The following is a 56937-nucleotide window of genomic DNA, read 5'->3' on the forward strand; positions in this document are numbered from 1 at the left end:
CCACCATCGCGCGCTTCATGATGTCCGCCGCCGTGCCCTGCATCGGCGCGTTGATCGCCGTGCGTTCGGCCGCCTTGCGCAGGCCCTGGTTCTTCGCGTGGATTTCCGGCAGGTACAGGCGCCGGCCGAACAGCGTCTCCACGTAGCCCTGATCGCTGGCCTGCTCGCGAGTACGTTCCATGTAGGCGAGTACGCCCGGATAGCGGGTGAAGTAGCGGTCGATGTAGGCCTGCGACTGCTTGCGGTCGACGCCGATCTGCTTGGCCAGGCCGAAGGCGCTCATGCCGTAGATCAGCCCGAAGTTGATCGCCTTGGCGCTGCGCCGCTGCTCGTTGGTCACTTCTTCCAGGCTCACGCCCATGACTTCGGCGGCCGTCGCGCGGTGCACGTCAAGGCCGTTGCGGAAGGCATGCAGCAACCCTTCGTCCTGCGCCAGGTGGGCCATGATGCGCAGCTCGATCTGCGAGTAGTCCGCCGCCAGCAGCCTGTAGCCGGGCGCGGCGATGAACGCCTGGCGGATGCGCCGCCCCTCGGCGGTGCGGATCGGGATGTTCTGCAGGTTCGGGTCCGATGAGGACAGCCGTCCGGTGGCGGTGACCGCCTGGTGGTAGGAGGTGTGGATGCGCCCGGTACGCGGATTGATCTGTTCCGGCAGGCGGTCGGTGTAGGTGCTCTTGAGCTTGCTCAGGGTGCGGTACTGCATGATCACCTTGGGCAGCGGGTAATCCTGCTCGGCCAGTTCGGCGAGCACCGCTTCTGCGGTCGACGGCTGGCCGGTGGCGGTCTTGCTGATCACCGGCAGGCCGAGCTTTTCATAGAGGATGGTGCCGAGCTGCTTGGGCGAGCCAAGGTTGAACTCCTCGCCGGCCAGCTCGAAGGCTTCGCGTTGCAGCGCGACCATCTTCTCGCCCAGCTCCAGGCTGTGACGACCCAGCAGGTTGGCGTCGACCAGCGCACCGTTGCGCTCGATGCGCGCCAGCACCGGCACCAGCGGCATCTCGATGTCCCGCAGCACGCCCGCCAGCGACGGCGTGGCCTGCAGCTTGTCCCAGAGTGTCCGGTGCAGGCGCAGGGTGACGTCGGCGTCCTCGGCCGCGTAGGGGCCGGCCTGCTCGAGGGAAATCTGGTCGAAGGTCAGTTGCTTGGCGCCCTTGCCGGCGATGTCCTCGAAACGGATGGTTTCGTGCTCCAGGTAGCGCTGCGCCAGGCTGTCCATGTCGTGACGGGTCGCCGTGGCGTCCAGCGCATAGGACTCGAGCATGGTGTCGAAGGCCACGCCGCGCACCTCGATCGGCACCGGGGCGTTGGCCAGCACGTTGATGTCGTACTTGGCGTGCTGGCCGACCTTGGCCTTGTTCGGGTCTTCGAGCAGCGGCTTGAGCGCGCGCAGCACGGCGTCGCGGTCGAGCTGCGCCGGCACGCCCATGTAGGAATGCGCCAGCGGCACGTAGGCGGCCTCGAACGGCGTCACCGCGAAGGACACTCCGACCAGCTCGGCGACCTGCGCATTGATGCTGGTGGTCTCGGTGTCGAAGGCGAACAGCTCGGCGGCCTCGAGCTTCTTCAGCCAGGCATCGAACCGCGCCTGGTCGAGGATGGTTTCGTACTGCTGCGACACTTCCGCCTGCAGGTGATCGCTGCCTGGCGGCGGCACGTCCGGCGCGTCGAACAGGCCACCGCTGGCGGGCTGTTCGAGCTTCCTGGCCTTCGCTTCGCGCTGCAGGTCTTCCAGCCAGCTCTTGAACTCCAGTGCGCCGTAGAGCGCGGCGAGCGCCTCGCGATCGGGCTCGCCGGGGTGCAGCGAGTCGATCTCGATATTCAGCGGCACGTCCAGCTTGATGGTCGCCAGCTCGTAGGAGAGGTAGGCCATCTCCTTGTGCTCTTCGAGCTTGGCGGCCAGCGACTTGGCTCCGCGCAGCGGCAGCTCGGCGACCTTGCCGAGGTTGGCGTAGATCACGTCCAGCCCGCCGCCGATGCCGGCCAGCAGGCCCACCGCGGTTTTTTCGCCGACGCCGGGCACGCCGGGGATGTTGTCGATCTTGTCGCCCATCAGCGCCAGGTAGTCGATGATCAGCTCGGGGCCGATACCGAACTTCTCGACCACGCCGGCCGGGTCCATCACCAGCCCGGTCATGGTGTTGACCAGGGTGACGTGCGGGCAGACCAGTTGCGCCATGTCCTTGTCGCCGGTGGAAATCACCACGTCGCGTTTTTCGCCGGCGGCCTGGCGCGCCAGCGTGCCGATCACGTCGTCGGCTTCGACGCCTTCGACGCACAGCAGCGGGAAGCCCAGCGCGCGAACGCTCGCGTGCAGCGGCTCGACCTGGTCGCGCAGGTCATCGGGCATCGGCGGCCGGTTGGCCTTGTAGTCGGCGAAGATGGCGTCGCGGAAGGTGCCGCCCTTGGCATCGAAAACCACCGCGAAGGGGCTGTCCGGATACTGTTTGCGCAGGCTCTTGAGCATGTTCAGCACGCCCTTCACCGCGCCGGTCTGCATGCCTTTGGAGGTGGCCAGCGGCGGCAGGGCGTGGAAGGCGCGGTACAGGTAGGACGAGCCGTCCACCAGGACGAGGGGGGCTTGGGACATGCGTGGGACCAACCTTTTGCATAGGGCCGGGTTAGAATGACCGGACCGTTGACGTTAAAGAAGGAAGGTTAACATGCGCGCACCCACCTACCTGCTGACTGGCCTGCTGGCTTGCCTGCCCCTGGCGGCGATCGCCCAGGAACGGCCCGATGCCGACCCCGAGGTGACCATTCGCCAGGACGGCGACAAGACCGTGCAGGAATACCGCCAGAACGGCTTTCTCTACGCGATCAAGATCACGCCCAAGCATGGCAAGCCGTACTTTCTGGTGCGCGCCGACGGCAGCGACGGCAACTTCATCCGCTCGGACCAGCCCGACATGCTGATTCCGGCCTGGGAAATCTTCAAATGGTAGGACGCTGATGTCGGTATTCACGCCGCTCGAACAGCCGCAGCTGGAAACCTTCCTCGCGCCTTACGGACTCGGGCGCCTGAAAAGTTTCCAGGGAATCGCCGCGGGTAGCGAGAACAGCAATTTCTTTGTCAGCCTGGAGCATGGCGAGTTCGTCCTCACGCTGATCGAGCGCGGCCCTTCGCAGGATCTGCCGTTCTTCATCGAACTGCTCGACGTGCTGCACGGTGCCGAGCTGCCGGTGCCCTACGCGCTGCGCAGCGCCAACGGCGATGCCCTGCGCAGCCTGGCCGGCAAGCCGGCACTGCTGCAGCCGCGGCTGCCGGGCAAGCACGTCGCCCAGCCGAACGCGCACCATTGCGTGGAGGTCGGCACCCTGCTGGGCAAGCTGCACAAGGCGACCTGCGAGAAGCCACTGCAGCGGCGCAGCGACCGCGGCCTGGACTGGATGCTCGGTGAGGGGCGGCGTCTCGGTACGCAACTGCCCGCCGCCGCCGCCGACCTGCTGCAGCCGGTGCTGGACGAGATCGAGGCGCAGCGCGCGGCGATCCTCGCGCTGCCGCAGGCCAACCTGCATGCCGACCTGTTTCGCGACAACGTCCTCTTCGACGGCCCGCACCTGTCCGGGGTGATCGACTTCTACAACGCCTGCAGCGGGCCGATGCTCTACGACGTGGCGATCACCCTGAACGACTGGTGCTCCAGGGACGACGGCGCCCTCGACCTGCCGCGCGCCCGCGCGCTGCTCGGTGCCTATGCCAGCCAGCGGCGCTTCGGCCCGGCCGAAGCGGAACTCTGGCCGGTGCTGCTGCGCGTCGCCTGCGTGCGCTTCTGGCTGTCCCGGCTGATCGCCGCCGATGCCAACGCCGGGCAGGAAGTGCTGATCCACGACCCCGCCGAATTCGAACACCGCCTGGCGCAGCGCCAGCGGGTCGACCTGGCCCTGCCGATCGCGCTGTAGGGCACCGGACCGGCGCACCGCGACCTGGCGTTGCCGGTGGGCTTCCGTTCAAGGGATACGGCGAGGCGTTGGTGGGCTGAAGCCCACCCTACTACTGCGCTCGTTGTAGGACGGGCGAAACCCGCGATCGATGCACGTTCGAGACAGGGACACGCGGGTCGCACCCGCCCTACGTGACGGCGCGGCTTCGGAGGGTGGGCTTCAGCCCACGCGATACTGCACGGCCCCGGTGGGCTGAAGCCCACCCTACGGGTACTACGCGATCTGCCGACTCAGAGCCCTTCCAGGCAGCCGGCCAGGTTGTTCGCCAGGTCGTCCAGCAGCCGCTCGTAGCCGTTCGCGTCGGCATTCAGCGTGGCGCCCAGCGCATCGAGTTCGGCCATTTTCACCGGCAGCCCTTCAGCCAGGGTTTCGGTGAGCTTCGGCCGCCACGGCGGCTCGCTGAACACGCAGGCGGGGCCGGCCTGCTGCAGCTTCTCGCGCATCTCGGCGACGTGTCGCGCGCCCGGCTGCACCTCGGTCGCGGCGCTGAACACGCCGCTGTGCTGCAGGCCGTAGGCAGACTCGAAGTAGTCGAACCCCTCATGGAACACGAAGTAGGGCTTGCCGGCGACGCCGGCGACGCGCTGGCGCAGGCGCTGGTCGAGCGCACCCAGGCGGCGCTCGAAGGCCTGCAGGTTGGCCTGGTAGCGCGCCGCGTTGTCCGGATCGGCCGCGCTCAGGTCGGCGGCCATGCGCGCGGCGATCACCCGCGCGTTGTCCGGCAGCAGCCAGAGGTGCGCGTCCAGCGTGCCGGGGCGATGCTCATGATCGTGCTCGCCGTCATCGCCATGCGCTTCGCCCTCGCCGAAATGGCGCAGGTGCAGGCCGGGAAGCGTCTGCACCGTCACCGCGGGCCCGCTGCGGCCCTGCAATACGCGGGGGATGAAGGTCTCCAGATCCGGGCCGATCCAGTAGAACAGCTCGACTTCGCGCAGCTTGCGAACGTCCGACGGACGCAGCGCATAGTTGTGCGGCGAGGCGCCCGGAGGCAGCAGCACGTCGGGCGTTCCGACGCCGTCCTGCACGGCGGCGGCGATCAGTTGCAGGGGTTTGATGCTGGTCAGCAGGCGCACGTCGGCGTGCGCGGAGCCAGCCAGGAGCAGCAGCGGGAGCAGAAGAAAACGAAACACGTAAGGACACCTGGGCTTTCGAAAGTTATAGAATAACGTCTCTCCAGCCGAACGTCGCCGCCCATGAAAACGCCCCTGGCCTGCCTGCCCCACGATCACAGTCACTGCGTGCATACCGCACTGGCCGACGCCGAAGCGCTGTGCGAGCGCCAGGGCGCGCGGCTCACCGCCCTGCGCAAACGCGTGCTGGAGCTGGTCTGGCAGAGCCACAAGCCGCTCGGCGCCTACGACATCCTCGGCGTGCTGAGCGAGACCGACGGTCGCCGCGCGGCGCCGCCGACGGTCTACCGGGCGCTGGACTTCCTCCTGGAAAACGGCCTGGTGCACCGCATCGCCTCGCTCAACGCCTTCGTCGGCTGCAACCATCCCGGCGACGTGCACCAGGGCCAGTTCCTCATCTGCCGCAGCTGCCATACCGCCATCGAGCTGCAGCAGCCGGCGATCGGCGCGGCGATTTCCGCCGCCGCCGAGGGCGTCGGGTTCAGCGCCGAGGGGCAGACCGTCGAGGTGGTCGGGCTCTGCGCCAGCTGCCGGGAGGCGGCATGAGCGACGAGCTGATCCGCCTGAGCGGCGTGGGCGTCGAGTTCAACGCCAAGGCGGTGCTGCAGGACGTGCAACTGACCGTGAAAGCGGGCGAGATCGTCACCCTGATCGGCCCCAACGGCGCCGGCAAGACCACCCTGGTACGGATCGCCCTGGGCCTGCTCAAACCCGCGCGGGGCGAGGTCTGGCGCCTGCCGAAGCTGCGCATCGGCTACATGCCGCAGAAGCTGCAGATCGAGGCGACACTGCCGCTCAGCGTGCTGCGCTTCCTGCGCCTGGTGCCGGGGGTGACGCGTTATTCGGCGCTTGCGGCGCTGGCTGAGGTCGGCGCCGAGCAGGTCATCGACAGCCCGCTGCGGAACATCTCCGGCGGCGAGCTGCAACGCGTGCTGCTGGCGCGCGCGCTGCTGCGCAAGCCGCAGCTGCTGGTGCTCGACGAACCGGTGCAGGGCGTCGACGTCGCCGGCCAGGCCGAGCTGTACCGGCTGATCACCCGTCTGCGCGACCGGTACCGCTGCGGCGTGCTGATGGTCTCTCACGACCTGCACCTGGTGATGAGCACCACCGACCAGGTGGTCTGCCTGAACCATCACGTGTGCTGCTCCGGCCATCCCGAGCAGGTCAGCGGCGACCCGGCATTCATCGAACTGTTCGGCCAGGACGCCAAGAGCCTGGCGATCTATCACCACCGCCACGATCACGACCACGCCCTGCATGGCGGCGTGGTCAAGGCGCACGTACACGGACCGGACTGCAACCACGACCATGCCTGACTTCCTGCTCAACGCCCTGCTTTCCGGCCTCGCCCTGGCGCTGGTCGCCGGCCCGCTGGGCTCCTTCGTGGTCTGGCGGCGCATGGCCTATTTCGGCGACACCCTGTCCCACGCCGCGCTGCTCGGCGTCGCCCTGGGCTTTCTCCTCGACGTCAGCCCGACGCTGGCGGTGACCGTCGGCTGCGTGCTGCTCGCCGTGCTGCTGGTAACGCTGCAACAGCGCCAGCCGCTGGCCTCGGACACCCTGCTCGGCATCCTCGCCCACAGCACCCTGTCGCTCGGCCTGGTGGTGCTGAGTTTCATGCACGACGTGCGCATCGACCTGATGGGCTACCTGTTCGGCGACCTGCTGGCGGTGGGCCCGGCGGACCTGGCGTGGATTCTCGGCGGCAGTGCGCTGGTCCTGGCGGTGCTGGTGCCGCTGTGGAGGCCGCTGCTGGCGATCACCGTGCACGAGGAGCTGGCCAAGGTCGAAGGCCTGCCGGTGGCGGCGATCCGCCTGGCGCTGATGCTGCTGATCGCCATCGTCATCGCGGTGGCGATGAAGATCGTCGGCGTGCTGCTGATCACCTCGTTGCTGATCATTCCCGCGGCCGCCGCGCAGCGCCACGCGCGTACCCCCGAGCAGATGGCCGGTGGAGCCAGCGCGCTGGGGCTGGTGGCGGTGTGCGCCGGGCTGAGCCTGTCCTGGTTCAAGGACACGCCGGCCGGGCCGTCCATCGTGGTCAGCGCCGCGCTGCTGTTCCTCCTCAGCTTCGCCTGGCCGAAGCGCGCCTGACGGCGCCCCGGTGCGCATGGCGCACCCTACGAAGCCGGGTTGTACCGCGGCCGTAGGGTGCGCCGCGCGCACCGCAAGTCTCAGATCCAGCCGAGCCAGTGCCACCAGGTGGCGGCGAACAGCAGCATGCTGAGGTAGCCGAGCACCGTCACCAGCAGGCCGACCTTGGCGAACTGGCGCGCGTTGAAGGTCTCGGTGCCCAGGCAGACCATGTTCTGCGGCGCGTTGATCGGCAGGATGAAGCCGTAGCTGACGACGAAACCGAGCAGCATGCTCAGCCCCAGCCGGTTGAATTCGCCGGGCAGGTTGAGCAGCACCGCGATGAGGATCGGCAGCAGCGCCGCGGTCAGCGCGGTGGCGCTGGCAAAACCCAGGTGGACGACGATAAGGAAGGCCCCGAGCACGGCGAAGATGGCCAGCGGGCCGAGTCCGTCGAGGCCGGTGTAGGCGACCACCTGCACCGCCAGCCACTGCCCGGCCTGGGTGGTCAGCAGCACGCTGCCAAGGCTGATGCCGACGCCGAAGACGATCACCGTGCCCCAGGGAATCCGCGCCTGCACGTCCTTCCAGGTCATCACCCCGAAGCGCGGCAGCATCAGCAGCACCAGCCCGGCGTAGGTCGTGGTGGTGGTGTCGAAGGGATGCAGCTTGCCCTCGGTCGCCCAGCACAGCAGCAACAGCACCGAGACCATCAGCAGGCGCTTCTGCGCGCCGGTCATCGGGCCCAGCTCGCGCAGCTCGCGGGCGACCGCCTCCTTGCCGCCGGCCACCGAATCGGTTTCCGGCGGCAGCAGCTTGATGACGATGAACAGCAGCACGACGGACATCAGCATCGCCCAGGGCGCGCCGGCGACCAGCCATTCGATCCAGCTCACCCGCGCCCCGAGCAGCTTGTCCATGAAGCCGACCAGCAGCAGGTTCTGCGCGGCGGCGGTCTGGATGCCGATGTTCCAGATGCTGGTGCCCTGGGCGACGATGATCATCATCCCGGCGGCGAAATTGGAGCGCTTGTCGACGCCGAACGCGGCGATGATGCCCATCATGATCGGCACCACGCAGGCGCTGCGCGCGGTGGCGCTCGGCACCACCAGGCTGAGCAGGATGGTCACCAGGATGGTTCCGGCGAGGATGTGCCGGGTGCTGGTGCCGACCTTCGACAGGGTGACCAGGGCGATGCGGCGGTCGAGCCCGGTGTGGGTCATCGCGGCGGCGATGAACAGCGCACCGGCGACCAGCGCCAGCGCCGGGTTGGAAAAGCCGGCCAGGGCCATGCTGATCGCCGCCGTGCTGCCGTAAACCACCCCAGGGTTGGCCAGGGTCGGCGCGGTGCCGACCAGCACCGCCAGCAGCGCGGTGATCATGATCGCGCTGGCCTCGTAGGACACCGCCTCGGTGATCCACACGATCACCGCGAAGACCAGGATCGCCAGCACTCGGTGACCGGCCACGGGAAGGTCGGCGGAAAGGGGCAGCAGGAGCACCACGACCATCGCCAGGATGCCGGCCAGCAGGCCGATGGGCAGGGGAAAACGCGCGCGTGATTCGGGTGTCGCGGCCGGGACGTTCATGGCAGTGCTCCGCCAGTGGGTATGCCATGAGTATGCGAAATTGTCGCACCCGGGTTACTGATCTGCGTCTAGCATGGGCCTTGGCGCCCGATTGCGACGATCGGGGGAATGCCTCGGCGTCCGCCGTGGTCAGATGCCCACACCCGTTGAAACGCTCCGATGGAGGACCCTACCCCGTGAGCAGCATTCCCGACATCACCCTGAACGACGGTACGCAGATTCCCCAGTTCGGCCTCGGCACCTGGCAGATCCCCGACAACGAGGCCGCCGACGCCGTGCGCCATGCACTGGAACTGGGCTACCGCCACATCGACACCGCGGCGATCTACAAGAACGAGCGCGGCGTCGGCGCCGGCATCGCCGCTGCCGGGCTGCCGCGCGAGCAGCTCTACGTGACCACCAAGCTGTGGAACCAGGACCAGGGCTACGACTCGGCGCTGCGCGCCTGCGAGGAGAGCCTGAAGCGCCTCGGCCTGGATCACGTCAACCTCTACCTGATCCACTGGCCGTGCCCGGACCAGGGCAAGTTCCTCGACGCCTGGAAAGCCATGATTCGCCTGCGCGAGGAAGGCCTTGTGACCTCCATCGGTGTCTCCAACTTCCGCCCGGACGACGCCGAGGTGCTGATCATGGAGACCGGCGTGGTGCCGGCGGTGAACCAGATCGAGGTGCATCCGTTCTTCCAGCAGAAGGAAATGCGCGACTTCAACCGCTACAAGGGGATCGCCACCCAGGCCTGGAGCCCGCTGGCGCGCGGCGGCGACCTGCTGCCCCATCCGACTATCCAGGCGCTGGCGCAGAAGCACGGCAAGACACCGGCCCAGGTGGTGCTGCGCTGGCACATCGAGCTGGGCTCGATCGTGTTCCCGAAATCGGTGCACCCCGAACGCATCCGCGAGAACCTCGATGTGTTCGACTTCCGCCTCGATGCCGACGACCTGCTGCGCATCGCCGAACTGGACGAAGGACGCCGCACCGGGCCTGATCCGTCCACCTTCAGCTGAGCCTTCGAAGCGCATGAAAAAGCCCGGCATTTGCCGGGTTTCTGGTTTACATCGGCAGATCGACGGTGCGCACGGCGCACCCTACAGAAGCGAGCCTCGCGACCCTCGCAGCACCGTAGGGTGCGCCACGCGCACCGAGCCGCCCGTATTCCTTCAGTCGAGTTCCGAAGCACATGAAAAAACCCGGCACCTGCCGGGCTTCTGGTTTACATCGGCAGAGCGCCGGTGCGCACGGCGCACCCTACAGAAGCGAGCCGCGCGCCCATGGCAGCACCATAGGGTGCGCCGCGCGCACCAGACAGCGCGGCTTCACTCACGGATCAGGCCGGAACGCTCTTCGCCTTCGGCTCGCGCGCCCACACGCGGTGCTTGGCGATGGCCGCGATGAAGTCCTTCTGCACCGCGCCCGCATCGGCACCGGTGAGCAGGCCTTCGTCCTCCTCGAGGCTGACCACCTTGAGCAGGTCCTTCGCTTCACCGGCCAGGGCGATCGCCTTGAGGTGCTTGTAGGCCTCCATCAGGTAGTGCTTGGCGACGCCATCGGCCGACAACGCCTCGACGCTCTTCGCGCCGCCCGGCACGAACACCGCATCCAGCGCCACCGACGGCATGCCCTCGGCGGAGCCGTCCACCGGCAACGCGGAACCGTCCGCCGCGGTGACCGGCGCCGCGTTCGGGCCGAGCACCTTCACGTGCGCGCCCTCGGCCAGCAGCGCGCTCTTGATCGCCTTGACGTCGTCGCCATTCACGCCGTCGGCCACCAGCACGGCGATCTTGGTGCCCTTGATGTTGCCAGACAGCAGGTTGAGCTGGCTGAGCGCCGGGGATTTCTCCAGCGACAGCTTCTTCGGCTTCACCGTGGGCGCGCTGGGCGGCGCGACGCCGATGTTCTTCGCCACCTTCTGCGCCAGGCCCAGGTCGATGTTGGCGAGGATCTCGTTTACCTGGCGCTCGCGAATCCACTGCCGCTCGACCTTGCCCAGCTCGAAGCTGTACGCCGCGATGACGTGCTCCTGCTCGGGTGCCGAGAGGCTGTTGAAGAACAGCGTGGCCTGGGAGAAGTGGTCGCCGAACGACTCGCTGCGCTCGCGCACCTTGTGTGCGTCGACGCGCTCGTAATAGCTCTCGAAGCCGCCGTCCACCGGGCCGGCGGGGGTTTCCTTCGGCCAGCCGCCGTCGATGGAATTCGGCTCGTAGGACGCGCGGCCCTTGTCGATGGTGGTGCGATGCTGGGCATCGCGCTGGCCGTTGTGGTTCGGCGCCACGGGACGATTGATCGGGATTTCGTGGAAGTTCGGCCCGCCGAGGCGGCTGATCTGCGTGTCGGTATAGGAGAACAGCCGGCCCTGCAGCAACGGGTCGTTGGAGAAGTCGATGCCCGGCACGACGTGGGACGGGCAGAAGGCGACCTGCTCGGTCTCGGCGAAGAAATTGTCCGGGTTGCGGTTGAGCACCATCTTGCCCAGCGGAGTGACCGGCACCAGTTCCTCGGGGATGATCTTGGTCGGGTCCAGCAGGTCGAAGTCGAACTTGTGCTCGTCTTCTTCCTCGACGATCTGCACGCCCAGCTCCCACTCCGGATAGTCACCCGACTCGATGGCTTCCCAGAGGTCGCGGCGATGCGCGTCGGTGTCCTTGCCCGCCAGCTTCTGCGCCTCGTCCCAAAGCAGCGAGCGCACGCCCTGGGCCGGTTTCCAGTGGAACTTGACGAAGCGCGACTTACCCTCGACGTCGATCATGCGGAAGGTATGCACGCCGAAGCCTTGGATGCTGCGCAGGTTCACCGGGATCGCCCGGTCGGTCATGGTCCAGAGCACCATGTGGGCGGACTCGGGCACCAGCGACACGAAGTCCCAGAAGGTGTCGTGGGCGCTGCCGCCGGTGGGAATCTCGTTGTGCGGCTCGGGCTTCACCGCATGGACGAAGTCGGGAAACTTGATCGCGTCCTGGATGAAGAACACCGGCATGTTGTTGCCGACCAGGTCGAAGTTGCCCTCGTCGGTGTAGAACTTCACGGCGAAACCGCGCACGTCGCGCACCGTGTCGCCGGAGCCACGCGGGCCCTGCACGGTGGAGAAGCGTACGAACACCGGGGTTTTCTTCGCCGGGTCCTGCAGGAAGCCAGCCTTCGACAGCTTCTTGCCCTGGGCTTCGTACACCTGGAAATAGCCGTGGGCGGCGGTGCCGCGGGCGTGCACGATGCGCTCTGGGATGCGCTCGTGGTCGAAGTGCGTGATCTTCTCACGCATGATGAAGTCTTCCAGCAGCGACGGCCCGCGCGCGCCGGCCTTCAGGGTGTTTTGGTTATCCGCGATCTTCACGCCCTGGTTGGTGCGCAGGGCGGCACCGGTGGCGTCGGAGCGGAAGTCTTCCAGTTGCTCCAGCTTGGCGTTGCTGTTGGCGCGGTCGAGGGTGTCGGTACCGGCGGCTTCGCTGGTATTCGCGGCAGGCTTTTTGGTGGCCATCGGCGGTTTATCTCCTTATCGGGTCGGTTCGGGTTGCCGCCGGTCTGCGAGTGCCGGCTCAGGGGCTTCCTGTTAGTGACCGGAACCGTGGCGCGCCCGTTCCCTCCAACCGACAAGCAGCCGCTGCGGCCCCGAGTGCCCTCCGGCTTATGCCTTTGCATGCGCTACGCTCGACAAGAAATGCTAAGCGGGCCTAAGCAAACCCGCTAAAATGCGCGCCCCCTGGCCACCCCAGGCCGATCAGGCCCACGCCCAAAAGGTTCGTTTCCCGTGATCGAGTTTCACCAGGTCCACAAGACATACCGCGTCGCCGGCAAGCGCGCAGGCCGCGAAATCCCGGCCCTGCAGCCCACCGATCTGCGCATCGAGAGCGGCCAGATCTTCGGTCTGATCGGCCACTCCGGCGCCGGCAAGAGCACCCTGCTGCGGCTGATCAACCGTCTCGAAGAACCCAGCGGCGGACGCATCCTGGTCGACGGCGAAGACGTCACCGCACTGGACGCCAACGGCCTGCGGCAATTCCGCCAGCGCGTCGGGATGATCTTCCAGCACTTCAACCTGCTCGCCTCGAAAACCGTCGCCGACAATGTCGCGCTGCCGCTGAAACTGGCCGGCGTGCGTTCGCGTGCAGAGATCGATGCCCGCGTCGCCGAACTGCTGGCCCGCGTCGGCCTCGGCGACCACGCGAAGAAATACCCGGCGCAACTTTCCGGCGGGCAGAAACAGCGCGTCGGCATCGCCCGCGCGCTGGCCACCGGGCCGACTATCCTGCTCTGCGACGAGGCCACCAGCGCGCTCGACCCGCAGACCACCGCCTCGGTGCTGCAACTGCTGGCCCAGATCAACCGCGAGTTGCGCCTGACCATCGTCCTGATCACCCACGAGATGGACGTCATCCGTCGCGTCTGCGACCGCGTCGCGGTGATGGACGCCGGGGAGATCGTCGAACAGGGCGCGGTGGCGGACGTCTTCCTTCACCCGCAGCACCCGACCACCCGGCGTTTCGTGCTGGAGGCCGAGCAGGTCGACGAGGACGAACGCCGCGACGATTTCGCCCAGGTGCCGGGGCGCATCCTGCGCCTGACCTTCCACGGCGAGTCAACCTACGCGCCGCTGCTGGGCAAGGTCGCGCGCGACACTGGCGTGGACTACAGCATCCTCGCCGGCCGCATCGATCGCATTCGCGAGACACCCTACGGCCAGCTCACCCTGTCGCTGGTCGGCGGCGACATCGACGCCGCGCTGGCGCAGTTCCGCGCCGCCGACGTGCACCTGGAGGTATTGCGCTGATGGAGACTCTCGCCACGCTGTTCGTCAACGTCGATTGGTACGAGATCTGGCAGGCGACCCTCGACACCCTGCTGATGCTCGGCGGCTCGCTGCTGTTCACCGTGCTGCTGGGCCTGCCGCTGGGCGTGCTGCTGTTCCTCAGCGGCCCGCGCCAGCTGTTCGACAACCGCCCGCTCTACGCGCTGCTGTCGCTGGTGGTGAACGTGCTGCGCTCGCTGCCGTTCATCATCCTGCTGATCGTGATGATTCCCTTCACCGTGCTGCTCGCCGGCACTTCGCTGGGGGTCGCCGGAGCGATTCCACCGTTGGTGGTGGGCGCCACGCCGTTCTTCGCGCGCCTGGTGGAAACCGCGCTGCGCGAGGTGGACCGCGGGATCATCGAGGCGACCCAGGCGATGGGCGCGACGACCCGCCAGATCATCCTCGACGCGCTGCTGCCGGAGGCCCGGCCGGGCATCTTCGCGGCGATCACCGTCACCGCGATCACCCTGGTGTCCTACACCGCGATGGCCGGCGTGGTCGGTGCCGGCGGTCTCGGCGACCTGGCGATCCGCTTCGGCTACCAGCGCTTCCAGACCGACGTGATGGTGGTCACCGTGATTCTCCTGCTGGTACTGGTCCAGGTGCTGCAAAGCATCGGCGACCGCCTGGTGGTGCATTTCTCGCGCAAGTGACGCAACGCCCCGAATAACCGAAAAGCGGCGACCCGCCTGATGCGGGACCCGCGGAACTCTCCCACAAGGAACCTTACGATGAAAAAACTGCTCACTGCCCTCGCCGTCTTCGCGGCCTTCTCCGCCCAGGCCGCGGACAAGATCACCGTCGCGGCGACCGCCGTCCCGCACGCGGAAATCCTCGAATTCGTCAAACCGGCGCTGGCCAAGGAAGGCGTCGAGCTGAACGTCAAGGTCTTCACCGACTACGTGCAGCCGAACGTGCAGGTCGCCGAGAAGCGCCTGGACGCCAACTTCTTCCAGCACCAGCCGTACCTGGATGAGTTCAACAAGGGCAAGGGCACCGACCTGGTCAGCGTCGCCGGCGTGCACGTCGAACCCTTCGGCGCCTACTCCAGCAAGATCAAGAACATCGACGCGCTGCCCGAAGGCGCCAACGTGGTCATCCCCAACGACGCCACCAACGGCGGCCGCGCGCTCCTGCTGCTGGCCAAGGCCGGCGTGATCACCCTGAAAGACGGCAGCGGCATCCTCGCCACGCCGAAGGACATCGCCAGCAACCCCAAGCACATCAAGGTGCGCGAACTGGAAGCCGCGACCCTGCCGCGCGTGCTCAACCAGGTCGACCTGGCACTGATCAACACCAACTACGCGCTGGAAGCCGGCCTCAACCCGACCAAGGACGCGCTGATCATCGAAGGCAGCGACTCGCCCTACGTGAACATCCTCGTCGCCCGCCAGGACAACAAGGACAGCCCGGCTATCCAGAAGCTGGCCAAGGCGCTGAACAGCCCCGAGGTGAAGCAGTTCATCCAGAGCAAGTACAACGGCGCCGTGGTGCCGGCGTTCTGATCACGGCCGCAGAAAACGCTTGCCCGATGCAGAAAGCCGCTCGCTCAAACTAGGGCGCACTCCGCTCCCCTCTCCCCATTCATGGGAGAGGGGCCGGGGGAGAGGGATCGCAACGCGGCGAACCCTGGTGAACGAAAAAGCCCGCTCGATGCGGGCTTTTTCATGGACGGCGCTCCGGCCGCGACCAGATCCAGAGCGCGCCGCAGAGCATGCCCAGGCCGATGCCCAGCAGCGACGGCCAATGCCGCAGCGTGATCGTCGCCACGGCGAAGGCCAGCGCCATGCTCAGGCTGGCCAGCCACTTGCGCCGCCGCGCGATCACCCCGCCGTTGCGCCAGTCGCGCAGCGGCGGGCCGAGCAGGCGGTGATGCTCCAGCCACTGGCTCAGGCACGGAGAACTGCGCGAGGCGGCCCAGGCGGCGAGCAACACGAATTCGGTGGTCGGCAGGCCGGGCAGGAACACCCCGAGCAGCGCCAGACCGAGGGAAAGGTGCGCCAGCGCCAGCCATAGCCAGCGCAGGCGACCGGGCGCGACCAGCGCCGCTTCAGGCAAAGCAGCGTTCCAGGTGCACGGCGAAACGCTCGAACGCCTCGATCGCCGCGGCCTCCGCCTCGCGCTCCTGCTCGGCATCCAGCTCGATGCCATCGAGCACCTTTACGAAGCGCTTCCAGCCCTGCGCCCGACCGCCGGCCGGCTCGGCCAGGTGACGCGCGCCGAAGGTTTCATCGAGCTGCAGCGCGGCGGCCTTCTTGAACAGGAACTCGGCGCCCAGCTTGGAGCCCTCGGAAACGAAGATCCAGGCCAGCGCAGCGCCGACGCCCAGGGTGCGTCCGCGAATGCTTTCATCGCCCTCGGGCAGCGGCACACCGAAATCGACCAGGTCCAGACGCGCCGCCTCGACCCGGCAACGCGCCGGTAGATCGTCGACCAGCTGCGCCAGGCGCGGGTCGTTGTAGAGGTTCTGCAGGTCGTACTGGAACAGGTACTGGGCGGTGACGAAACGCGCGAAGTTCTCGCGGCTGGCGAACGGCTCGTGGCTCTTGACCAGCGCCTCCAGCCGGTCGTGCGGCTGGTGGGTCAGCTGGTTCAGGCGCTGCGAGCGCAGCGGGTGCGACAGTTGGGCGTGCGATGCGGTCATTGCGGATGTCCTCGGGGTGAAGGTCGATGGCGGGCAGCCGCCCGTTGAGAATAAAGACGAGCCAGCGGCGCGGGCTCAGTAAAAAACCTCAGCCCTCGACGAAGAAACCCAGCAACGTCCGCAGATCGCCCTCATCCAGCGTGCCGGCGAGAAAGCGCAGTTGCAGCCAGGCGCGCAGGTAGCCGTGGCGCGCTTCGGCGAGATCGCGGCGCGCCTGGTGGTACTGCTGCTCGGCATTGAGCACGTCGAGGTTGACCCGCTCGCCGCCGCCGACGCTCTTGCGTGTGGCCTCGATCAACAAGCGGGCGGAATTCACCGCCAGTTCATAGGCACGCACCTTGGCCTGGCTGCTGGCGCACAGATTGAACTGGCGGCGCAGCTCGTTGAGCACGCCGTCGCGCTGCGCATCCAGCTCGAACTGCGCCTGCGCGTAGGACGCGCTGGCCTGGCGCCGCGCCGCCGAGGTCCGCCCGCCGGAGAACAGCGGCAGGCTGAACTGGATGCCGACGCTGTCGGTGTCGTAGCGCTGGTCGTAGGTGCTTTCCGACTCCGACTCGGTCCGGCGCGTGGTGGCGTAGAGCCCCAGGGTCGGCAGGTGGCCGGCGCGCTGGCGTTCGATTTCCTGCTCGGCCACATCCAGGCCGTGGCGCTGGCTGGCGAGTTCGGCGTTGTTGGCCATGGCCAAGTCGCGCCAGGCCTCGAAGCGCTCGGGCACCTGCGACGCCACGCGAAACGAGTCGGTCAACGGCGCCAGCTGCGGCAATTCCACCGGCTCGCCGACGATCGCCTGCAACTCGCGCAATGCCGCATCCAGCGCGTCGTGCGCCTCGATCTCCTGGACCACCGACAGGTCACGCCGGGCCTGGGTTTCCAGCAGGTCGGTGCGGGTCCCTTCGCCAGCCTCGAAGCTGTGCCGGTTGAGCGCCAGCTGTTCGCGATAGGCCTTCAGCTGGGCGCGCGCCAGGTCGATCTCCTCGCCCGCCAGCAAGGCTTCGCTGTAGGCACCGAACAGGCGGACCGCCAGTTCCTGGCTGCGTCCGCGCAGGCGCTCGTCGGCCAGTGCCGCCTTGGCCACGCCCTGCCGGTAGGCGGCCCAGGCCGCGTAGTCGAACAACGGCTGCTGCAGCGTCAGGCCGGAGCTGTAGCTGGCGTAATCACGGTCGACCGAGGTGTCGGCGGAGCTGACCGTCGAGGCGTTCCGGGACTTGCGGTAGCTGTACGCCAGCGTGGGCAGCAGGCCCGCGCGCCCGATGGCGAGGTTCTCGCGGCCTGCCTCGTGTTCGCGGGTCGCCGCCTGGAAGGTCGGGTCGTTGCGCAGGGCCAACGCGTAGGCGTCCATCAGGCCTAGCGCCAGCGCCGGGCCTGGCAGGCCGCAGAGCGCGGCGGCCCACCCCAGCGAGGCGAGCGCGCGCCTCATTCTTCCACCAGCGCCATGTGGGTACGGTCGGCCAGGGGTTTGAACAGGTAGTTGAGCAACGAGCGCTCCCCCGTGCGCACGAAGGCCTCCACCGGCATGCCGGGACGGATGACCTGGCCCTGCAACTGGCGCAGGCCCTGATCGTCCACCTGCACGCGCAGGTTGTAGTACGGCTCGCCGGTCTTGGGGTCGAGCAATCGGTCGGCGGAAACCAGGGTCAGCTTGCCGTTCACCCGTGGCGTGCGGCTCTGGCTGAACGCGGAGAACATCAGCTCCACGTCCAGACCCGGGTGCAGCTTGTCCACCAGTTCCACCGGCGCCCTGGCATCGACCAGCAGCGGCGCGTCCAGCGGGACGATTTCCATCAGCGTCTGCCCCGGGCTGACCACCCCGCCCTCGGTGAACACGTTGAGGCCGACCACGGTGCCGGTGGCCGGCGCGCGCAGAAGGGCATTGCTCAGCTCGAACTCCGCGCCCTTCAGGCGGGCCGCCAGTTCCTGGGCGCTCAGGCGGCTGTCGCTGAGTTGTTCCCGGACTTCCTTGCGGTACTCCTCGCGGCGTTGCTCGACGCGCAGCCGGAGTTCGAGGATCTGCCGCCGGGTGCGCCCGATATCGCCCAGGTCGCGGGAGATCTCGCCATTCACCTGGGCGTACAGACGCTCGTTTTCCAGCAGCCGATTGCGCGCCACGTACCCCTCGCGCACCAGCTCGCGCAGCCCGTCCAGCTGCTCGCGCATCGACGCGCGCTGCTCTTCCTTGTGCTGCATCGACGCGCGCAAGCCCTGCAGCGTGGCCTCGGTTCCGGCGATGGTTTCGCCCAGGCCGGCCAGCTCCGACTCCAGGGACTGACGGCGACTGCGCAGCAACTGCCGCTGCAGCTCCAGGGCGGTGTCGACCCAGGGATCGCTCTGCGCCTGCAGCAGGTCGGGTGCGAAGCTGATTCGCTCCAGGCCGTCGCGCTCGGCCAGCCAGCGCGCTTCGCTGGCGCGTGCGCCGATGTACTGCACGCGCAGGGCGTCACGCAGGGCGCGGGCGTCGGTCTCGTCCAGTTGCAGGAGCACCTGCCCGGCCTGCACCTGATCGCCCTCGCGAACCATCAGCCGCCGGACCAGGCCGCCGGAGACGGGCTGCACCGCCTGGCGATTGCCGGCCACCACCACGCTGCCGGACACACCGACGCCCCGGTCCAGCGGCGCCAGTGCCGCCCAGAGGAGGAAGCCGCCGAAGCCGACCAGCACCAGCCAGCGGCCGAGACGCGCGTGCCTGCGCTCATCGATGTGCAGCACCTGCGCGGTGGTGGGGCTGGGCGGCGTGGAGCTGTCGTGCATGGCGTATTCCGATCCGTTGTCGAAGGCTCAAGTCGTCGGCTGGATGCCGTAACTCATGCTGATGCCGGGCGCCACTTTCAACGCCGAGGCGGCCTGCGGACGGGCCGCGGCGTGCAGGTCCTGCATGACCCGCGCGGCGGGGCCGAACGCCTGCATCTGGCCGGCGCGCAGGAGCAGCAGCTTGTCCGCCCCAGCGAGCAGGGCCGGTTTGTGGGTGATCAGTACCAGCGTGCGCTTGTGCTGCCTGAGCTGGTCGATGGCCGCGAGCAGCGCCTTCTCGCCCGCTTCATCGAGGTTGGCGTTGGGCTCGTCGAGCACGATCAGCGCCGGCAGCCGATACAGCGCGCGGGCCAGGCCGACACGCTGCTTCTGTCCACCGGAAAGGCCGCTGCCGTTCTCGCCGAGCAGGGTGTCGTAGCCCTGCGGCAGCGCCAGCAGCAACTCGTGCACACCGGCCATCCGCGCGGCCGCGACCACCTGTTCGGCATCCGTTTCGCCGAAGCGGGCGATGTTCTCCGCAATGCTGCCGGCGAACAGCTGCACGTCCTGCGGCAGGTAGCCTAGATGCGGGCCGAGGGCCTGCCTGTCCCACTGGTGCAGATCGGCGCCGTCCATGCGCACCTTGCCGGCCAGCAGCGGCTGCGCGGCCACCAGCACGCGCGCCAGGCTGGACTTTCCGGAACCGGAAGGGCCGAGCACGCCGAGCACGTCTCCGGCATCTAGGGCGAAGCCGATGTTGCTCAGCACCGGCTGGCGCGTTCCCGGCGCACAGGCGCTGACGCGCTCGAGCTGCACGGCGCCGAGCGGCGCGGGCAGCGCCATGACGGTGGGTCGGGGCGGGTTGTTTCGCAGCAACTGGGCGAGGCGCTGGTAAGCCAGGCGCGCGGATACCCATTGGCGCCACACGCCGATCAACTGGTCCAGCGGGCTGAGTACCCGCCCAACCAGAATCGAGCCGGCGATCATCATCCCCGGTGTGATTGCACCGGACACCGCCAGCCAGGCGCCCAGGCCAAGCATCAGCGACTGCAGGGCCAGGCGGGTGGTCTTCGACCAGGCGCCGATCAGCGCGCTCTTCTCGCTGGCGAGGTTCTGCTGATAGAGGAACGCCTGGTGCTCGCCGAGCCAGCGCTGGCGCAGGCTGCCCAGCATGCCCATGGCCTCGATGGTCTCGGCGTTGCGCAGGTTGGCGCTGGCCCGCTGGCTGGCGCGGATGGAAATGCGCCCGGCCTCGGCCAGCGGCGCACCGGACAGATGCTGGTTGAGCCAGGCCAGCAGCGTGAGCACGACCGCGCCCAGCGCCGCCAGCGCACCCAGCCAGGGATGGAAGAGGAAGATCACCAGCAGATAGACCGGGAACCAGGGCGCATCGAAAAAGGCGAACAGCGAATTGCCGGTGGCGAACTGGCGCAGGCTGGTGAGATCGGCCAGCGCCTGCCCGGCCGACAGGTTGGCGCTTTTCAGGTTGGCCTCGAACGCCGCGTCGTAGACCCGCTGGTTCAGGCGCATGTCCATCCGCGTACCCAGGCGGATCACCACCTGGCTGCGCACCCATTCGAGCACGCCCATGAAGGCGAACAGGCCGAGCATCATCAGCGTCAGCATGGCCAGGGTCATTCGGTTGCCCGAGGCGAGGACGCGGTCGTAGACCTGCAGCATGTACAGCGACGGGGCGAGCATCAGCAGATTGATCACCGCGGAAAACAGGCCGACGCTCCACAGCGCGCCCTTGAACGCACGCAGCACGTCGATGATCTCATCGCCCGCCTGGCGATCCGCGCGGGTCATCGGCGCGGCTCCGGCAGGCATGCGCGGCGGGCGACTGCCGCGCACGGCGCGCGCGCAGGGATCGGGGTCATTGCGCTCATGATTGACTCGCTATCGCAGCGGGCTGGAAAATTCGCGGGCCACGCAACCGCTCTCGGCAAAAGCTCGGTTGCGTGGTTTTCCGGGCGGGTAAAAGAGCGATCTTTTATCCGCTTTTTACTGCGTGGCGATCAGGCGGCCAGCAGGTAGTCGTCGGCGGCGGATACGCCCACCAGCGACGCACTGCCGAGATCGGCCAGGGTGTCGCCGATGTCCACGCCGTAATCGGTCTCGAGCACGCTGAGGAGCTGGTCCACCGAGGCGCCCATCAGGTCGTTGATGAGCGTATGCACGTCGCCGGCGTGCCCTTCCAGCAGGGCGCTGGTGATCGGATCGTCGAAGCTGATGGTGAGGAACGGCGAGTCGACGCTGCCATCGGCATTCAGCCCACCGCCGAAGGAGATGCTTTCCAGGGTGCCGTAGAGGGTGTGCGGCGTGGCGCCCGGCACGGTCGAGCCGCTGATCGGCGGGAAGTAGTAGCTCAACTCGCCGCTGATGCTGAAGGCGTAACCGCTGCCCGTGGTGAACGCATAGGTATCGCCGCTGAAACCGGAGGCCACGCCGCCGGTGTAGAACCCGCCCGTGTTGCTCGGATGGGTCCCCGGAATACCGTCGGCGCTCCAGTTGTAGAGCACATCTTCCAGCGTGGAAGTGGAACTGTCGCCGAACGGGTAGTCGGTGCTATCCAGGCTGTAGGTAAAGCTTGCAGTTGCCATTATGCAGTCCTTCATATCACGTGGCCGCGATGGGCCGTTCATGGAAAACGCCACAGGCGCTTTGACGAGACGGTAGGGTCGATACCGCCATTCAAACGACCGACAGGGCGGTCATTTAGAATTTCACTTCGATGGCTGTTTGAACGGTGCGCCCAGGGGCATAGGTCCGGGTGAACATGTCCGAGTAACCGCTCAGGTAGTTTTCATCGCGTATGTTTTCCACGGCCAGGTTGACGGCCACGTTCTTGACCACCTGGTACCTGGCGTAGAAGTCCCAGGTCGTATAGGAGTCCCAGAGGTTGTCGTCGCCCGCCCAGTTACTGGGCTTGGCGCCCTCGCTGCGGTTGTAGCGGATGCCCAGGTCCAGCGCGTCGTTGAGCAGGCGCATGCCGAGCTGCGCGCCGTGGCGGTCCATGGGGATGGCGCGCGTGGCGCTCATGACCGTGCCGACCCCGCACATCGTCTGTGCGTCGAGCATCGCCTCGTACGAGCTGTAACCGGCGGCCACCGCCTGGATATGTTGCGGGGTCATGGAGCCGTCTTCGTTGGGCTGGTCGTAATGGCTGATCTGGCTGCCCAGCGGGCGCAGCTTCTTGCAGAAATCGTTTTCACCGCCCAGGTATCTGGTGGCATTGACGCCGCCGTAGAACAGGCCGGCGTCGTAATTGGCCTCCAGCTCGAGGCCACGGAACCGCGTCACTTCGAGGTTGTTCACGAAGAACACGTTGCTGTCCGAATGCGTCAGCGATCCGGGCACCGCGTTGGTCAGGCCGGTGAACATGAAGTTGTCGACCCTGGTGTCGAAGTAGGCCAGTTTCAGCCCCAGCCGGTCGTCATCCTTGAGCAGGTCGCGCTGCAGGATGTTGAAACCCGCTTCCCAGCTCGTGGAACGCTCGGAATCGAGCAGCGGGTTCGGGTACATCGTCGCCGAGGAGCCTACGGCGTGGTTGCCGCCCCACAGGGTTTCGGTCATGGCCGGCGGGCGGTACGCCTTGCCCCAATTGGCGAACAGCTCCAGCCAGTCCAGCGGCTTCCATGAAGCGGAGGCGAAGGGCGAGAAGCGCCCTTCGCTTCGATCGACTTCTTCTTCCCTGACCACCGACTTGTCCGTCCACGACGGCGCAAAACGCGTGGAGGTGTAGTAGTTCTCGCCGCTGGTGGAGCTGACCCAGCTGGCAATCGCGTTCACATCGCCCTGCCGACCCAGCGCACAGCCGTTCCTGTTGGTCGAGGAGTTCTGGTTACGCGCGCAGAAGTAGTTGGTGAACGCCGACAGGCGGCTCAGGTACTGGCTCTCCACCCCAGGGACATCGGCCTTCCCGCGCAGGTGATACCAGTCGTAGCGCAGGCCCGCCTTCAGGGTCACCGAGCCCTTTTCAAGGGTCAGCGAGGAGAACGCGCTGGCCACGTCACGCAGGCCATTGGGGTTCAGGTTGTTGCCGGCGAGGTCGTCCAGGTAGGCGGTGGTCACGCCGTTGCGCGCCGAGGCGTTGCTCGATTTCCCTTCGTCCTGGAACCACTCGATGCCGTAGTTGGCGGCCAGCTCCGCGTTCGCCGCCTCGAGGTGAAAGCGCGAGGTGTTGTCCAGTTGCAGGCCCAGGGTGTCGGTGTGGCTGATCGTCGACCTGCGCATCCCCGCCAGGCAGTAGGACTGCCAGCTCGACGACACCGTGGCGCCGGTGCAGTAGCCATTGTCCCAGGCGAAATCGTTCAGCTCGCCGGGCCTGGGTTCGACCGTGCGGTGGTTCTCGGTGCTGACGTAATAGAGCTTGAGCTTGAGGTCGATCAGCGGGTTGTCCGGCCTGAACACCCAGTCCATCGCATAGGAATCGGACTTCGCGCTGGCGTCGCCATAGTCTTCCCAGCCGGCGGCCGTGTTCTGGTCCCAACTGGAGGTATTGGTGTAGGACAGGTCGGTGCCGGTGTAGGTGAGCTGCAGGCTCTGGTCGTCATCGATCTTCCAGCGCGCCTTGGCCAGCCAGGAATCCTGGTGCTGATCGGAAAACGCCACTTCGTCGATCTGCTGCTGGCCCGAGGAAACCGCCGAGGTTTCCCAGGAGCGCCCGCGATTGCCGATGGCGTAGTCGCCCAGGCTCTTCTCGCTGCGCGCGAAGAGAATCTCGAAGCGCTCGTCGAAGCGCCCGGCCAGCGCCGCGCTGCCCTGGAAATTGATGCCGTTCGCGTAGCCGCCAATGCCCGTCCCGGCGCGCAGGCGAACCCCGTGATCCTCGCCCGGAAGGATGATGTCGTCGTAATCCAGCGTGCGGAAATCCGCGCTGCCGGCGATCGCGTTGGCGCCGTGCACGCCGGCACTCGGCCCCTTCTCGATGACCACTTCGCTGAGCAGCTCGGAATCGATGTACAAGTCGCCGTTGCGCTGCTGGTGACCACTTTCCACGTGGTTCTGGCGCATGCCGTCGATCATCATGTTGACCCGGCCAAAGTCCTGCATGCCGCGGATGTTCACCGACAGCGCGGGGTCCTGGCGGTTGACCGCGCTGGTTACCCCCGGCGTGTCCACCAGCATGTCGGCGGCATGCTGCGGCGGGCGCTTGTCCATTTGCTCGCGGGTGATCACGCTGACCGACGCCGGCGTCTCGTAGATCCAGTCGCTGGCTTCGTCCGCGTGCGCGCTCACGCTGAGCGTGCCCAGCTCCAGCGCACCGGCGGGATTGGCCAGGCGCTGCAGGCTGACGCGACGATCATCGCCGAACCGGTAGGTGATCGGCGTTCCGGCGAGCAGCCGGGCAAGGCCGTCCTGCGCGGTATAGCGACCTTGCACTTCGCTGCTGCGCAGGCCGTCCAGGGTGCGGCTGTCGAAGAACACCTGGAAGCCGGACTGCTCGGCGAAACTGAGCACCGCGCTGCCCAGCGCCTGCACCGGGATGTCGAACATCACCGTCGCCTCGGTCCGCGCGACGGGCGCGACGGGCGTGGTCTGCGCCGGGCTGCTCGCGGCCCAGCCGCAGGCGGCAAATCCCATGATCGCGGCGCAAGCCATCCCCCCCGGGGACCTGCGCGGTTTTTCTTCGATCCTCATCCGTTTCCCCTGGCCCTTCCTGTACGTTATTCGCTTAATGCAAATCACTCTCAACAGGAAGACGCACCAGGCGGAGAAACTCAGTAATACGATCAGGAATTTTTTGCGGGTTTTTACGGCGGCTGATGGCGAGCCGCCGGCTCAGTAGAGGAGCGTCAGCCCCGGCAGGCCAACGCGGCTGGCGCCCAACTCCCTGGCCAGGGTGTCCAGCGCGCTGTCCAGGCTGTCGAGGCGGAACATGCCGCTGACTTCGCGCCGGGCGAGGTCAGCATCGGCGATCACCAGACGGCCGGGCCGGTAGCGATTGATCTGCGCGACCACCTGCTGCAGCGGCACCGCCTCGAACACCAGCATGCCGCGTCGCCAGCCGGTGGCGCGCTGCAGGTCGACCTGCAACGGCTGCACGCCGTGCTCGGCGTCGTAACCGGCACTCTGCCCCTGCTGCAGCACACGCTCGCGGGCGCCGTCGCGAGGCTCGTGCTCCAGGCTCACGGCTACGCTGTGCTCCAGCACGCCGGTCCAGGCGCCGCCGTCGCGCAGGCCGACGACGAACTGTGTACCCAGCGCACGGCTGCTGCCGCCCGCGCCTTCCACCACGAAGGGACGCGGTTCGGCGGCACTCACCGGAGCGGGATGGAAATAGGCTTCGCCCCTGAGCAGCCGCACGCGCCGCTCGCGGTCGCTGAAGGCCAGGTCGATGGCGCTCTGCGCATCCAGCTCGACGAGGCTGCCGTCGGCCAGGCGCAGCGAGCGAATCTCGCCCGTGCCGGTGGACGCGTCGGCGAGCAAGGGCACGAGTCTCTGCGAACCCTGCTCGATCCCCAGGCCGAGCGCCAGCAGGAGGCTGGCGGCAATCGCCAGGCGGCGCAGCAGTCGTCGTGGCCGCCGCGGCACGGGCCTCGCGCGCGCGGGCATGGCGAGGGGGATCGTCTCCACTGGCGCCGCGCCGAGCTGGCCGAGGGCGGACCAGGTGTCCTCGGCGAAGGCCAGCGCCCGGGCATGCCGCGGGTCCCGTTCGCGCCAGGCGCGCAGCTCCTCGGCGGCGTCGGCGGGCAACTCGCCCGCGCCGAGACGGACCACCCACAGGGCGGCCTCCTCGCGTATCTCCTGCTCGCGCATGTCCTGACTGGTCACGGTGTTCTCACGGTTTCTGGTTATATGCAGTATGACGCGCTACCGGCGGCGACTCGGTAATCGGCGCTCCTCACGGCGCTTGCAGGCGCTGCATGACGTGCGCCAGCGCCTTCGCCAGGTGCTTCTGCACCGAACTGTCGGAGATATCCAAAAGCCGCGCCACCTCGGCGTAGGTCAGGCCTTCCAGGCGGTTGAGGCGGAAGATCTCGCGGGTTCGCGGCGGCAATTCGGCGACCGCGGCGTGCAGTTGCCGGGTGCGGCGCTCGGCGATGGTCTGCTCGTCCAGGCCCGGGCGCTCCTCGACGATATCGTCGAGGTCCTCCTGCGGCACCAAGTCGGTCCTGTGCCGACGCTGCCGACGCACGTGGTCGATCAGCAGGTTCTGCGCCGTCCGGTAGAGCCAGGCCTGGGTGTTATCAATGTGCTCCTTGCCGTACCGCTCGGCCAGGCGCAGGAAGCTCTCCTGAACCAGGTCGGCGGCCAGCTGGGGATCGCTGCCCTTGCGCCGCAGATAGCGCTGCAGCGCCTCGGCATGCTGGAGAAAGAGGCTCTTGAGATCGGACTCCGACAAGCGAATTCCTGCCACTGGGGAGGGATGAAGGAAGCGGCATCTTACGTTTTGTTGAGAATCAATTTCAATTGGGAATAGTGACACCGACGTCCTTCTCCGTCGGCACCGCGCGAGGGCCCGGCGCCCATCGCGGCGGACTCACCCCTCGCTGTTCAACAGCGCCGGCAGCTGTGCGGCGAGCTTCTGGCTGTTCAAGGGCGCGCGGATGAAACCGCGCTGGCGACCGTCGGGCCCGATGATGACCAGGTTGCCGCTGTGGTCGACGGTGTAGCCGGGCTTGCTGGTGTCGGCCGGGATGAACGGGATGCTCACGCCGTTGGCGAGGGTCTGGATGCGCTCCAGCTCCCCGGTCAGGCCGATGAAGCTGGGGTCGAAATAGCCCAGGTACTGCTTGAGCTGCTGCGGGGTATCGCGGTTCGGGTCGACGCTGACCAGCACCACGCGCAGCCGCTCGCGCGCCTCGGCCGGCAGCAGGCCCTTGACCTCGCGCATCTGCGCCAGGGTGGTCGGGCAGATGTCCGGGCAGAAGGTGTAGCCGAAGAACAGCAGGCTCCAGCGGCCCTTCAGCTCGTCCACGGCGAGCGCGTTGCCGTCCTGGTCGGTCAGGCTCAACGATGGCACCTGGCGCGACTGCGGCAGCAGGATGATGCCGGCATCCAGCAGTTGCGCCGGGTCGGCGCCCCCTCGACGGTCGAGCACCTTGTGCACGGTGAGGCCGATCACCAGGGCGATCAGCGCGACGAGAACGAAAACGGTCTTGTGGATGCGGGTCATAGGCTCACGAACAGGTAATGGTCGATCAGCAGCGCGATGAACAGCCCGAACAGATACAGGATGCTGTACTTGAAGGTCGCCATCGCGGCGTGTGGCCGGCTGTCCCGGTAGAGCATCCAGGCCCAGTGCAGGAAGCGCCCGCCAAGGGCGACCGCGCAGGCCAGGTAGAGCATTCCGCTCATGCGGATGACGAAGGGCAACAGGCTGACGGCGAACAATACCAGCGTGTAGAAGAGAATGTGCAGCTTGGTGTAGTGCACACCATGGGTCACCGGCAGCATCGGGATGTCGGCCTTGGCGTATTCAGCACGGCGGTGGATGGCCAGCGCCCAGAAATGCGGCGGCGTCCAGGCGAAGATGATCAGCACCAGCAGCAGCGGCTCGGCGGACAGCTGCCCGGTCACCGCAACCCAGCCGAGCAACGGCGGCGCCGCCCCGGCCAGCCCGCCGATGACGATGTTCTGCGGCGTCGCGCGCTTGAGAAAACCGGTGTAGATCACCGCGTAACCGAGCAGCGAGGCCAGCGTCAGCCAGGCGGTCAGTGGGTTGGTGAAGGCCAGCAGCAGCGCCTGCCCGGCCACCGCCAGCGCCAGGGCGAAGGTCAGCGCCGCGGCGGGCGACACCCGTCCCTCGGCCAGCGGCCGCTTGTGGGTACGCGCCATCAGCGAATCGATGCGCCGATCGACCACATGGTTCACCGCCGCCGCGCCGCCCGCACACAGCGCGATGCCCAGGTTGCCGAACAGCAGCACGCTCCAGGCCACTCCGGCGCGGCTCGCGAGGAACATGCCGACCAGCGAGGTGATCAGCATCAGCAGCACCACCTTGGGCTTGGTCAGCTCCAGGTAGTCGCGCCAGGTGGCGGTGTTCGAGCGGGTGTTGGCTGTGGTGTTCATGGGGAACTCCTCTGTGGTCGAGGGACGTTTCCCTCACCCGTCCCTTTCCCGCTGGAAAGGGGTTGATCGTGCAATGCCTCGCTTGCTTCACGGCGTGGCCGGAACGCGCTAGATCCGCATCCCCTGCGCCGCCGGCCGGGACGCCAGCGGCACCCGCGCGCCGAGCGATACGCGATGCCGCACCCGGCCAACCCGCAGCCGATGGTTCACCAGCAGCAGCACCAGCAGCAGACAGGCGCCACCGCCGTTGTGCGCGACCGCCACGGCCAGCGGCAGGTGCAGCAGGACGTTGCTCAGGCCGAGCCCGATCTGCAGCGCCAGCGCCGCCAGCAGCACGCCGGCGTAGCGTGCCAGTCCATGGCGGAACAGCTGCGCGGCGAGCGCCAGCAGCGCCACGCTGACCGCCAGCGCGCCGGCACGGTGGGCGAGATGGATCGCCGTGCGCGCCTCGCTGTCGAGCTGCCCGCCCAGGTAGTTCGGACCGATCTGCTGGCTGAGGTGAAAGCCGTTGGCGAAGTCCGCCTGCGGCCACCACTCGCCGTGGCAGGTCGGCAGGTCGACGCAGGCCACCGCGGCGTAATTGGAACTGACCCAGCCGCCCAGGGCGATCTGCCCGATCACCAGCGCCAGCCCGGCTGCGGCCAGCCGGCGCAGGTGGACGGGCAGTTCGGGACGCGGGGCGAAGGCGCCGGACAGGCGCAACGTCAGCAGGAACAACAGCCCCAGCGTGGCGAAACCACCGAGCAGGTGCGCCGTCACCACCTGCGGCCAGAGCTTGAGCGTGACCGTCCACATGCCGAACGTCGCCTGTGCCAGCACCACGCCGAGCAACAGCAACGGCAGGCCCAGCGGCCGCTCGCTGTCGTCGCGGTGACGCAGCGCCTGCAGCGCCAGGGCGAACACCAGCAGCGCCAGCATCCCGGCGAAATAGCGGTGGATCATCTCGCTCCAGCCCTTGCGCGCCTCCACCGGCGCCTCCGGGAAACGCAGCTCGGCATGCGCCAGCTGCGCCTCGGTTTGCGGCACGTGGATGAAGCCATAGCAGCCCGGCCAGTCGGGGCAGCCGAGGCCGGCGTGGGTCAGGCGCGTGTAGGCGCCGAGCAGGATCACCAGCAGGGCGAGCAGCGTGGCGAACAGGGCGAGGCGAAATCCGGGACGAGCCATGGGGGCGACTCCTGTTGTTGTTCTTATGGTCAGCGGTGCTTCGTTGTGCAGCGACTCCAGAGACTCAAGCCTCGCGAGCCAGAGCCAGCCAGGACATTTCCAACGCGGTCCGGCCGACGCGCAGCAGGCCACGATCCGGCTCAGCCGATGCGCGAGATCTTCAGCAACAGCCGCAGGTCGTTGAGGATCGACTTGCCGTTGGCCCCGGCGCCGTAGCGCAGCACCAGGTTGCCGTGCGGGTCGACGATCCACAGCTGCGCGGCGCCGTCGGGCTGGGCCTGTCGATAGCGCTGCGGGTCCAGCGGGTAGCGCTGCAATTGCGGGTACTCGCGGCGCAGGCGGCTGGCGTATTCCTCGTCCAGCGGCTGCGCGCTGGCCAGCGCATGGCTGCCGCGGTCGGCATCGCGACCCAGGCCGATGTTGATCTGCCGGGCCAGGTAGACCAGTTGCCGGCAGTCCTCGGCGCAGCCCTGCGGCGCGGTGACCAGCAGTTGCCAGTGGCGGTCGTCGCCCTGCACGCCGAGGCTGGCGCGGCTCTGGCCGTCACCCAGCAGCTCGCCGTGGTAGTTGCGCCCGTCGGGCACCCAGAAGCGCCACTGGTACATCGCGGTGGCGAGCACCATCGGCCCGATCACCACGAGGAGGATCAGCAGCAGTTGCAGACGGCCGCGCCGCGGCGGTGCCTCATTCAGGGCGTAGGCTGAGTGCATGGCGAGTCTCCCGCGCGTTGTGGATTCCGAGGTAGACGAACAGGGCGACGAGCGCCGCGGCCAGGGCGAACCACTGCACGGCGTAGCCGAGGTGACGCTCCGGGCCCAGGCCGACGATCGGCCAGTCGACCGCGTAGCTGGCCGGTCCGGGTTCCAGGCGCAGCTCGTCGGCCAACCCGTCGATGCCCAGCTCGCGCCAGAGGCCGGCGGCGTCGACGTGGTTGACCAGCCGCGGCCAGTCGTAGCCCTGGATGTCCTTCAGCTCGAAGCTCGCGCCCGGCGGCTGGTAGAGCCAGGCGACCAGCGTCTGCGCGCCGTCCGGCGTACTGAAGCGCACCGGCTCGCGGCGGTCCGGCCAGGCCAGCCAGCCACGGTTGACCAGGACCCAGCGGCCGCTGTCGGTGTCGCGGAAGGGCTGCAGCAGTTCGACGCCGGCCTGCCCGGCCTGGATGCGGTTATCCAGCAGCACGCTGTGGCGTTCGTCGAAATGACCGTGCAGGCGCACGCGGCGGAAGGCCCTGTCCGGCATCGCCTGCAAACGCGCCAGTTCGAGCGGCGCGGCGTTGCGCCGGGCCTCGTAGTCGCTCAACAGTTCGCGCTTCTGCTCGGCGCGCGACAGTTGCCAGCAGCCCAGGCCGAGCAGCGCCGGCAGCAGCGCCAGCACCACCAGGCTGGGCAGCCAGCCGGGCTGGAAGCGCCGCCGGGCGCCGGCCCGGAGGCCGGAGAGCGAGTGACTATACTGCACCGCGTTGCCCCTCCTCGGAGTCCGCCATGCTCAAGGCCGCGATCCTCCTGTTGCTGCTCGCCACACTGGTCAGCCTGTTCAGCGGGCTGTTCTTCCTGGTCAAGGACCAGGGCCGGGGCCAGCGCCTGCTCGGCTCCCTCTACCTGCGCGCCACCTGCGCCGCGCTCACCCTGGCGCTGGTCGCCTGGGGTTTCTACAGCGGCCAGCTGACGTCGCAGGTGGCCTGGTAGCGCCCTCAGCGGGCCGTAGGGTGGGCTTCAGCCCACCATCGTCCAGCCGAATAGCCGTGTATCGCGTGGGCTGAAGCCCACCCTACGGCCTGAAACCCACCCTACGGCCTGCGCCCTGCGTTGCCTTCAGAGCACGTAGACGAAGACGAAAAGCCCGATCCACACCACGTCGACGAAGTGCCAGTACCAGCTCGCCGCCTCGAAACCGAAATGCTGATCGGCGCTGAAATGCCCGCGCAGGATGCGCACCAGCATCACCGTGAGGATCAGCGCGCCCATGGTCACGTGGGCGCCGTGGAAGCCGGTGAGCATGAAGAAGGTGGCGCCGTAGATCCCCGAACCGAGGGTCAGGCCCAGCTCGTGATACGCCTCGATGTACTCGGTGACCTGCAGGGCGATGAAGGTCGCGCCGAGCAGGATGGTCGCCGCCAGCCAGAGCTTGAGTGGCTTGCGCTGCCCCTTCTTCAGCGCGTGGTGGGCGAAGGTCACGGTGAAGCTGGAGCTGACCAGCAGCAGCGTGTTGATCAGCGGCAGCTTCCAGGGGTCGATCACGCCCTTGGGCGCCGGGAAGAGTTTCGGGTCGGGGTTGTTCAGCAGCGGCCAGCTGTACTCGAAGTTCGGCCAGAGCATGTGCGCCACGCCCTTGGCGCCGTCGCCGGCCAGCCAGGGGCCGGCCCAGTAGCGCACGTAGAACAGCACGCCGAAGAACGCGGCGAAGAACATCACCTCGGAAAAGATGAACCAGCCCATGCCCCAGCGGAACGAGCGGTCCATCTGCGCGCTGTAGAGCCCGGCGCGGCTCTCGCGCACGACGTTGCCGAACCAGCCGAACAGCATGTAGGCGATGAACAGCGCGCCGACGAAGAAGATCAGCGGGCCATGGGATTTCTCCCGCGCCGCCGACAGGTCGTTGAACCAGGTGCCCAGGCCGAACACCGTGATCAGCAGGCCGAGGGTGGCGATGATCGGCCATTTGCTCTGCGCCGGGACGTAATACTCTTCATGGGGTGGCGTCATTTTTCTTCTCCTTGGCCCCTGCTCAACCGCCGTTGAGGGCGACGGGCGGCTTGCGCGCGGTGATGTCGAACAGGGTGTAGGCCAGCGTCAGGTGATGCACGTCGCGCGGCAGGTCGCGGTCGACGATGAAGCGCACCGGCATCTCGATGCGCTCGCCCGGCTGCAGCATCTGCTGGGTGAAGCAGAAGCACTCGGTCTTGTGGAAGTACGCCGCCGCTTCCGACGGCGCGATGCTGGGTATCGCCTGCGCGGTCATCGGCCGGTCGCTCGGGTTGCGCGCGACGAAGAGCATCTCGCCCACCGCGCCGGGACTGAGCACCAGCTCGTCGGCCTTGGGATGGAACTCCCAGCCCATGTCGGCTGAATTGGTGGCGAGGAACTGCACGCGCACCTGGCGCGCCTCGTCCACCACCTGGCTGCCCTGATAGGCATTGCCGGACGGCTTGCCGTTGATGCCGAAGGCGTCGCACATCACGTCGTAGAGCGGCACCAGGGCGAAGCCGAAGGCGAACATCGCCACCACCAGGACCAGCAGCCGACCGATCAGGCGACGGGTGGGGATGGGCTCGCTCATGACCTGCGCACTCCGTCGCTCGGAGTGGTGCGCGCGGCGCACCCTACGTTTGCATGCGCACAGTGGCGTGGCGCACTCATGGCAGCACCTCATCGCCCGGACCCTTGCGGTGTTCGTGCACCGGGTTCATGTCCGGCGGCACCTGGAAGGTGTGGTACGGCGCCGGCGAGGGGATCGTCCACTCCAGGCCTTCAGCGCCGTCCCAGGGTTTGGCCGGCGCCGGCTTGCCGCCGCGGATGCACTTGATGACGATGAACAGGAAGAAGATCTGCGTGGCGCCGAAGGTGAAGGCGCCGATCGAGGAGATCATGTTGAAGTCAGCGAACTGCAGGTTGTAGTCCGGAATCCGCCGCGGCATGCCTGCCAAGCCGACGAAGTGCATGGGGAAGAACGCCATGTTCATGCCGACGAAACTCAGCCAGAAATGCAGCTTGCCGAGGGTTTCGTCGTACATGTGCCCGGTCCACTTCGGCAGCCAGTAGTAGGCCGAGGCGAAGATGCCGAAGATCGCGCCGGGCACCAGCACGTAGTGGAAGTGGGCCACCACGAAGTAGGTGTCGTGGTACTGGAAATCCGCCGGGGCGATGGCCAGCATCAGCCCGGAGAAGCCGCCGATGGTGAACAGGATGACGAAGGCCACGGCGAACAGCATCGGCGTCTCGAAGCTCAGCGAGCCCTGCCACATGGTGCTCACCCAGTTGAATACCTTCACCCCGGTCGGCACGGCGATCAGCATGGTCGCGTACATGAAGAACAGCTCGCCCACCAGCGGAATGCCGACCACGAACATGTGGTGCGCCCAGACGATGAACGAGAGGAAGGCGATCGCCGCGGTGGCGTAGACCATCGAGGTGTAGCCGAACAGCGGCTTGCGCGAGAACGCCGGGATGATCGAGCTGACCGCGCCGAACGCGGGCAGGATCATGATGTACACCTCGGGATGGCCGAAGAACCAGAACACGTGCTGGAACAGCACCGGATCGCCGCCGCCGGCCGCGCTGAAGAAGCTGGTGCCGAAGTGGATGTCCATCAGCATCATGGTCACCACGCCGGCCAGCACCGGCATCACCGCGATCAGCAGGAAGGCGGTGATCAGCCAGGTCCAGACGAACAGCGGCATCTTCATCAGCGTCATGCCCGGCGCGCGCAGGTTGAGGATGGTGGCGATCACGTTGATCGCGCCCATGATCGAGCTGATGCCCATCAGGTGGATGGCGAAGATGAAGAAGGTCACGCTCTCCGGCGCGTAGGTGGTGGACAGCGGCGCATAGAAGGTCCAGCCGAAGTTCGGCCCGCCACCCTCCATGAACAGCGTACTCACCAGCAGACCGAAGGCCGCCGGCAGCAGCCAGAAGCTGAAGTTGTTCATCCGCGGCAGCGCCATGTCCGGCGCGCCGATCATCAGCGGAATCATCCAGTTGGCCAGGCCGACGAAGGCCGGCATCACCGCGCCGAAGACCATGATCAGGCCGTGCATGGTGGTCATCTGGTTGAAGAATTCCGGCTGCACGATCTGCAGCCCCGGCTGGAACAGCTCGGCGCGGATCACCATCGCCATCGAGCCGCCGAGCAGGAACGCGCAGAAGCTGAACCACAGGTACATCGAGCCGATGTCCTTGTGGTTGGTGGTCAGCACCCAGCGCATCAGGCCCTTGGCCGGGCCGTGGTGGTCGCCGTGGGCCTGTTCGACATGGCCCGGTTCTACGCGACCCGGTTCGATGACTGCGCTCATGTCGTCACTCCTCGGATTGTTTCAGGGCCAGCACGTCTTTGGGCGTGACCATGTCGCCCTTGGCATTGCCCCAGGCGTTGCGCTCGTAGGTCACCACGGCGGCGATGTCGACTTCCGAAAGCTGCTTGCCGAACGCCGCCATCGCGGTGCCGGGCTTGCCGTGGAAGACGATGCTCAGGTGCGCCTCGATCGGACCGGTGGCGATCTTCGAGCCCTTCAGCGCCGGGAACATCGGCGGCAGGCCCTGGCCTTCGGGCTGGTGACAGGCCGCGCAGGTGGTGTGGTAGACCTTGTCGCCGCGCGCCACCAGCTCTTCCAGCGTCCAGTCCTTGGCGGTGAGTTCCTTGACCTTGGCCGCCTCGGCCTTCTTGGTGCCGAGCCAGGCGTCGAAGTCCTCCTTGCTCTTCGCCTCCACCACCACCGGCATGAAGCCGTGGTCCTTGCCGCACAGCTCGGTGCACTGGCCGCGGTAGATGCCGGGCGCGTCGATGCGCGTCCAGGATTCATTGATGAAGCCGGGAATGGCGTCCTTCTTCACCGCCAGCGCCGGCACCCACCAGGAATGGATGACGTCGGCCCCGGTGATCAGGAAGCGCACCTTGGTGCCGACCGGCAGCACCAGCGGCTCGTCCACCTCCAGCAGGTAGTGCTCGTCCTTGGCCTGCTGGTTGTGGATCTGTTCGCGCGGCGTGGCCAGGTTGCTGAAGAACTCGACGTCCTGGCCCAGGTACTTGTAGTGCCACTTCCACTGGTAGCCGGTGATCTGCACGTCCAGTTCGGATTCGGTGGGGTCGTAGATATGGATCAGCGTGCGCGTGGCCGGCACGGCCATGACGATCAGGATCAGCAGCGGCACCACCGTCCAGAGGATTTCGACGCGGGTGTTCTCGTGGAAGTGCGCGGGCTGCTGCCCGGTGGAGCGGCGGTGGATGAGCATCGACCAGAACATCGCGCCGAAGACCAGCACGCCGATGACGACGCAGATCCAGAAGATGGTCATGTGCAGATCGAAGACCGAGCGGCTGACCTCGGTCGCGCCGGGCTGCATGTTCACCGTCCAGGCCGCCTGGGCCTGGCCGATCAGCAACCACAGCGACGTGCACATCCAGACACGTGGATGTCGCATCATTGCGGGTTCCCCTTCTTGTTCTTGTTATTTCCGCCAGCACGGCTGGTGGCCAAGGGAACGGCTGCGAGACTACGGACTTCGACGGCCGATAAACCTCGGCAGGTGCACGCCGGGCTTCTCAGGTAACGCCTTTCGAATCCGAGTATAGACACCGACTCGCAGGCTGCAACGCAGGCGTTGCGCGGGCTTTAGCGTTATATCCGCGTCGCATAACCGTGTTGTAATTATGACGATCCGGTCTGATGTACCTGATCGGAAGGTCTATGTTGTCTGCTTCAATTCGCCATCCCGGAGCCTTCATGAACACCCTCGCCTTGCGCGATCTGATCCAGCGTGCCCAGCGCCAGGAAACCACCACCGGCGACCTCGCCCGGCAGATCGAGGCGCGGCTGTTGCGCCTGCACCCGTCGATCCAGCTGGGCGTGCACGATCATCGCGGGGTGCTCACGCGCTTCGTCGAGCGCTATGTCGAACAGGTTCCGGCGATGCTGGAGGCGGCCGCTCGGGTAGCGGAGGACGCCGGCCTCGAGGCGCAGGTGAAGCCGCTGCTGGCAACCGCCAACACCTTCTTCGTCGGGCCCGGCGCACCAGTGGAGCGCAAGAACATCGGCGCGCTGCTCGACGCCGCCTACCTCGCCCATCGCCTGGTAGAGGAGATCAACGACCGCTACATCACCCACCTCGGCCGGCCGCTGACGCCGCTGGATACCACGGTGGCCAACCTGATCGCGCACCAGCTGATCGGCGAGCGCTATGCCAACGATCTGGACCGGGCGGTCGCCGGCGCGGTGGCTGGGCAACTCGGCGCCGAGGTCTTCGAGCGCGGCTCGGTGCGGGCGTACCGGTTGCACGTGGAGCTGCAGGAAGACGGCGCCGACTGGCCCGAACTGGCGCGGCAGCTCGGCGTCACCCTGGCGCTCGACCTGGCGGAAATCGCCGAAAACCTGCCGCGCCCGGACGACGCCGCCCCGGCTACAGCAGGCTCATCTGCCTACCGGGCACACTGAACAGGCCGCAATCCAGTCCCTCGTCGCTGCTGCGTTTATCCAGCCCCAGGCGCCGACTGGCGAGCTTGAAACGCTGCGCCAGCAGGTCGGCGAAATGCCCCTCGCCACGCATCCGCGTACCGAAGCGGCTGTCGTAGTCCTTGCCGCCGCGGGACTGGCGGATCAGGCTCATCACATGCTCGGCGCGCTCGGGAAAGTGCGCCGCCAGCCACTCCTCGAACAGCCCGGCGATCTCCAGCGGCAGCCGCAGCAGGACGTAGCCGGCCGAGCGCGCGCCGGCATCGCGCGCGGCTTCCAGCATCGCCTCCAGCTCGCGGTCGTTGATCATCGGGATGATCGGCGCGGTCATCACGCTGACCGGTATGCCGTGCTCGTGCAGCGTGCGCATCGCCCGCAGGCGCGCGCCGGGCGAGGCGGCGCGCGGCTCCATGATGCGTTTCAGCTCGTCGTCCAGGGTGGTCAGGCTGAACGCCACGCTGACCAGGCGCTGGCTGGCCAGCTCCTGCAGCAGGTCGAGGTCGCGCAGGATCAGCGAGCCCTTGGTGATGAGGTGCAGCGGGTGCTTGTGGCGCAGGAGGATTTCCAGCGCGCGGCGGGTCAGGCGCTGCTCGCGCTCGATCGGCTGGTAGGCGTCGGTGTTGATGCCCAGGGCGATCGGCTGCGGCACGTAGCCGGGCTTGGCCAACTGCTCCTCGAGCACGTCGGCGAGGTTGGTCTTAGCGATCAGCCGGGTCTCGAAATCGATCCCCGGCGAAAGGTCCCAGTAGGCGTGGCTGGGCCGGGCGAAACAATAGATGCAGCCGTGCTCGCACCCGCGATAAGGATTCACCGAGCGCTCGAAGCCGACATCCGGCGAGCGGTTGTAGCTGATCACCGTCTTCGCCCGTTCGCTGCGCACCTCCGTGGCGCGGCTGGGCGGCACGTCCTCCTCGTACCAGTCGCTGTGCTCGGCCTCGCTGCGGGTTGGCGCGAAACGGTTGTGCGGATTGCTGGCGGTCCCGCGACCACGCGGCGGAAGAACACTCATGCTCGGCCTCTCGATAACTGTTCATGCATACAGTATTTAAGCGGATTCGCACGGCTGCCGCAGCTGCCGTTCGGCAGTCGGTCGCCGCGAGGGGCCATCGCCGGCGAACCGGAACCCCCGACGAACGGCGCAGTCGCATATCAACGAACGCCCGTTCGATTCGTGCAAGGAATTCGCATGCCCACCCGCCGTCCCTTCCTCCCGTTGCGTTGCCTGTACGCCCTGCTCGCGCTCGCCCTGCTGGGTGGTTGCGGCGCAGACGCTCCGCGCGAGGCGCAGAAGCCGCGGGTCTACGTGCAGCAGGTGGAGGTCGTGCCGCACGAGGCCAACGCCACGCTGACCGGCGACGTACAGGCCCGCGTGCAGACGCAGCTGTCGTTCCGCGTCGGCGGCAAGATCATCGAGCGGCGGGTGGAAGTCGGCGATTCGGTCACCGCCAACCAGGTGCTCGCCCGGCTCGATCCCCAGGATCAGCGCAACAACGTGAGCGCCGCCGAGGCCGCGGTGGAGGCCGAAAAAGCCCGCCTGAAGCAGGCCGAGGCCGACCTCTGGCGTCAGCAGAAGCTGCTGCCCAAGGGCTACACAAGCCGCAGCGAATACGACTCCGCCCTCGCCGCGCAGCGCAGCGCGAAGAACTCCCTGGCCGCCGCCGAGGCGCAGCTGGCCAGCGCCCGCGAACAGTTGTCCTACACCGACCTGGTGGCCGAGGCGAATGGCGTGATCACCGAGCGCCAGGCCGAGGTCGGCCAGGTGGTCCAGGCGACCGCGCCGATCTTCGGCCTGGCCCGCGACGGCGAGCGAGACGCCGTGTTCAACGTCTACGAATCGCTGGTCGCGCCGGAAGACGAAGTCGTCGAGGTGGCGCTGCTCGACGACCCCGGCGTGAAGGCCCGAGGACGCGTGCGCGAAGTGACGCCGACGGTGTCCGCACAGAGCGGCACGGTGCAGGTGAAGATCGCCCTGGAAGACGTGCCGGACGGCATGCCGCTGGGGGCGGCGGTGACCGCGCGGATCACCGCCGGCGAGCAGAGCAGCGTGGTGCTGCCCTGGGCCGCCCTGACCAAGAAGGAAAGCCAGCCGGCGGTGTGGCGGGTCGGCGCCGACGATAAGGTCGATCTGCAGGCGGTGAAGGTGTCGCGCTACGCCACCGGCGAGGTGGTGATCGCCGACGGCCTGCAATCCGGTGCGCGGGTGGTGATCGCCGGCGGCCAGTTGCTGCATCCGGGCCAGCAGGTGGAGATCGCCGAACAGGAGCAGAAGCCATGAGCGCACGCCTGTTGGCCGGGCTGCTCGCCGGCCTCGCCCTCGCCGGTTGCGGCAACGACGAGCCGGCGCCGGCAGCGGTGCGCCCGGTGCTCTACAGCGAGGTCCAGGCACAGGCCGAGCAGAGCCTCGGGCGCTTCGCCGGGATTATCCAGGCGCGCTACGAAACCACGCTGGGCTTTCGCGTCGGCGGGCGCATCGCCCAGCGCCTGGTGGACGTCGGCACCGAAGTGAAGGCCGGCACCCGCCTGGCGACCCTAGACCCCACCGACCAGCAGAACGAGTTGCGCGCCAGCCAGGGCGAACTGGCGCGCAGCGAAGCGCAATGGATCAACGCCCAGGCCAACGCGCGCCGGCAGCAGGAGCTGTTCGACCGCGGCGTCGGCGCCAAGGCGACCCTCGAACAGGCGCAGACCGAGCTCAAGACCCTCGCGGCGGCGCGCGACCAGGCCGCGTCCCGCGTGCAGCAGTCCAGCGATCGCCTCGGCTACAGCACGCTGAGCAGCGACTACGACGGCGTGGTCACCGCCTGGCACGCCGAAGCCGGGCAGGTGGTGGCCGCCGGGCAGGAAGTCGTGACCCTGGCGCGCCCCGACGTGAAGGAAGCGGTGTTCGACCTGCCGGCCAACCTCGCCGACGCGTTGAGCCCCGACCTGCGCTTCGAGGTCGCCGCACAACTCGACCCGGACGCGCGCACCACCGGCACCCTGCGCGAGATCGAACCGCAGGCGGATTCCGCCACCCGCACCCGCCGCGTGCGCCTGACCCTGGCCGACACGCCGCCGGCTTTCCTGCTCGGCACCGCGGTCAGCGTGACCCTGCAGCAGAAGGTCGCGCCGCGCAGCCAGCTGCCGCTCAGCGCCCTGCAGGAAGTCGATGGCAAGACCCGCGTCTGGGTGATCGACCGGCAGAGCATGACCGTGGCGCCGCGCGAGGTGACGCTGCTCGCCCGCGACGAGCGCAGCATCACCGTGGATGGCCAGTTGCAGCCCGGCGAGCGGGTGGTGATCGCCGGCCTCAGCGAACTCAAGCCCGGACAGGCCGTGAAGATGGACGAGGGCGTACAGCCATGACGGACCGCGACGACAAGCACGACGACGCCCGCAGCGGCGGCTTCAACCTCTCGGAATGGGCGCTGCGCCACCAGTCGTTCGTCTGGTACCTGATGTTCGTCGGCCTGCTGATGGGGTTGTTCTCCTACAAGAACCTCGGCCGCGAGGAAGACCCGTCCTTCACCATCAAGACCATGGTGATCCAGACCCGCTGGCCCGGCGCCACGGTGGACGAAACGCTCAACCAGGTCACCGACCGCATCGAGAAGAAGCTCGAGGAGCTCGACTCGCTGGACTACGTGAAGAGCTACACGCGACCGGGCGAGGCCACCATCATGGTGTTCCTGCGCGATACCACCGATGCCGAGGACATCCCGCAAATCTGGTACCAGGTGCGCAAGAAGGTCGACGACATCCGCGGCGAGTTTCCCCAGGGCATCCAGGGCCCGGCGTTCAACGACGAGTTCGGCGACGTGTACGGCTCGATCTACGCCTTCACCGCCGACGGCCTGAGCTTCCGCCAGCTGCGCGACTACGTCGAACGGGTGCGCGCGGAAATCCGCAGCGTCGACAACCTCGGCAAGGTGGAGATGGTCGGCGCCCAGGACGAGGTGATCTACCTCGACTTCTCCACCCGCAAGCTGGCCGCCCTCGGCATCGACCAGGCCCAGGTGATGCAGAGCCTGCAGGCGCAGAACGCGGTGACGCCGTCCGGGGTGATCGAAGCCGGGCCGGAGCGCATTTCCGTGCGCACCAGCGGCCAGTTCGCCTCGGAGAAGGACCTGGAGCAGGTCAACCTGCGCCTCGATGACCGCTTCTACCGGCTCTCCGACATCGCGCAGATCCGTCGCGGCTACGTCGACCCGCCGCAGATGCTGTTCCGCTACGACGGCAAGCCGGCCATCGGCCTGGCCGTGGCCATGAAGGACGGCGGCAACATCCAGGTGTTCGGCAAGGCGCTGCACGAGAAGATGGACGCACTGAGCGCCGAGCTGCCGCTGGGCATCGGCGTGCACAAGGTGTCCGACCAGGCCGAAGTGGTCGAGGAAGCCGTCGGCGGCTTCACCCGCGCGCTGTTCGAGGCGGTAGTGATCGTGCTGATCGTCAGCTTCGTCAGCCTCGGCGTGCGCGCCGGCCTGGTGGTGGCCTGCTCGATCCCGCTGGTGCTGGCGATGGTCTTCGTGTTCATGGAATACAGCGGCATCACCATGCAGCGGATTTCCCTCGGCGCGCTGATCATCGCCCTCGGCCTGCTGGTGGACGATGCGATGATCACCGTGGAGATGATGGTCACCCGCCTGGAGGAAGGCGATTCGCTGAAGGACGCGGCAACCTTCGCCTACACCTCCACCGCGTTCCCGATGCTCACCGGCACCCTGGTCACCGTCGCCGGCTTCGTGCCCATCGGCCTCAACGCCAGCTCGGCCGGCGAATACACCTTCACCCTGTTCGCGGTGATCGCCGTGGCGCTGCTGGTGTCCTGGGTGGTGGCGGTGTTCTTCGCCCCGGTGATCGCGGTTCACATCCTCAAGAAGAACCTCAAGTCCACGTCGGACGAGCCCGGCCGCATCGCCCGCACCTTCGACCGCGGCCTGCTGCTCGCCATGCGCCACCGCTGGTGGACCATCGGCCTGACCCTGTTGCTGTTCGCCGCCTCGCTGTTCGGCATGCGCTTCGTGCAGAACCAGTTCTTCCCCTCCTCCGACCGCCCGGAAGTGCTGGTCGACCTCAACCTGCCGCAGGCCGCCTCGATCAACGAGACGCGCCTGCAGGTCGACCGCCTGGAGGCGACGCTCAAGGACGACCCGGACATCGCCCGCTGGAGCACCTACATCGGCCAGGGCGCGTTGCGCTTCTACCTGCCGCTGGACCAGCAGTTGCAGAACCCCTTCTATGCGCAGCTGGTGATCGTCAGCAAGGACCTGGAAGCACGCGGCCGGCTGATGGAAAAACTCCGCCAGCGCCTGCGCCAGGACTTCGTCGGCATCGGCAGCTTCGTCCAGCCGCTGGAGATGGGCCCGCCGGTGGGGCGGCCGATCCAGTACCGCATCAGCGGCAAGGACATCGACCAGGTGCGCAAGCACGCCCTCGACCTCGCCGGCCTGCTCGACGCCAACCCGAACATCGGCGAGATCGTTTACGACTGGAGCGAGCCGGGCAAGGTGCTGCGCATCGACGTGGCCCAGGACAAGGCGCGCCAGCTCGGGCTGTCCTCCGAGGACGTGGCGAACATCATGAACGGCGTGGTCACCGGCGCCAGCGTCACCCAGGTGAAGGACGACATCTACCTGATCAACGTGATCGGCCGCGCCGAGGACGCCGAGCGCGGCTCGCCGGAAACCCTGGAGAACCTGCAGATCGTCAACGCCAGCGGCGTGTCGATTCCCCTGCGCGCCTTCGCCACCCTCAGCTACGAGCTGGAGCAACCGCTGGTCTGGCGCCGCGACCGCAAGCCGACGATCACCATCAAGGCGGCGGTCAACGGCGAGATCCAGCCGACCGACCTGGTCACCGAGCTGAAGCCGGCGATCGAGGAATTCGCCAGCAAGCTGCCCGACGGCTACCGCGTGGCCACCGGTGGCACGGTGGAGGAAAGCGGCAAGGCGCAGGGGCCGATCGCCAAGGTACTGCCGCTGATGCTGTTCCTCATGGCGACCTTCCTGATGATCCAGCTGCACAGCGTGCAGAAGCTGTTCCTGGTGATCAGCGTGGGGCCGCTGGGGCTGATCGGCGTGGTCCTGGCGCTGGTGCCGACCGGCACGCCGCTGGGCTTCGTGGCGATCCTCGGTGTGCTGGCGCTGATCGGCATCATCATCCGCAACTCGGTGATCCTGGTGACCCAGATCGACGCCTTCGAGCGCGCCGGCTATTCGCCCTGGCGCGCGGTGATCGAGGCCACCGAGCACCGCCGCCGGCCGATCCTGCTGACCGCCGCCGCGGCCAGCCTGGGGATGATCCCGATCGCCCGCGAGGTGTTCTGGGGGCCGATGGCCTACGCCATGATCGGCGGCATCTTCAGCGCGACGCTGCTGACCCTGCTGTTCCTCCCGGCGCTGTACGTCGCCTGGTACCGGATTCGCGAAGACGACGCCGACCAGGAGCCCGCGAAAACCACCTGACCTCGCAGAGCGTTCGCCGCCCCGCGAACGCTCTGGCACGGCCGTTCGCCGAACTCTGCCGGCGCAACGCCGGTCCACTCCGGGTGAACGGGTCGGGCGGCGTTTCATCCTCGGCCGCACCCGAGCCTGACCGGCTGCGCGATCAAGCGCCGCCAGACCTGACGGAGGAACGCTGCGGATGCCGATCGACTGGAAAGACTACGTCTCCGATCCCTGGCTGCAATTGCTGATCGCTGCGCTGGTGCTGATGGTCGTCGTGAGCATCGCCGCACGCATCGCGATGGCCGTGCTGAAGCGGGTGGCGAAACACTTTTCCTTCGCGCGGATTCTTCTGGAACACGTCGAGCAGCCGCTGCTCACGGTGGTGCCGTTGCTGGCGTTGCAGGGGCTGCTCGGCTCCGCCAGCGACGCGCTGCTGTGGATCAACGGGCTGCGCCACCTGACCACGCTGGCGCTGATCGCGGCGATCACCTGGTTCTTCATGGGCTGCGTGCGCGCGGTCGAGCAGAGCATCCTGATCAAGCACCCGCTGGACATCCGCGACAACCTCAACGCCCGCCGCATCCAGACCCAGACCCGCGTGCTGGTGCGCACGCTGTGGTTCCTGGTGCTGCTGTTCGGGGTGTCGGCGATGCTGATGACCTTTCCGCCAGTGCGCCAGATCGGCACCACCATCCTCGCCTCCGCCGGCCTCATCGGCCTGGCCGCCGGCCTCGCCGCCAAGCCGGTGCTGGGCAACCTGATCGCCGGCTTGCAGATCGCCGTCACCCAGCCGATCCGCATGGACGACGTGGTCATCGTCGAAGGCGAATGGGGCCGCATCGAGGAGATCACCGGCACCTACGTGGTGGTGCGCATCTGGGACGACCGGCGCATGGTGCTTCCGCTGCAGTGGTTCATCGAGAACCCGTTCCAGAACTGGACGCGCAAGGACGCCAGCATCCTCGGCTCGGTGTTTCTCTGGGTCGACTACCTGATTCCGCTGGAGCCGTTGCGCAGCGAACTGCAGCGCCTGTGCGAGGAAATCCCGCACCTGTGGGACGGCCGGGTGAGCGTACTGCAGGTCACCGACACCTCGGAAAAGGCCATGCAGTTGCGCATCCTGGTCAGCTCGCCGGACGCCTCGCTGAACTTCGATGCGCGCTGCTACGTGCGTGAAAAGCTGATCGCCTTCATCGGCCGCGAGTTTCCGCAGTCCCTGCCGCAGCTGCGCACCGACATCCACAGCGACCTGGACCGCGGCAAGCCCACGCCGTCGCCCGAACACGCGCCGCCCACCGAGCCGGACCGGCAGCCGCCGGTCTAGGCGCTGCGCCGCGATTGTCGCGGTCCGCGTACTCAGGCAGGCTTGCCCCACTTTTGCCACGGATACCGCCATGCCGAAGCTCGTCCCCACCCTGCTCTCGCTCTGCCTGCTCGGCGGTGTGCTGTCGGCCCGCGCGGGCGGCTTGCAGGTCGTCTGGCCGGCCGGCTGGGAAGTCAGCGAGATGCCGGCGCCGCGCTCGCCCTTCGAGGACGGCGTGACCGGCGAGCGCCAGCAGGCGGTGAAGTTGCAGGCCGACGGCTCGCAGGCGCTGGTGCTGGAACTCACGCGCATGCCGCTGGCCGCCGGCGCCGCGGTGAACCTGGAGAACCTGCTGAAGGAAATGCGCAAGGGCCTGCAACTGGGCTTCGCCCGGAGTGGCCTGCTGGCCAGTTGCAGCAAGCCGCAGGCGACCACCCTCGGCCACATCGCCGCCCACGAAGTTCGCTGCACCATCAGCCAACAGGGCAACCCCGCGCTCAAGCAGACCCTGCTCGCCGCGCGCGGCAGCGACACCATCTACTCGCTGACCTACGCCATGCCGGTGGAACGCGAAAACGAAGTCGCCGGCGAAGTGCAGGCACTGCGCGACAGCCTGGATTTCAACTAGCGCACCCCGCCCCCAGACAGCCTTACCTCCGTAGGGTGGGCTTTAGCCCACCAATTCCACCAGAGCGCCGCGCTATCGGTGGGCTGAAGCCCACCCTACGCGCCTGGGTTTCGACTAGCGCATCTCGCCCCCCAGGCGGCCTTACCTCCGTAGGGTGGGCTTTAGCCCACCAATCCACCGGAGCACCATGCCATCGGTGGGCTGAAGCCCACCCTACATGGCGTAGCCGTGAACGGTCGCGCAACCTGCGTGCGCAGCGCCGTATCAGGCCAGCCGCACCCGCTGCTCGCTATAGCGGCCCTGCAACGAGCCCTCGAGATGCAACGCGCCGCGGGCCGCCAGTTCGCGGGCGCGCCAGGCGAGGAAGAAGTCGCTGGCGAAGAACCCGTCGCAGTGACGCATGGTGTCGCCCATCGGCTGGGCCAGCGGCTGCCATTCCGGCGTGCAGAAGTCCAGCAGGCTGGCGTCGATGGTGGCGAACGTCTCGCCATGGAATTCGCCGTCCGACCAGCGGCGCACATCGGCATCCTCGGCCACCGCCGCGCGCCATTGGGCGGCCAGGGCGTGGCGCCGTTCGGCGTCCATCAGGCGCGGCCGATGCAGCTCCAGCAGCTCCCGGGGGTGGCGCATGGCGACGGCCTTGCGCTGGGCGACGCGGGTATCGCCGGTGCCGCAGGCGACTTCCCACAGGGCCAGGTCCGAGCCGTCCAGCGCCGCCGCCACGCGCGCCAGCAGCAACTGCTCGGAGCAGCTGTCGCCGTGCCACAGGGTGACCTCTGCACCCCCGCGCGCCAGCCCGGCGAGCCATTGCGCGTCGGCCGGCAGATCGGTATCGAACGCCGGCACCGGCAGCACCTGCGCGGGCCACACGGCGCTCCAGAACGCCGCGCGGGCGGCGCACGGCGGGCGGCCGACGTCACGCAGCGGGCCGACCGCGAGGTCGTCGCGCAGCACCCGCAGCGACTGCCGCGCCAGGGCCTCGCCGAGCACCGAGGCAACGCCTTCGGCCGCGTTGTCGCCGCACACCAGATGCCACACGGGCGCCGTCACTCGGGCTTCTTCAGCTTCGGATTGGGGAAGAACTGCACCGGGACGATCTTCGGGTCGGCCCGCTTCGGCGCCGGCTTGCTGACCCGCGTGGGCAGTTCGCTGGGCACCGAGTTGCCCTGCGCGTCGAGGGTGTCGGAGAAGCCGCAGGCGACGCACTCGCGGTGAGGAACGTCGTCGACGCTCCACATCTTGATGGTGTCGGCGGCGCTGCACGCCGGGCACACGGCGCCGGCGATGAAGCGCTTCTTGATCACGGGCGTGTCGCTCATGCCGCCTCCGCGCTCAAACCGAGGTGGCGCAGCAGCGCGTCGATGCTCGGCTCACGGCCGCGGAAGTCGACGAACAGCACCATCGGCGCCTGCGAGCCACCGCGCGCGAGGATCGCCTCGCGGAACGCGCGGCCGGTTTCACCGTTGAACACGCCCTCCTCCTCGAACCGGGAGAAAGCGTCGGCGGAGAGCACTTCGGCCCACTTGTAGCTGTAGTAACCGGCCGCGTAACCGCCGGCGAAGATGTGCGCGAAGCTGTTGGCGAAGCGGTTGAAGGCCGGCGGACGCAGCACCGACACCTCGTCGCGAATGCCTTCGAGCACCTCCAGCACGCTGCGCCCGTCGCCGTGGGTGGCGTGCAGCTCGAAGTCGAACAGCGAGAACTCGATCTGCCGCACCATCATCAGCCCGGACTGGAAGTTCTTCGCCGCCAGCATCTTGTCCAGCAGGGCCTGCGGCAGCGCCTCGCCGGTCTGGTAGTGGCCGGAGATCAGCGCCAGGCCCTCGGGCTCCCAGCACCAGTTCTCCATGAACTGGCTGGGCAGCTCGACCGCGTCCCAGGCCACGCCGTTGATGCCGGACACGCCGGCATGCTCGACACGGGTCAGCAGGTGGTGCAGCCCGTGGCCGAATTCGTGGAACAGCGTGGTGACTTCGTCGTGGGTGAGCAGCGCCGGCTTGCCGCCGACCGCCGGAGTGAAGTTGCACACCAGGTTGGCCACCGGGCTGATCAGCTCGCCGCCGGCGGTACGGCGCTTATCGCGCGCGCCGTCCATCCAGGCGCCGCCGCGCTTGTTGGCGCGGGCGTAAAGGTCGAAGAAGAAGCGTCCGACGTGCTCGCCGTTCTCGCGGATCTCGAACAGGCGCACGTCCGGGTGCCAGCTGTCGAAGCCCTTCAGCTCGGCGATCTGGATGCCGTAGAGGCGCTCGACGATGACGAACAGGCCGGAGAGCACCTTGTCGATGGGGAAGTAGGCGCGAAGGATTTCCTGGGAAATGCTGTAGCGCTGCTCGCGCAGTTTCTCGCTGTAGTAGCCGACGTCCCAGCTCTGCAGGTCGTGCAGGCCCTGCTCGGCGGCGAAGGCCTTGAGTTCGGCGAGGTCCTGCTCGGCGAAGGGTTTGCCGCGCACCCCGAGGTCGCGCAGGAAGCTCAGCACCTGGTCGGTGGACTCGGCCATCTTGCTCGCCAGCGACAGCTCGGCATAGCTGCCGAAGCCGAGCAGCCTGGCCAGCTCCTGGCGCAGGTCGAGGATCTGCTCCATCAGCGGGCCGTTGTCGTTCTGCCCGGCGTTCGGCCCCTGGTCGGAGGCGCGCGTGCAGTAGGCGGTGTAGACCTCTTCGCGCAGGGCGCGGTCGTCGGCGTAGGTCATCACCGCGTAGTAGCTGGGGAATTCCAGGCTGATCAGCCAGCCCTCGACGCCCTTGGCCTCGGCCGCCTGCTTCATCTGCGCCTTCGCCGAATCGGTCAGGCCGGCCAGTTGCGCTTCGTCGTCGATCTGCTTGGTCCACGCCTGGGTGGCGTCGAGCAACTGGTTGGAGAAGGTACTGGTCAGCTCGGAGAGCTTCATCTGGATTTCGCCGTAGCGCTTCTGCTCGGCGGGCGGCAGGTCGATGCCGGACAGGCGGAAGTCGCGCAGGGTGTGCTCGAGGATGGTCTTCTGCGCCACGTCGAAGCCGGCCGCTTCGGGGCTGTTCGCCAGCGCCTCGTAGGCCTGGAACAGCGCACGGTTCTGGCCCATCTCGGTGTAGTACTCGGAGAGCTTGGGCAGGCAGGCCTCGTAGGCGCTGCGCAGCTCGGCGCTGTTGCACACGGCGTTGAGGTGGCTGACCGGGCTCCACGCCTGGCCGAGGCGCGCGCCCAGCTCGTCGAGGGCCAGTACCAGGCTGCTCCAGCTGGGCGCCGACGGGGTGTCGAGCAGCGCGGCGATGGCGGCGCGGTTGTCGGCGAGGATGGCGTCCACCGCCGGCTCGACGTGCTCGGGCTTGATCGCGGAGTACGGCGGCAGGTCGAAGGACTGGAGCAGGGGATTTTCGGCGGTCACGGGGTTCACCTGTAGCGTGGGTTCTTGGGACCTGTTCACGATCTCGCGAGCTGGAGCCCTGCAAGGCGCTACGTCAGTAGCAGCCTCCGGCTGGTCAAAACAGCGAGGACCGGTCGGAGTCGCGAGCGACTTTACGAGTGGCAAATGAGCATCCGACCGGGCTGGCGATCCAGCCTGTTTTTGACGCAGTAGGGCCGACGCGCAGCAGATCGTGAACAGGTTCTCATGCTGTGACCACGCGCGGCGGCAGCCTTTCCCGCGGTCATCGTTCAGCGACATGCCTTCCATCTTAATTACAATCGGGGCTCACCGCAGCCAGAGAGGTTTCTATCGTGGCGATCAGAACATACAACAGCAGCACCCCGCGGCTCGGCGAGCGCGCCTTCGTCGACGCCTCGGCGGTGGTCATCGGCGACGTCGAGATCGGCGACGACAGCTCGGTCTGGCCGCTCAGCGTGATCCGCGGCGACATGCACCGCATCCGCATCGGCGCGCGCACCAGCATCCAGGACGGCAGCGTACTGCACATCACCCACGCCGGCCCGTTCAACCCGGACGGCTTCCCGCTGATCATCGGCGACGAAGTCACCGTCGGCCACAAGGTCACCCTTCACGGCTGCACCCTGGGCAGCCGCATCCTGGTCGGCATGGGCAGCATCGTGATGGACGGCGCGGTGGTGCAGGACGAGGTGATCATCGGCGCCGGCAGCCTGGTGCCGCCGGGCAAGGTGCTCGAAAGCGGCTTCCTCTACGTCGGCAGCCCGGTGAAACAGGCGCGTCCGCTGAGCGACAAGGAACGCAGCTTCTTCGCCTACACCGCCGGCAACTACGTGAAACTCAAGGATCAGCACCTGGCCGCCGGTTTCGACCACTGACGGCCGCGGCGAACTTCGCCGGCCTCGCCCCGGTCCTCTGCTCACATTCCCAGGGTGCAGCGCATGGCACACGATCATTCCCACGGCGGACACGGTAACCAGGCGAACGAGAAGGCCCTGTGGATCGCCCTGGCGCTGACCGGCGGCTTCATGCTCACCGAGCTGATCGGCGGGCTGCTCAGCCACTCGCTGGCGCTGCTCTCGGATGCCGCGCACATGGTCACCGACACCGCCGCACTGCTCATCGCCCTGCTGGCGATCCGCGTGTCCAGGCGCCAGGCCGATGCGCGGCGGACCTTCGGCTACGCGCGCTTCGAGATCCTCGCCGCCGCCTTCAACGCCCTGCTGCTGCTCGGCGTGGCGGTGTACATCATGGTCGAGGCGGTGCGCCGTCTGATGCAGCCGCCGGAACTGCAGACCGGCACCATGCTGGCGATCGCCGTGCTCGGCCTGGTGGTGAACCTGATCGCCATGCGCGTGCTCACCGCCAGCCAGGACGACAGCCTGAACCTGCGCGGCGCCTACCTGGAAGTGCTCAGCGACATGCTCGGCTCGGTGGGCGTGATCATCGCCGCGCTGATCGTGCGCTACACCGGCTGGACCCCGGCGGACCCGATCGTCGCCGTGCTGATCGCGCTCTGGGTGGTGCCGCGCACCTGGTCGCTGCTACGCACCAGCTCCAACGTGCTGCTCGAAGGCGTGCCCTCGGGCATCGACCCGCAGGCGGTACGCGAAGCCCTGGCCGCGCAACCTGAAGTCGAGGACGTGCACGACCTGCACATCTGGGGCCTGACCCCACAACGGCGCCTGCTCTCGGCGCACCTGGTGATCGCCGACACCCTAGACCCGGAGCACGGCGACCGCCTGATCGCACGGGTCAACGAACTGATGCACGACACCTTCGACATCAGCCACTGCACCCTGCAACTGGAACGCAGCCACTGCACCGCCCACCCCCACCTGCACCCGCACGACGCCCTGCATCCCGACCATCCACACGGCGGTCAGGCATGAAGCGGCCGGCGACTGCCGATGGGGCAGAGCTGGGTTGCTGAGCTGCGTACGGGGCAGTGAAGCGGCCCGACCCCCGACCACCAGATTCGGTTCTTTTCTGAGCTGCCACGCGGCAGTGAAGCTCCGGCGGGGCGCTGGGCGCCCCGTGTGATGTTTCTGAGTTGCCTACGCGGCAGTGAAGTGGTCGCGCTCATTCCGCACCTCCGTCGCGCTTTTCTGAGCTGCCGGATAGGCAGCTCAGAAATGAATCAGCGACGCCCCCGCCACGCCCATCGCCTTCACTGCCGGATAGGCAGCTCAGAAAACCTCGGCCAGCGCGAGCGAATAAAGCCCCTCCTTCACTGCCGGATGGGCAGCTCAGAAAGCGCCGCTGCGGATCACCGTGCCCGGCCACGGCTTCACTGCTGCACAGGCAGCTCAACATCCTCTCCATGCGACGTAACCGATTTCCGGTTGGTGATTTGCGGCTCGGGTTGGGGTGCGGGACAATTCGCGCCCGTTCTCAGTGCGCGACAGGCCCCATGCATCAGTCCACCGTTCTCTTCGACCTCGACGGCACCCTCACCGACCCGCGCGTGGGCATCACGCGGTCGATTCAGCATGCGCTGGCGCAGCTGGGTATCGACGAGCCGGACCTGGCGAAGCTGGAGCCGTTCATCGGGCCGCCGCTGCTGCAGGCGTTCATGCAGTACTACGGCTTCGACGAGGCGCGGGCGTGGGAGGCGGTCGGGCATTATCGCGAGCGGTTCAAGGTTACCGGGCTGTACGAGAACCGGGTGTTCGAGGGTGTGCCGGAGATGCTCGGCGTGCTCAACGCCCAGGGCCGCACGCTGTACATCGCGACCTCGAAGCCAACCGTGTTCGCCCGCGAGATTGCCCGCCACTTCGGCTTCGACCGCCACTTCAAGGTGATCTACGGCAGCGAGCTGGACGGCACGCGCACCGACAAGGTCGAGCTGATCCGCCACCTGCTCGCCGAGGAAGGCCTGGATCCGGCCGACTGCCTGATGGTCGGCGACCGCAAGCACGACCTGATCGGCGCCCATCGCAATGGCCTGCAGGCGGTCGGCATCGGCTACGGTTTCGGCAGCCATGCCGAGCTGATGGCCGAGTCGCCGGCCTGGTACTTCGCCTCGCTGGCCGAGCTGCAGCAAGCCTTCACTCGTCCGTAGCAGCCTGCCAGCCACCGCCGAGCGCCCGTGCCAGGGCCACGCTCGCTTGCAGACGGGCCAGGCGCAGCTGGGCGCTCTGGTCCTCGGCGGCATACAGGGTGCGCTGGGCATCGAGCAGGTTGAGCAGGTCCTCGGCACCGGCGCGGTAGCGCCGCTCGGCCAGTTGCAGGGCGCGCTCGGCCTGGGCCTGCACCTCCTGCTGGGCCTGCCACTGGGTCTCGACGCCGGCGCCGGCATTGAGCGCCACCTGCACGTCGGCAAAGGCCGCGACGATGCTCTGCCGGTAGTCGGCGAGCAGCTCCTCGCGGCGCGCCGCCGCGCGGTCGCGCTCGGCGGCCAGGGCGCCACCATCGAAGATCGGCGCGGTCAGCGCCGCAGCCAGGGAATAGACCGGATCGGCAAACGCCCGGTTGAGGCTGCCACCAGAGCCGCTGGCACCCGCCGACAGGTTCAGCCGCGGCAGCATGGCCGCCCGCGCCGCACGCAGGTCGGCATCGGCGGCGCTCAGCTGCGCCTCGGCGCGAGCCAGGTCGGGGCGACGCAGCAGCAGCTCGCTGGGCAGGCCGGCGCTCACCGAGGGCACGACCAGTGCAGTCAGCGCGGCGCTCGACGGCTCGGCCGGCGCCGCCTGGCCGAGCAACGCGGCGAGAGTGCTGCGCACGTCGTCGGCCTGCTGGCGCAGCGCCTCGCGGGAGCGCCGCTGCTCGGCCACCAGGCCGCGCTGCTGGGCCAGTTCCAGTTGCGTGGCGGAGCCCGCCACCTGGCGCGCCTGCACGGTGGCCAGCACCCGCTCGGCGTTGGCCAGGTTGAGTTCGGCCAGGCGCAGGCGTTCGGCCAGGGCCACCTGGCGCAGCCAGGTCTCACCGAGGCTGGCGCTGAGGGTCAGGCGCAGCGCGTCACGGTCGAAGCGACTGGCGGCCAGCTCGGCCTCGGCGGCCTGTCGGTCGGCGGACAAGCGGCCCCACAGGTCGACCTCGTAGCTGGCGGCCAGGCCACCGCCGTAAAGGTTGCCCGCGACGTCGGCGTCGCCGCCCGGGCGGCCCTCGCGACTGGCGCCGAGACTGCCGTCCAGACGCGGCAGCAGCGGCGCGCCGGCCGCGCGGGCGCGGGCCTCGGCCTGGCGCAGGCGCGCGGCGGCGGCGGCCAGGTCGAAGTTGTCGGCCAAACCCTGCTCCACCAGGGCATCCAGCTCGGCACTGGCGAAGGCGCGCCACCACAATGCATCCGGAGGCGCGGCAGCGGAAACCGCATGGTTCCATTCGGCGGGCGCGGGGGGCAGCGCCTGCGGTGCCTCGGAGGTACTGGTGCAGCCGGCGAGGGCCAGCAGGGCGAGCAGGGTCAGCGGGTATCGGGACATGGAAAACTCGTTCATTCGCTGGCCAGGGCGGCGACCGGGTCGAGGGCGGCGGCAGTCTTCGCCGGCAGGTAGCCGAACAGCAGGCCGGTGCCCACCGCGCAGGCGAAGGCCAGCAGCATCGCCGACAGGGAGAAGATCAGCGGCACGCCGGCCGCCAGCAGGGCGGCGCCGCCGATCAGGCCGACCAGCACGCCGATGCTGCCGCCGACCAGGGTGACCAGCACCGCCTCGCCGAGGAACTGCCGGAGGATGTCGCGCTGGCGCGCGCCGGTGGCCATGCGCACGCCGATCTCGCGGGTACGTTCGCGCACCGTCATCAGCATCACGTTCATCACCCCGATGCCGCCGACCAGCAGCGACACGGCGGCGATCAGGCCGAGCATGCGGGTCATGCTGTCCTGGGTCTCGGCCTCGGCCTGGACCTTGGCCGCGGCGTTATCGACCTGAAAGTCCTCGCGGCCATGGCGCGCCAGCAACAGCTCGCGGGCGGCGCTCTCGGCGGCCCGCACCTGGTCGGTGGAGGCGGCGGTGAGCGCGGCGTACTCGGGCTCGGCGATGTCCTGGTAGACCCGCGCACGCCCGGCGGCGTAGGGGATGAAAACCATCTCGTCGTAGTAGTCGGCGCCGGACTCGCGGCCCTTCTCGGCCATCACGCCGATGACCTCGAACGGCGCCTCTCCGATCAGCAGCTGCTTGCCCAGCGGGTTGGGCTCGTCGCGGAAGAAGAACGTGCGCGCCTTGTGCCCGAGCACCACCACCGGCGCCAGGTTCTGGTCCTCGGCGGCGGTGAAGAAGCGCCCCTCGGCCACCGGCCAGTGCTGGATCGCCGGCAACTGCTCGTTGCTGGCGAACACGTAGATGTCGCGCGAGGCGTTGCCGTACTGGACCATGCGCGGGTTGCCGATCACCGGGGTGAACAGGTCGATCTCCGGCAGGCGGCCGAGGGCCTCCAGGTCGCTCTCGCTGAGCACGCCCCAGGGGCCGCCTTCCGGCGGTTGCGCGGCGTACAGGTAGAGCGTGGTGGCGCCCATCGAGGCCATCTGCGCCAGAACCTTCTGCTTGGTGCCCAACCCGATGGCCAGCATGACGATTACCGAGGCCACACCGATGACGATGCCGAGCAGGGTCAGCGCGGTGCGGAAGCGGTTCAGCAGCATCACCCGCCAAGCCGAACGCAGCACCTCGCCGAGGGCGCTCCAGCCGGCTCCCTGCAGGCTCATGCCGTCGAAGCTCGGCGCCGGCAAGGCGGCCGGATTAGGCTGCGCGCCGCCAAACGGCGCAGCGCTGTCGCCGATGATCGCGCCGTCGCGAATCTCGATGACCCGCCGGGCCTGGGCCGCCACTTCGCGGTCGTGGGTGATCAGGATCACCGTGTGCCCGGCCGCCGCCAGCTCGCGCAGCAGGATCATGACCTCGCGGCCGCTGTGCGAGTCGAGGGCACCGGTGGGTTCGTCGGCGAGGATGATGCGCCCGCCGTTCATCAACGCGCGGGCGATCGACACGCGCTGCTGCTGACCGCCGGAGAGCTGGCCGGGGCGATAGTCCAGGCGCTCGCCCAGGCCCAGGCGGGTGAGCAGGGCGCTGGCGCGCTGACGGCGCTCCTCGGCGGACATGCCGGCGTACAGCGCAGGCACCTCGACATTCTCGCAGGCCGACTCGGTGGCGATCAGGTGGTAGCCCTGGAACACGAAGCCGAAGGCCTCGCGGCGCAGCCAGGCCAGCTGGTCGGCGTCCAGTTCGGCGACGTCGTGGCCGGCGAAGTGGTAGCTGCCGGCGCTGGGCCGGTCGAGGCAGCCGAGGAGGTTCATCAGGGTCGACTTGCCCGAGCCGGAGCTGCCGACGATGGCGACGAATTCGCCGGCGGCGATGCGCAGGTCGATGCCGTGCAGCACCTCGACTTCCGGTGCGCCGTTCTGCCCGCCGTAGCGGCGGCGGATGCCGCGCAGTTCGATCAGCGGCGTGTCGCTCACCACTGGAACCTCGACGGCGCGGGCGCGCGCTCGCCGATGACCAGCAACTCGCCCTCGCCCAGCCCCTCGATCACCTCCACCCGCTGGCGGCTGCGCGCGCCCACGCGCACTTCACGCGCGGCGGCGCGACCGGAAGCCTCCAGCACGCGGGCGCTGAACAGCCCGGCCTGGCCCTCCACCGGCTGCAGCGCGGCCAGCGGCGCGGTCAGCACGTCATGCGCGGCGGCGGTGACGAAGGTCACCTGGGCGGTCATCTGCGGCATCAGCTCGCCGTCGTCGTTGGCCACGTCGAACAGCACGGTGTACTGCACCGCCTTGACCGTCTGCGGCACCGCCGCGGACTCTCCGGAGGCGCTCGGCGTCACCGGCGGCGCCGGCAGCACCTGGCGCACCTTGCCGTGCCAGCGGCGACCGTCGCCACCGAGTGTGGTGAAGTAAAGCGGCATGTCGACCCGCACGCGGCGGATGTCGGCCTCGGAAACCTTGGTCCAGGCGGTCATCGCGCCGAGGTCGGCCAGGCGCAGCACGGTCGGCGTCTGGTAAGTGGCGTTGAGGGTCTGCCCCTGCTTGACGTCGACACCGATCACCGTGCCGGCGATGGGCGCGTAAAGGCGCGTGTAGCTCAGTTGCGCCTCGTTGCCGCGCAGGCGCGCGCTGGCTTCGGCGATCTGCGCACGCAGCTGGCGCAGGCGCGCCTCGGCGGAGCGCAGGGTGGCGACGGCGATCTGCACGTCCTCCTCGCGGGTCGCCTCGTCAGCGGCCAGGCGCTGCTGGCGCAGGTGCTGCTGGCGCGCCAGGTCGAGCTGCGCCTGCTGCTCGGCCAGCTGCGCGCGCAGGCCGTCGAGGGCCGCGCGGTCGGCTTCGACCGAGGCCTGGTGCAGGCTGGCATCGATCTCGGCGAGCAGCTGGCCCTTCTCCACCCGGTCGCCGGGCTGCACGTGCAGGCGGGTGACCTGGCCGGACACCTGGGCGCCAACGTCCACCGACTCGCGTGGTTGCAGGGTGGCGATGGCGGTGACGCTGGCTTCGACGTCGCCGCGGCCGATGGCCACGGTGTCGTAGGCCACCGCGTCATCCCAGGACAGCCAGATCAGCGCCGGCAGGCCGAGGATCACGGCGGCCACCAGGCCACGACGCAGGAGCGGGGAGAAACGCGAGGTCATCGACTACATCTTCCTTGAACGGTGCCGGCTCAGCCGGCGCTCAACAACAGGACCGGCAGGCCGACACCGGCCGCCACGGCGGCCAGCAGCGCGGCGACACGCGGGCGATAGGGCAACAGCAGGACCAGGGTGAAGGCGCCGACGCTGAGCATGCCGCACCAGACCACGGGGCCGACGGCGGCGCCCCAGATCTGTACGCACGGCCACACGGCCAGCGCCAGTAGCAGCCAGCCGGCCACGCGCAACAGGCGCTGGCGATTGGGCGCCTTGGCCTTCCACACCTGGGAATGATGGCGGTCCATGCCCAGGCACAGGCCGGCCATGCCGGCGTAGCAGAGCGCGGCGGCGAGAATCACGGCGAGGGTCAGACTCATGATCGCGCCTGCGCCGCGGCGGCGCGCTGGCGACCAGCTGCCGGTGCCCTGCGCGGCCGGGTCAGGCGCCAGGCGCCCCACAGCGACAGCACACCGGTGCCCAGCGCCACCAGCTCGACGCCGGCACGCTCGCCGTCGCCGCGCTGCAGGTAGCTGAACAGCTGATCGCCAACGGTCAGCCAGTTGAGCAGCGGCAGCAGCAGGCACAGGGCGGCCAGCGCCAGCAGCTGCTCGACCCAGGCCCGCGCAACAGGACGCAGGCCGGCGTGGACAACGCTCAGCAGCCAGACGGCGAAGAACACCGCGATCTCCCATTCCGGGCGGTCGGCGATGCCCAGCGGCAGCAGGCGATTGCCCCAGAAGAACGCCACGCAGGCGATGGTCAGGCCGGTGAGGGTGCCGACGTTGAGCACCTCGATCACCCGGTACACGCGCGGCGTGGCACTGCCGAACTCGTTCAGCGAACGCTGGCGGCGCTTGACCATGAACAGCAGGGCCCCGGTGGCCAGCATGGCCGCGCCGGCCAGGCCGCTGATGAAGTACAGCCAGCGCACCAGGTGCCCACCGAAGGCGGCGAAGTGCAGGTTGGCCATCACCGACTGCACGTCCTGTGCGGCGCCGCCACGCAGCTCGCCGGGCATCTGCACGTCGCTCTGCTCACCCGTCACGCCGTTGAAGAACACCCGGCCGCCGCCGTCGCCGAGCAGGCGGTACTCGCCCGGCTTCTCGATGAAGCGGCCGAACACCCGCACCGAGGCGCTGCTGTCGTTGGGGTGCTCGATGCTGACGAAACTGGCCGGGCGCTGCAGCTGCTGCTCGGCATGCAGCAGCATGCCGTCGAACGCGGCCAACGGCGCGGCGATGCCGGTGATTTCCTGGGCCGCCGGCTGGGCCAGCAGGTCGGCGAAGTAGGCCTCCTCGCTGTCGTAGTGCGCGGCGATGCCGGCCGGCATGTACAGGGCGTAGAAGGTCGCCAGGCCGGTGTAGGCGATCATCAGCTGGAACGGCAGGCTCAGCACCGACAGGGCGTTGTGCGCATCCAGCCAGCTGCGCTGGCCCTTGCCCGGGC

Annotated in this window: 51 protein-coding genes (2 of these 51 cut by a window edge); 20 read left to right on the top strand and 31 right to left on the bottom strand. The window is 68.1% G+C overall.

All coding sequences use genetic code 11. The features are described from left to right. Positions 1 to 2587 carry the 5' portion of a DNA polymerase I gene (gene polA / locus BLV15_RS02900; protein WP_090224466.1) on the bottom strand. Its footprint begins 203 nt before the window's first position, so only the first 2587 of its 2790 coding nucleotides appear in the window; the start codon lies at positions 2585 to 2587; its stop codon lies off the left edge, out of view. Positions 2588 to 2660: 73 nt separating this feature from the next. On the opposite strand from polA, the gene BLV15_RS02905 reads away from it, so the two are divergent. Together BLV15_RS02905 and BLV15_RS02910 are read left to right on the top strand one after the other, a co-directional pair. Further along, positions 2661 to 2942 (top strand): DUF2782 domain-containing protein, encoded by a 282-nt coding sequence (locus tag BLV15_RS02905; protein ID WP_090224468.1) that lies wholly within the window; start codon positions 2661 to 2663, stop codon positions 2940 to 2942. 7 nt (positions 2943 to 2949) lie between these two features. After that, positions 2950 to 3900, top strand: a complete 951-nt coding sequence (locus BLV15_RS02910) for a homoserine kinase (RefSeq protein ID WP_090224470.1) — start codon at positions 2950 to 2952, stop codon at positions 3898 to 3900. 272 nt (positions 3901 to 4172) lie between these two features. On the opposite strand, the gene BLV15_RS02915 is transcribed toward BLV15_RS02910, so the two are convergent. Beyond that, entirely contained in the window at positions 4173 to 5072 is a 900-nt protein-coding gene (locus BLV15_RS02915; protein WP_245728123.1) for a zinc ABC transporter substrate-binding protein, read from the bottom strand. Positions 5073 to 5135: 63 nt separating this feature from the next. On the opposite strand from BLV15_RS02915, the gene zur reads away from it, so the two are divergent. The 3 genes from zur to znuB are packed head-to-tail and all read left to right on the top strand — an operon-like array spanning position 5136 to position 7166. Further along, positions 5136 to 5618, top strand: a complete 483-nt coding sequence (zur, locus tag BLV15_RS02920; RefSeq protein ID WP_090224473.1) for a zinc uptake transcriptional repressor Zur — start codon at positions 5136 to 5138, stop codon at positions 5616 to 5618. Next, on the top strand, positions 5615 to 6388 hold the full coding sequence (gene znuC / locus BLV15_RS02925) for a zinc ABC transporter ATP-binding protein ZnuC (RefSeq protein ID WP_090224474.1): 774 nt from the start codon (positions 5615 to 5617) through the stop codon (positions 6386 to 6388). Before zur ends, znuC begins: the two co-directional genes overlap by 4 nt. Beyond that, complete coding sequence (gene znuB, locus BLV15_RS02930; protein ID WP_090224476.1) at positions 6381 to 7166, top strand: zinc ABC transporter permease subunit ZnuB; 786 nt, start codon at positions 6381 to 6383, stop codon at positions 7164 to 7166. Before znuC ends, znuB begins: the two co-directional genes overlap by 8 nt. A gap of 80 nt (positions 7167 to 7246) precedes the next feature. On the opposite strand, the gene BLV15_RS02935 is transcribed toward znuB, so the two are convergent. Continuing rightward, the gene (locus BLV15_RS02935) at positions 7247 to 8734 is read right to left on the bottom strand and encodes a DASS family sodium-coupled anion symporter (RefSeq protein WP_090224477.1); all 1488 of its coding nucleotides are present in this window, start codon (positions 8732 to 8734) and stop codon (positions 7247 to 7249) included. A gap of 176 nt (positions 8735 to 8910) precedes the next feature. On the opposite strand from BLV15_RS02935, the gene BLV15_RS02940 reads away from it, so the two are divergent. Next, positions 8911 to 9738 carry an aldo/keto reductase gene (locus BLV15_RS02940; protein ID WP_090224479.1) on the top strand — a complete coding sequence of 276 codons (828 nt, stop codon included), beginning with the start codon at positions 8911 to 8913 and terminating at the stop codon, positions 9736 to 9738. 320 nt (positions 9739 to 10058) lie between these two features. Here BLV15_RS02940 and katE read toward each other — a convergent pair whose 3' ends face one another. Next, positions 10059 to 12203, bottom strand: coding sequence for a catalase HPII (katE, locus tag BLV15_RS02945; protein WP_090224481.1), 2145 nt, complete (start codon positions 12201 to 12203; stop codon positions 10059 to 10061). 270 nt (positions 12204 to 12473) lie between these two features. Here katE and BLV15_RS02950 point away from each other — a divergent pair, with 270 nt between their 5' ends. The 3 genes from BLV15_RS02950 (at position 12474) to BLV15_RS02960 (ending at position 15019) form a co-directional block, all read left to right on the top strand. Then, positions 12474 to 13493, top strand: a complete 1020-nt coding sequence (locus BLV15_RS02950; RefSeq protein WP_090224483.1) for a methionine ABC transporter ATP-binding protein — start codon at positions 12474 to 12476, stop codon at positions 13491 to 13493. Beyond that, on the top strand, positions 13493 to 14167 hold the full coding sequence (locus BLV15_RS02955) for a methionine ABC transporter permease (RefSeq protein WP_090224485.1): 675 nt from the start codon (positions 13493 to 13495) through the stop codon (positions 14165 to 14167). The genes BLV15_RS02950 and BLV15_RS02955 overlap by 1 nt, the downstream gene beginning before the upstream one ends. A 78-nt stretch (positions 14168 to 14245) precedes the next feature. Then, positions 14246 to 15019: a MetQ/NlpA family ABC transporter substrate-binding protein gene (locus tag BLV15_RS02960; RefSeq protein WP_090224486.1), complete on the top strand. Its 774-nt coding sequence runs from the start codon at positions 14246 to 14248 to the stop codon at positions 15017 to 15019. Positions 15020 to 15179: 160 nt separating this feature from the next. Here BLV15_RS02960 and BLV15_RS02965 read toward each other — a convergent pair whose 3' ends face one another. The 7 genes from BLV15_RS02965 to BLV15_RS02995 all read right to left on the bottom strand — a co-directional run bounded on the left by BLV15_RS02965 (position 15180) and on the right by BLV15_RS02995 (position 24381). After that, a complete protein-coding gene (locus BLV15_RS02965) occupies positions 15180 to 15572 on the bottom strand; it encodes a YbaN family protein (protein ID WP_245728124.1) in 393 nt (130 codons plus the stop codon). Further along, on the bottom strand, positions 15565 to 16158 hold the full coding sequence (locus BLV15_RS02970; protein ID WP_090224490.1) for a biliverdin-producing heme oxygenase: 594 nt from the start codon (positions 16156 to 16158) through the stop codon (positions 15565 to 15567). The genes BLV15_RS02965 and BLV15_RS02970 overlap by 8 nt, the downstream gene beginning before the upstream one ends. A gap of 88 nt (positions 16159 to 16246) precedes the next feature. Then, positions 16247 to 17575, bottom strand: coding sequence for a TolC family outer membrane protein (locus tag BLV15_RS02975; protein ID WP_090224492.1), 1329 nt, complete (start codon positions 17573 to 17575; stop codon positions 16247 to 16249). Next, a complete protein-coding gene (locus BLV15_RS02980; protein WP_090224494.1) occupies positions 17572 to 18903 on the bottom strand; it encodes an HlyD family type I secretion periplasmic adaptor subunit in 1332 nt (443 codons plus the stop codon). The genes BLV15_RS02975 and BLV15_RS02980 overlap by 4 nt, the downstream gene beginning before the upstream one ends. Before the next feature lie 27 nt (positions 18904 to 18930). Next, positions 18931 to 20691 (bottom strand): type I secretion system permease/ATPase, encoded by a 1761-nt coding sequence (locus BLV15_RS02985; protein ID WP_090224496.1) that lies wholly within the window; start codon positions 20689 to 20691, stop codon positions 18931 to 18933. 209 nt (positions 20692 to 20900) lie between these two features. Continuing rightward, positions 20901 to 21485 (bottom strand): heme acquisition protein HasA, encoded by a 585-nt coding sequence (locus BLV15_RS02990; protein ID WP_090224498.1) that lies wholly within the window; start codon positions 21483 to 21485, stop codon positions 20901 to 20903. Between the two features lie 115 nt (positions 21486 to 21600). Next, positions 21601 to 24381 carry a TonB-dependent receptor gene (locus tag BLV15_RS02995; protein ID WP_175534275.1) on the bottom strand — a complete coding sequence of 927 codons (2781 nt, stop codon included), beginning with the start codon at positions 24379 to 24381 and terminating at the stop codon, positions 21601 to 21603. Here BLV15_RS02995 and BLV15_RS22035 point away from each other — a divergent pair. Next, entirely contained in the window at positions 24371 to 24673 is a 303-nt protein-coding gene (locus BLV15_RS22035) for a hypothetical protein (RefSeq protein ID WP_175534276.1), read from the top strand. The two genes, BLV15_RS02995 and BLV15_RS22035, sit on opposite strands and share 11 nt — an antisense overlap. Here BLV15_RS22035 and BLV15_RS03000 read toward each other — a convergent pair. The 7 genes from BLV15_RS03000 to BLV15_RS03030 all read right to left on the bottom strand — a co-directional run bounded on the left by BLV15_RS03000 (position 24667) and on the right by BLV15_RS03030 (position 30519). Continuing rightward, positions 24667 to 25659 (bottom strand): FecR family protein, encoded by a 993-nt coding sequence (locus BLV15_RS03000; protein WP_090224501.1) that lies wholly within the window; start codon positions 25657 to 25659, stop codon positions 24667 to 24669. The two genes, BLV15_RS22035 and BLV15_RS03000, sit on opposite strands and share 7 nt — an antisense overlap. 70 nt (positions 25660 to 25729) lie before the next feature. Next, positions 25730 to 26230, bottom strand: a complete 501-nt coding sequence (locus tag BLV15_RS03005; protein WP_090224503.1) for an RNA polymerase sigma factor — start codon at positions 26228 to 26230, stop codon at positions 25730 to 25732. 138 nt (positions 26231 to 26368) lie between these two features. Then, entirely contained in the window at positions 26369 to 27004 is a 636-nt protein-coding gene (locus BLV15_RS03010) for an SCO family protein (protein ID WP_090224505.1), read from the bottom strand. Further along, a complete protein-coding gene (gene cyoE, locus BLV15_RS03015; RefSeq protein WP_090224507.1) occupies positions 27001 to 27900 on the bottom strand; it encodes a heme o synthase in 900 nt (299 codons plus the stop codon). The genes BLV15_RS03010 and cyoE overlap by 4 nt, the downstream gene beginning before the upstream one ends. A 108-nt stretch (positions 27901 to 28008) precedes the next feature. After that, positions 28009 to 29064, bottom strand: a complete 1056-nt coding sequence (locus tag BLV15_RS03020; protein WP_090224509.1) for a COX15/CtaA family protein — start codon at positions 29062 to 29064, stop codon at positions 28009 to 28011. A gap of 140 nt (positions 29065 to 29204) precedes the next feature. Then, entirely contained in the window at positions 29205 to 29774 is a 570-nt protein-coding gene (locus BLV15_RS03025) for a hypothetical protein (RefSeq protein ID WP_090224510.1), read from the bottom strand. After that, positions 29749 to 30519 (bottom strand): SURF1 family protein, encoded by a 771-nt coding sequence (locus BLV15_RS03030; RefSeq protein ID WP_090224512.1) that lies wholly within the window; start codon positions 30517 to 30519, stop codon positions 29749 to 29751. The genes BLV15_RS03025 and BLV15_RS03030 overlap by 26 nt, the downstream gene beginning before the upstream one ends. 26 nt (positions 30520 to 30545) lie before the next feature. Here BLV15_RS03030 and BLV15_RS03035 point away from each other — a divergent pair, with 26 nt between their 5' ends. After that, positions 30546 to 30749 (top strand): DUF2909 domain-containing protein, encoded by a 204-nt coding sequence (locus tag BLV15_RS03035; protein ID WP_090224513.1) that lies wholly within the window; start codon positions 30546 to 30548, stop codon positions 30747 to 30749. Between the two features lie 126 nt (positions 30750 to 30875). Here the strand turns inward: BLV15_RS03035 and BLV15_RS03040 are convergent, their stop codons facing one another. The 4 genes from BLV15_RS03040 to coxB all read right to left on the bottom strand — a co-directional run bounded on the left by BLV15_RS03040 (position 30876) and on the right by coxB (position 35201). Beyond that, positions 30876 to 31766, bottom strand: a complete 891-nt coding sequence (locus BLV15_RS03040; RefSeq protein ID WP_090224515.1) for a cytochrome c oxidase subunit 3 — start codon at positions 31764 to 31766, stop codon at positions 30876 to 30878. A gap of 22 nt (positions 31767 to 31788) precedes the next feature. Beyond that, positions 31789 to 32340 carry a cytochrome c oxidase assembly protein gene (locus tag BLV15_RS03045; protein ID WP_090224516.1) on the bottom strand — a complete coding sequence of 184 codons (552 nt, stop codon included), beginning with the start codon at positions 32338 to 32340 and terminating at the stop codon, positions 31789 to 31791. Positions 32341 to 32416: 76 nt separating this feature from the next. After that, positions 32417 to 34072, bottom strand: coding sequence for a cytochrome c oxidase subunit I (gene ctaD / locus BLV15_RS03050; RefSeq protein WP_090224518.1), 1656 nt, complete (start codon positions 34070 to 34072; stop codon positions 32417 to 32419). Positions 34073 to 34076: 4 nt separating this feature from the next. Then, the gene (gene coxB / locus BLV15_RS03055) at positions 34077 to 35201 is read right to left on the bottom strand and encodes a cytochrome c oxidase subunit II (RefSeq protein ID WP_090224519.1); all 1125 of its coding nucleotides are present in this window, start codon (positions 35199 to 35201) and stop codon (positions 34077 to 34079) included. A gap of 299 nt (positions 35202 to 35500) precedes the next feature. Here coxB and BLV15_RS03060 point away from each other — a divergent pair, with 299 nt between their 5' ends. Then, positions 35501 to 36208, top strand: a complete 708-nt coding sequence (locus BLV15_RS03060) for a hypothetical protein (RefSeq protein ID WP_245728125.1) — start codon at positions 35501 to 35503, stop codon at positions 36206 to 36208. Here BLV15_RS03060 and BLV15_RS03065 read toward each other — a convergent pair. Next, positions 36174 to 37235, bottom strand: a complete 1062-nt coding sequence (locus tag BLV15_RS03065; protein ID WP_090224521.1) for a PA0069 family radical SAM protein — start codon at positions 37233 to 37235, stop codon at positions 36174 to 36176. The two genes, BLV15_RS03060 and BLV15_RS03065, sit on opposite strands and share 35 nt — an antisense overlap. Positions 37236 to 37412: 177 nt before the next feature. On the opposite strand from BLV15_RS03065, the gene BLV15_RS03070 reads away from it, so the two are divergent. From BLV15_RS03070 to BLV15_RS03090, 5 genes are all read left to right on the top strand, one after another. Then, positions 37413 to 38501 carry an efflux RND transporter periplasmic adaptor subunit gene (locus tag BLV15_RS03070; protein ID WP_090224523.1) on the top strand — a complete coding sequence of 363 codons (1089 nt, stop codon included), beginning with the start codon at positions 37413 to 37415 and terminating at the stop codon, positions 38499 to 38501. Continuing rightward, entirely contained in the window at positions 38498 to 39571 is a 1074-nt protein-coding gene (locus tag BLV15_RS03075; protein WP_090224525.1) for an efflux RND transporter periplasmic adaptor subunit, read from the top strand. Before BLV15_RS03070 ends, BLV15_RS03075 begins: the two co-directional genes overlap by 4 nt. Beyond that, complete coding sequence (locus tag BLV15_RS03080; protein WP_090224526.1) at positions 39568 to 42669, top strand: efflux RND transporter permease subunit; 3102 nt, start codon at positions 39568 to 39570, stop codon at positions 42667 to 42669. The genes BLV15_RS03075 and BLV15_RS03080 overlap by 4 nt, the downstream gene beginning before the upstream one ends. A gap of 184 nt (positions 42670 to 42853) precedes the next feature. After that, on the top strand, positions 42854 to 43975 hold the full coding sequence (locus BLV15_RS03085; protein WP_175534291.1) for a mechanosensitive ion channel family protein: 1122 nt from the start codon (positions 42854 to 42856) through the stop codon (positions 43973 to 43975). Positions 43976 to 44045: 70 nt separating this feature from the next. Then, complete coding sequence (locus BLV15_RS03090) at positions 44046 to 44582, top strand: DUF4946 domain-containing protein (RefSeq protein WP_090224530.1); 537 nt, start codon at positions 44046 to 44048, stop codon at positions 44580 to 44582. Positions 44583 to 44846: 264 nt separating this feature from the next. Here BLV15_RS03090 and BLV15_RS03095 read toward each other — a convergent pair whose 3' ends face one another. Genes BLV15_RS03095 through prlC form a run of 3 tightly spaced genes read right to left on the bottom strand, consistent with a single transcriptional unit; the run spans position 44847 to position 47943 of the window. After that, on the bottom strand, positions 44847 to 45620 hold the full coding sequence (locus tag BLV15_RS03095) for a DUF1835 domain-containing protein (protein ID WP_090225187.1): 774 nt from the start codon (positions 45618 to 45620) through the stop codon (positions 44847 to 44849). Positions 45621 to 45628: 8 nt separating this feature from the next. Beyond that, positions 45629 to 45901 (bottom strand): YheV family putative zinc ribbon protein, encoded by a 273-nt coding sequence (locus BLV15_RS03100; protein WP_090224532.1) that lies wholly within the window; start codon positions 45899 to 45901, stop codon positions 45629 to 45631. After that, positions 45898 to 47943: an oligopeptidase A gene (gene prlC / locus BLV15_RS03105; RefSeq protein ID WP_090224533.1), complete on the bottom strand. Its 2046-nt coding sequence runs from the start codon at positions 47941 to 47943 to the stop codon at positions 45898 to 45900. The genes BLV15_RS03100 and prlC overlap by 4 nt, the downstream gene beginning before the upstream one ends. Positions 47944 to 48275: 332 nt before the next feature. Between prlC and BLV15_RS03110 the strand changes: the two genes are divergently transcribed. The 3 genes from BLV15_RS03110 to BLV15_RS03120 all read left to right on the top strand — a co-directional run bounded on the left by BLV15_RS03110 (position 48276) and on the right by BLV15_RS03120 (position 51004). Further along, a complete protein-coding gene (locus BLV15_RS03110; RefSeq protein ID WP_090224535.1) occupies positions 48276 to 48818 on the top strand; it encodes a gamma carbonic anhydrase family protein in 543 nt (180 codons plus the stop codon). 63 nt (positions 48819 to 48881) lie between these two features. Continuing rightward, positions 48882 to 49832, top strand: coding sequence for a cation diffusion facilitator family transporter (locus BLV15_RS03115; RefSeq protein ID WP_090224536.1), 951 nt, complete (start codon positions 48882 to 48884; stop codon positions 49830 to 49832). 521 nt (positions 49833 to 50353) lie between these two features. Next, complete coding sequence (locus tag BLV15_RS03120) at positions 50354 to 51004, top strand: HAD family hydrolase (protein ID WP_090224538.1); 651 nt, start codon at positions 50354 to 50356, stop codon at positions 51002 to 51004. On the opposite strand, the gene BLV15_RS03125 is transcribed toward BLV15_RS03120, so the two are convergent. The 5 genes in view from BLV15_RS03125 to BLV15_RS03145 are tightly spaced (at most 29 nt apart) and all read right to left on the bottom strand, a layout consistent with a single transcriptional unit that may run on beyond the window. Then, positions 50991 to 52361 (bottom strand): efflux transporter outer membrane subunit, encoded by a 1371-nt coding sequence (locus tag BLV15_RS03125; RefSeq protein WP_090224540.1) that lies wholly within the window; start codon positions 52359 to 52361, stop codon positions 50991 to 50993. The genes BLV15_RS03120 and BLV15_RS03125 overlap by 14 nt on opposite strands. An 11-nt stretch (positions 52362 to 52372) precedes the next feature. After that, positions 52373 to 54331: an ABC transporter permease gene (locus BLV15_RS03130; RefSeq protein ID WP_217632869.1), complete on the bottom strand. Its 1959-nt coding sequence runs from the start codon at positions 54329 to 54331 to the stop codon at positions 52373 to 52375. After that, positions 54328 to 55494 (bottom strand): efflux RND transporter periplasmic adaptor subunit, encoded by a 1167-nt coding sequence (locus BLV15_RS03135; RefSeq protein ID WP_090224543.1) that lies wholly within the window; start codon positions 55492 to 55494, stop codon positions 54328 to 54330. The genes BLV15_RS03130 and BLV15_RS03135 overlap by 4 nt, the downstream gene beginning before the upstream one ends. Before the next feature lie 29 nt (positions 55495 to 55523). Then, on the bottom strand, positions 55524 to 55850 hold the full coding sequence (locus BLV15_RS03140; RefSeq protein ID WP_175534292.1) for a DUF3325 domain-containing protein: 327 nt from the start codon (positions 55848 to 55850) through the stop codon (positions 55524 to 55526). A 14-nt stretch (positions 55851 to 55864) separates the two neighbouring features. Further along, positions 55865 to 56937: the 3' portion of a PepSY-associated TM helix domain-containing protein gene (locus BLV15_RS03145; protein WP_090224545.1), read on the bottom strand. Its footprint extends 571 nt past the window's final position; the window shows 1073 of its 1644 coding nt (coding positions 572-1644); its start codon lies off the right edge, out of view; it ends in the stop codon at positions 55865 to 55867.

The organism is Pseudomonas kuykendallii (assembly GCF_900106975.1).
Classification (GTDB): domain Bacteria; phylum Pseudomonadota; class Gammaproteobacteria; order Pseudomonadales; family Pseudomonadaceae; genus Pseudomonas_O; species Pseudomonas_O kuykendallii.

Coding starts and splice junctions, on each gene's coding strand:
- BLV15_RS02905 (WP_090224468.1), top strand. CDS start 2,661: ATGCGCGCACCCACCTACCTGCTGACTGGCCTGCTGGCTTGCCTGCCC.
- BLV15_RS02910 (WP_090224470.1), top strand. CDS start 2,950: ATGTCGGTATTCACGCCGCTCGAACAGCCGCAGCTGGAAACCTTCCTC.
- zur (WP_090224473.1), top strand. CDS start 5,136: ATGAAAACGCCCCTGGCCTGCCTGCCCCACGATCACAGTCACTGCGTG.
- znuC (WP_090224474.1), top strand. CDS start 5,615: ATGAGCGACGAGCTGATCCGCCTGAGCGGCGTGGGCGTCGAGTTCAAC.
- znuB (WP_090224476.1), top strand. CDS start 6,381: ATGCCTGACTTCCTGCTCAACGCCCTGCTTTCCGGCCTCGCCCTGGCG.
- BLV15_RS02935 (WP_090224477.1), bottom strand. CDS start 8,734: ATGAACGTCCCGGCCGCGACACCCGAATCACGCGCGCGTTTTCCCCTG.
- katE (WP_090224481.1), bottom strand. CDS start 12,203: ATGGCCACCAAAAAGCCTGCCGCGAATACCAGCGAAGCCGCCGGTACC.
- BLV15_RS02955 (WP_090224485.1), top strand. CDS start 13,493: ATGGAGACTCTCGCCACGCTGTTCGTCAACGTCGATTGGTACGAGATC.
- BLV15_RS02960 (WP_090224486.1), top strand. CDS start 14,246: ATGAAAAAACTGCTCACTGCCCTCGCCGTCTTCGCGGCCTTCTCCGCC.
- BLV15_RS02970 (WP_090224490.1), bottom strand. CDS start 16,158: ATGACCGCATCGCACGCCCAACTGTCGCACCCGCTGCGCTCGCAGCGC.
- BLV15_RS02975 (WP_090224492.1), bottom strand. CDS start 17,575: ATGAGGCGCGCGCTCGCCTCGCTGGGGTGGGCCGCCGCGCTCTGCGGC.
- BLV15_RS02980 (WP_090224494.1), bottom strand. CDS start 18,903: ATGCACGACAGCTCCACGCCGCCCAGCCCCACCACCGCGCAGGTGCTG.
- BLV15_RS02985 (WP_090224496.1), bottom strand. CDS start 20,691: ATGACCCGCGCGGATCGCCAGGCGGGCGATGAGATCATCGACGTGCTG.
- BLV15_RS02990 (WP_090224498.1), bottom strand. CDS start 21,485: ATGGCAACTGCAAGCTTTACCTACAGCCTGGATAGCACCGACTACCCG.
- BLV15_RS22035 (WP_175534276.1), top strand. CDS start 24,371: ATGTCGAACATCACCGTCGCCTCGGTCCGCGCGACGGGCGCGACGGGC.
- BLV15_RS02995 (WP_175534275.1), bottom strand. CDS start 24,381: ATGTTCGACATCCCGGTGCAGGCGCTGGGCAGCGCGGTGCTCAGTTTC.
- BLV15_RS03010 (WP_090224505.1), bottom strand. CDS start 27,004: ATGACCCGCATCCACAAGACCGTTTTCGTTCTCGTCGCGCTGATCGCC.
- cyoE (WP_090224507.1), bottom strand. CDS start 27,900: ATGAACACCACAGCCAACACCCGCTCGAACACCGCCACCTGGCGCGAC.
- BLV15_RS03020 (WP_090224509.1), bottom strand. CDS start 29,064: ATGGCTCGTCCCGGATTTCGCCTCGCCCTGTTCGCCACGCTGCTCGCC.
- BLV15_RS03025 (WP_090224510.1), bottom strand. CDS start 29,774: ATGCACTCAGCCTACGCCCTGAATGAGGCACCGCCGCGGCGCGGCCGT.
- BLV15_RS03035 (WP_090224513.1), top strand. CDS start 30,546: ATGCTCAAGGCCGCGATCCTCCTGTTGCTGCTCGCCACACTGGTCAGC.
- BLV15_RS03040 (WP_090224515.1), bottom strand. CDS start 31,766: ATGACGCCACCCCATGAAGAGTATTACGTCCCGGCGCAGAGCAAATGG.
- BLV15_RS03045 (WP_090224516.1), bottom strand. CDS start 32,340: ATGAGCGAGCCCATCCCCACCCGTCGCCTGATCGGTCGGCTGCTGGTC.
- ctaD (WP_090224518.1), bottom strand. CDS start 34,072: ATGAGCGCAGTCATCGAACCGGGTCGCGTAGAACCGGGCCATGTCGAA.
- coxB (WP_090224519.1), bottom strand. CDS start 35,201: ATGATGCGACATCCACGTGTCTGGATGTGCACGTCGCTGTGGTTGCTG.
- BLV15_RS03060 (WP_245728125.1), top strand. CDS start 35,501: ATGAACACCCTCGCCTTGCGCGATCTGATCCAGCGTGCCCAGCGCCAG.
- BLV15_RS03065 (WP_090224521.1), bottom strand. CDS start 37,235: ATGAGTGTTCTTCCGCCGCGTGGTCGCGGGACCGCCAGCAATCCGCAC.
- BLV15_RS03070 (WP_090224523.1), top strand. CDS start 37,413: ATGCCCACCCGCCGTCCCTTCCTCCCGTTGCGTTGCCTGTACGCCCTG.
- BLV15_RS03075 (WP_090224525.1), top strand. CDS start 38,498: ATGAGCGCACGCCTGTTGGCCGGGCTGCTCGCCGGCCTCGCCCTCGCC.
- BLV15_RS03080 (WP_090224526.1), top strand. CDS start 39,568: ATGACGGACCGCGACGACAAGCACGACGACGCCCGCAGCGGCGGCTTC.
- BLV15_RS03090 (WP_090224530.1), top strand. CDS start 44,046: ATGCCGAAGCTCGTCCCCACCCTGCTCTCGCTCTGCCTGCTCGGCGGT.
- BLV15_RS03100 (WP_090224532.1), bottom strand. CDS start 45,901: ATGAGCGACACGCCCGTGATCAAGAAGCGCTTCATCGCCGGCGCCGTG.
- BLV15_RS03115 (WP_090224536.1), top strand. CDS start 48,882: ATGGCACACGATCATTCCCACGGCGGACACGGTAACCAGGCGAACGAG.
- BLV15_RS03120 (WP_090224538.1), top strand. CDS start 50,354: ATGCATCAGTCCACCGTTCTCTTCGACCTCGACGGCACCCTCACCGAC.
- BLV15_RS03125 (WP_090224540.1), bottom strand. CDS start 52,361: ATGTCCCGATACCCGCTGACCCTGCTCGCCCTGCTGGCCCTCGCCGGC.
- BLV15_RS03135 (WP_090224543.1), bottom strand. CDS start 55,494: ATGACCTCGCGTTTCTCCCCGCTCCTGCGTCGTGGCCTGGTGGCCGCC.